The sequence below is a fragment of the Pseudomonas sp. EA_105y_Pfl2_R69 genome, from assembly GCF_963970915.1.
Taxonomy (GTDB): domain Bacteria; phylum Pseudomonadota; class Gammaproteobacteria; order Pseudomonadales; family Pseudomonadaceae; genus Aquipseudomonas.
This window is the reverse complement of the sequence record NZ_CAXAOO010000008.1, coordinates 56,212-112,088: the sequence shown is the minus strand read 5'-3', so window position 1 is coordinate 112,088 and position 55,877 is coordinate 56,212. Positions and strand designations below refer to the sequence as shown.

Sequence of the window (55,877 nt, the reverse complement as noted above, 5' to 3'; positions counted from 1 at the left end):
ACACCCCGGACTGGCTGGCCCATTCGCGCTGCAGCTCCTCCAGTTCGAGCTTGACCACCAGCACGCCGAGCAGCGCGCCGGCTTCGTCGAGCACCGCGTGGGAAAGGAAATAACCGGGTATGCCGGTGGTCACCCCCACCGCGAAGTAACGCCCGGCAGACTGGCGCACGGCGTCCTGAAAATAGGGGCGAAAGGCGTAGTTGTTGCCGACGAAACTGCTCCAGTCGCGCCAGTTGCTCGCCACCAGGGTTTCGCCCTGGCTGTCGAGCAGGTAGAGCACGGTGGAGCCCGCGGCGGCGTTGAGTTGTTCCAGGCGCTGATTGAGCTTTTTGCGCAGCAGGCGATCATCCGGGGCCCGCAGCAGCGAGCGGATATCGCTGTCCAGGGCCAGCACCTCGGGCACCGAGCGGAAGCGCTCGACCAGGGTATGCAACGACTGCGCGTAGAGCTGCAGCTGGCCCTGGGCCTCCTGGCTGCGCAGCTCCCAGGCGCGCTGCTCGGCATAGCGCCCGGCCAGCCAGATGCTGAGCAGCAGACCGACGCCGATCAGCAGCACGATCAGCAGCACGCGGTAGCGGCCCCGACGTTCGGACATAACGAGAATCCCGAGAAAGATGCGCCATGTTAAGCCATGGCCGCCCAGCAGGTCGCGGGCTTCAGCGCCCTGTCAGCCGGCCAGATGGAGGCGCAGGCACTGACACCTATCCATATGCAGCCGATTTATCCACAGCAGTGGCCAGGCCTCAGGCTGTGTTCTCGCCCGGCAAAAGAACCATCAATCGACAACCTGGGCCAGACATCGCTTGTCTTGCTCGACAACCGATCACTAAGGTACTTATCTCTACTCCCTCTACACCTGAGCAGGTCGCGCTTGGGTTACCGCCATCAAGGATGATTGAAATGCTTCGCACCCACAGACGTAGCGCCATGCTGCTCGCCAGCGCCCTGTTGCTCTGCACCCTCACCAGTCAGGCGGCCAGCACGCGTTGCCCAGTGACGCTTGATCAGTCGGATCAGGACAGCCTAGCGGCGCTTCTGCAACAGGCGAATGCGGGGGATGCCTGCGCCCAGTTCAATATCGGTTACCACCGCTATACCCAGCAGAATTACCCCGCGAGTGAACGCTGGTACGCCAAAGCCGCCGAACAGGGTGTTAGCCGTGCCGCCTTTGAAATTGCCATGCTGTATCGCGATAACCTCCTGCCTGGCGACGACGCCGAGCGCAAGCGCTGGTTGACCCAGGCCGCCGAACAGGGCCTGGTCCTGGCTCAGGTTGAACTGGGCATCGACTACCTGGACAACCCGGGTGACCAGGATGACCGCTACCAGGCCATGCACCGGTTTGAACAGGCCGCGCTACAAGGCGACATCCAGAGCCAATATCTGCTGGGCGAGCTGTACTGGAACCGTGACAGCGGTGTGCAATTTGCCGCCAGCGGCGATGAACGCGCGATCCATTTCAGCAGCAGCGACAGCAAAGCGCTGTACTGGATCTGCAAAGCGGCGCAGAACAACCATGCCCCCGCGCAATTCAGCCTGAGCCAGGCCTACGGCACCGGCAGTGGCATGCCGCTCAATCGTGACCAACAGCAACTGTGGCTGGAACTGGCTGCCCGCAACGGCAGTGAAGAAGCCAAGGCGCAGCTGGATGACAGTGACCTGGCCTGGTACACCCGTCTGGAAAAGTGGGGGAAGCGACAAATGCTCGGCGCAACCGCCCAATGCCCGGACTCAGCGCTGGAAACTGACGAATAGCGACAGGCCACCATGAAAGGAATCAGCATGCGCCCCTACCTTATCGCCCCCCTGCTCGTACTCGGCCTGACGGCGTTTCACGCCAGCGCTCGCGACAGCAATGAAGTGGTCAGCGCCGATCGCCAGGACCCCGCCATCTCAGCTGCCGTACGCCAGGCCCAGGCCGGCCTGACGGAGTTCCTGGCACTGGCCGCCAAACCGCCCGCCAATACCAGTGGCTTCAGGGTTCAGGTCATGGCCGAGGACAGCAACGGCATTGAAACCTTCTGGATCACCCACTTCCGGCCACTTGAACAGGGCTTTATCGGTGAAGTGGCCAATGAGCCGCGCATCGTCAAAAGTGTCGCCTGGGGCCAGCAACTGCGCTTTACCCGCGAACAGATCACCGACTGGGGCTACCTGAAAAACGACCGCCAGGTCGGCAGCTTCACCATCTGCGCGCTGTTCAAAGAAATGCCCGCCGAACAGGTGGAGTACTACCGCAGCCAGCACGGCTTCGATTGCTGATAGCAACGAAACCTGGCGTTATCCACAGCCTGCGAGCGACCTGGTCCTGCCGATCGCCCGCGGAATCAGGCGCGAAAGGGCCTCACTCGGGCTGGTGACAGACCACGCAGAGCTTGTTGCCGTCCGGGTCGCGAAAGTAGGCCGCGTAGTAGTCCGGGTGGTACTCGGCGCGCAGCCCCGGCGGCCCCTCACAGTGCCCGCCATGGGCGAGCGCCAGCCGATAGGCCTGCTCGACCTGGGCCCGGCTCTGCGCCAACAGCGCTATCATCTGCCCGTTACCCGGGTGATGCGGGGCACCATCATGGGGTTTGCCGATCAGCAGCAACGGCCGGGGCTCCGGCTTCGATTGCCAGGCCGCCCAGGGTTTGTGCTCGTCGAGAAAACGCAGCTCGATACCCAGTAGCGTCATGATCGGCTGGTAGAAGGCCAGCGCTCGCGGAAAATCGCTCACGCCGATGCAGATATGGGAAAACATGGGCTCGCTCCCGGTGGATGAATCAGGGCCTGCCGAGAATACTCCGCCATCGGCGTCGCCTGCGGCAATACCACCGTCGCCTGCGAAGCACCGCCTCGCGGCCTCTCTGGGTAAGGTCCTTGAGGACAGCGCAAGCCGTCTAACTCAAGGATCAGGAGAGACGCATGAACGCTACCAGCCATGGCCATCAGGTCAGCTCGGCCACCCTGCACAAAGTGATCGCCGCCTCGGCCATCGGCAATTTCGTCGAATGGTTCGATTTTGCCGTCTACGGCTTTCTCGCCGTCACCATCGCCGCCCTGTTCTTCCCCCAGGGCAATCCCACCCTGGCCCTGTTGCAGACCTTCGCGGTATTCGCCGTGTCGTTCGCCCTGCGCCCGCTCGGCGGGATCGTCTTCGGTATCCTCGGTGACCGCATCGGCCGCAAGCGGGTGCTGTCGATCACGGTACTGATGATGGCCGCGGCCACCACGCTGATCGGCCTGCTGCCGACCTACGCCAGCATCGGCCTGTTCGCCCCGCTGCTGCTGGCGCTGGCGCGCTGCCTGCAAGGCTTCTCCGCCGGCGGCGAATATGCCGGTGCCTGCGCCTTCGTCATGGAGCACGCCCCCACCGAGCAGAAGGCGCGCTACGGCAGCTTCGTACCGGTGTCGACCTTCTTCGCCTTCGCTTCGGCGGCCGGGCTGGTGTTCGGTCTCGACCTGTTGCTCGACAGCGAGCAGATGCACGCCTGGGGCTGGCGCCTGCCGTTTATGATCGCCGCGCCGCTGGGCCTGGTCGGTCTGTACATGCGCCTGCGCCTGGACGAATCGCCGGCATTCCAGGCCCTGGCCGCCGAGCCGGTGGCGGATCATTCACCGCTGCGGGAAACCCTGCGCGAACACGCTGCCACCATCGTCTGCCTGGGGGCGTTCATCTCCGCCACGGCGCTGTCGTTCTATATGTTCACCACCTACCTGGCCACCTATATGCAGGTGGTCGGCGGGGCGGCTCGGTCGACAGCCTTGTTGGCGAGCCTGATGGCGCTGCTGTTCGCCGCACTGCTGTGCCCCTTCGTCGGCCGCTACTCGGATCGAGTCGGCCGCCGCCGCACCATTCTCAGCGCCGGCATGGCGCTGATCGTCGCGGTGTACCCGGCCTTCACCCTCGCCGCTTCCGGCAGCCTGCTGGCCTCGGCGCTGGGGGCCATGCTGCTGGCCGTTGGCGCGGTGATCTGCGGCGTGGTCACCGCCGTGCTGCTCTCCGAACAGTTCCCCACCCGGGTGCGCTACACCGCTTCGGCCTTCACCTACAACCTGGCCTATACGATCTTCGGCGGCACCGCGCCGCTGGTCGCCACCTGGCTGATCGAGCAGACCGGCGACCGCATGGCCCCGGCCTACTACCTGATCGCCATCGCCCTGCTGGCGTTGGCCGGCGGCCTGGCCCTGCCGGAGTCGTCGAAGCGCGCGTTGAACTACCAACCGGCGTAAGCGCCCATCCGCGGGGCGCGAACGTCCGTCCCGCGGCGGAAATTCGACTGTGCTGCCTGAGGCTGCTGCTGGTTGAGACGCTCTGGCCCGAGCTGCTCAGCCTGCGCGATAGAGATCGGCGCGGGTCCAGGGCAGCGCATGGCTGCCGTCGTCCATGGGCTTGACCGCGAGAATCTGGTGCAGGTTGATCCAGCCATGGGCAAAGCCATAGGCGCAACCGGCCAGGTACAGCCGCCAGATGCGCAAGGCCTGTTCCGGCACCAGTTGGGTGGCCTTGTCCAGCTGCGCCTCCAGGCGTGCGCTCCATTGCTGCAGGGTGCGCGCGTAGTGCAGGCGCAGGCTTTCCACATCCACCACTTCCAGGCCCGCATCGCTCAGGCAGGCGCTCATGGTCGCCAGGTGCGGCAGCTCGCCCCGGGGGAACACATAGCGCTCGATAAACGCGCCAGCTCCCCGCCCCACGGGGCGGCCATCGCTGTGCCTGGCGGTGATGCCATGGTTCATCACCAGGCCGCCGGGCTTGACCGCGGCAAACAGGCGTTGGCAGTAGAGCGGCAGATTGGCGTGGCCGACATGCTCGAACATGCCCACGCTGACCACCTTGTCGAAACTCGGCTTCTGCGGCAGGTCGCGGTAGTCCAGCAGCTCCAGCCGCACCTGGTCGCCCAGGCCCTCCTCCGCCACCCGCTGCCGACCCAGCTCCAGCTGCGCGCGACTGAGGGTGATGCCGAACACCTCGACGCCGAACTCCCGCGCGGCGAAACGCGCCAGGCCGCCCCAGCCACAGCCGACATCCAGCAGGCGCTCGCCAGGCTGCAGACGCAACTTGCGGCACAGGTGGCGCAGTTTGGCTTGCTGGGCCTGGTCGAGATCTTCATCGCCGTTTTCGTAATAGGCGCAGGAGTAGATCAGCTCGCGATCCAGCCACAACCCATAGAAGTCGTTGGACAGGTCGTAGTGGTAACTGATGGCCTGCGCATCGCCGGCCTTGTCATGCCGAGCGCGCAGCGGTTCGGCGCTGACGGCGTCATCTGGTAGCGCCCGGCTGAGCGCGTCGCCCAGCTCGATCACCGTCTCGATCGGCCCTTCCAGATCCAGTCGCCCTTCGACATAGGCCCCACCCAGCACGTCCAGACTGGGGTGGGCCAGTTGCGTCACCAGACTGGGGTCTTTGACCACCATGGTCAGACGCGGATTGGGGCCGAGGTCCAGCTGTTTGCCATCCCATAGGCGCAGGCGCAGGGGCAGCTGGAGTTCATGCAGGTGAGGCGGCAGATAGGCGAGCATAAGAACCTCCAAGAATCATGGAAGCGCAGTTCAGATGACCCCTGTATCAGGCTATAGGTTCCATAGAGGATGGCTATTGGCCATGCCGTCGTAGCAAGCCGTCGGACAGCCATTGGTGCAGCCAGCTGGCCGCCTGCTGCGGTGCGTTGTCGCCCAGCTCACTCAACTGCGCGCACAGCTCGGCGAAGCTCCAGCCGACCACGGCCATGCCGTGCAAGGCCGTGGCTTCATCGGGTTCCAGGCTGCGGTAGTGGCTGATCAGGCCGTGCCGCCAGATCAGGCAGGCCCGCGGCTGCTCCAGCACCGCGCTGCCGGGAAAGGCGTCCTGCGCCTTGTTCGCGCGCCAGAGCGCCAGGCTGTTGTACCGGCAAAGCTGCCATTGCACGCTGGGCAGCAGGCGCACCTGCAGGTTCGGCCAGTCCTCGGCCGCCAGACCGGCCATCTGCTCCAGGGTCAGGGGCACCCCCTCTGCCGCGTCGAAAGCCAGGCCGAAGGCCCACTCCAGGCGCGCCAGTTCGGCCAGCGGTGCTGCCTGCTGCGGTACCAGGTAGCTGTCGATAAAGCTCGCCAACTCGGCACCCAGCCAGCGCAGGCTGAAGTGCCGTGAGGGGTGCGCAGCGATATAGGCAGCGGCCAGGGCGTCGAACTCGGCATCACCGAGCCAGCCGTGCACCGTTGGATAATCGCCGCGCAAGGCTTCCAGCAGGCGCTCGCGGTAGGCGTTGTGGTAGATCGCCAGCCCCTGTTCGGCACTCAGCGCCGGGCTGCCGAGCAGGCTGGCGCGCAACGCCGGGTTGGCCGTCGGGTCGCTGCCGAGCAGATAGGCCTCGAACTCGCGCTGCCAGTCGGTCAGGCGCATGGCGGGTACTCCTGCAGGGCCACGGCGGCATAGGCACGGGCCTGCGCCAGCTCGCCGAGCAATTCTTCCAGAGGCGGGTAGTGATCGTCGCGTTCGAGCAGGGTAGCCACCGGGCCGAGGTGACGCAGGGTGCGCTGATAGAGCTGCCAGACCGGATCGCTGACCGGCTGATCGTGGGTGTCGATCAGGTAGCTGCCGTAATCGCTGTGCCCGGCCAGGTGCAGTTGACGGATCTGCTGCCTGGGCAGGCCACTGATGAAGTCCCAGGGCTCGAAGCCATGGTTGCGCGCGCTGACGTAGACGTTGTTGACGTCGAGCAGCAGTTCGCAGCCCGTGAGCTCGCAAAGTGCGGTGAGAAACTGCCATTCGCTGAACTGATCGTCGGCGCTGCGCAGGTAGCTGGAGACGTTCTCCAGCACCAGCGGCCGTTCGAGCACGTCCTGCACCTGGCGCACCCGCGCGGCGACGTGCTGCAGGCTTTCCTCGGTGAAGGGCAGTGGCAGCAGGTCGTGCAACTGGTGGGCGCTGCCGCGGCTCCAGCACAGGTGATCGGAAATCCAGCGCGGCTGCACCCGCTGCGCCAGGTGCTTGAGCCGGCGCAGGTAGTCGCGATCCAGTTCGTGCGGGCCGCCGATCGACAGCGACACGCCATGCATCACCAGCGGGTAGTGCTCGCCGATGGCGTCCAGGTAATAGAGCGGCTTGCCGCCCTCGACCAGGTAGTTTTCCGAGATCACCTCGAACCAGTCGACGGCCGGGCGCTGCTCGAGAATCGCCTGGTAATAAGGGGTACGCAGGCCCAGGCCATAGCCCAGGCTGGATGATTCGGCGGACATGTCAGGCTCCTTGAACAACCGCGGGAGCGGAGTGGCCGTAATCCGGCCACTCCCTGTGCCGTTACTCGCCGACAGTACCCTTGGCCGCATTGCACTCGGCCAGGGTCATGCTCTTGAAGCCCTGGCCCTTGCAGGCACCTTGGCCCTTGCAGCTGTTGTTCGCAGTCTTGCAATCGTTCTGGCCCTTGCAGCCGTTGACGCCATAACAGTGCACCTTGGCTTCTTCGGCCACCGCCATGGTGCTGGTCAGGCCGGCGAACAGGGTAGCGGCGGCAAATGCCAGGGCGGCACCGGTAGCCATAGTCTTGTTAGTCATGGGGTAATCCTCGAATAGTCTGGGAATGCCGGTCGATGCAAGGTTTTGCATACCGACATTTAACTAGAGCGAGAAGAGATGCTGGCGTTACAGACCGGCCGAGATTTTTTGCCGATTGGCGTTTCGGCGGCAACGCTAATGACCAGCGCTGGATGCCTACCACTGCCCCTCCAGTTCGCGTCGGGTCGCCTCGCGTACCGAGTCGGGGTAGCCGCTTTCCATGTACCAGATGGCGGGATGCTCGGTGGCCGACAGGCCGCGGCGGGCGGGCGGCAGGTTGGTGCGCATCAGCAGGATCACATCGCTGCTGGCCCAGGCATGGCGATACCAGTAGTGATGGCCGGCGATGTCGAAGCCTCGTCGTTCGCGGTCGAAGGAAAGATCCAGCACGTTCACATTGTCCAGGTGACGGCGCTCGACGAAACTGGTCAGCGCCTGGCTGGCCTCGTTCGAGCCGATACGCACCCCGCCAGGCATCAGCCGATGGGCGTAGCGCAAGGCGTCGTCATTGTCGGAGGTGGTGATCAGCACCTGCTCGGCCATCAGGCTGACGCTGGGCAGGCGTTCCTCGAAGGTTTCCTCGGGCACATCGGCAGCGGCGAACACCGCCGCGCCAATGCGAAAGCGGGTCTGCAACTGCTCATGGTTGAGCTGCGGATAGCTCTGCTGCAACTCGGCAAGCGCCTTGGACAATACCCGGCCACCGGCGCTGTAGGCGATCAGGTTGATTCGCTCGGCGGCGGTATGCAGGCCGAGGAACTGGATCAGGCGGACGAGTGCCTCGCTGGAGTGCTGCGCCCGTTTGACATCGATGCCCAGCAGGTAGCTGGCAATGTTCTGATGGCTGGGCCAGGCGAAGGCGAGCCCGACAAAATCGCGCCCGGCAAAATGATCCACTTCGGCGATCAGCTCGCAGGCATTGGCGAAATCCACCTTGGTGCCGTGGACGTAGACGATGATCTCCCGGTCGCGAGCCCGTTCCAGTTCCAGGTTGATGGCGTCGGCATAGGCCTGCAGATCTGCCGGCAACGGCACGGGCGGCGATGCGTCGAGTGCGAGGTCGCCACGCCGTTCGACGCGCTTGAGCTGCAGCGGAATCTCGCTGTCACGCTGCTCCGAGCGCGACGCCCGGTAGAGATCGTCCCAGGAGTGCTGGTCGGAGCCCAAGCGGACCTCGGCCTGGCCCAGGTACAACCTGTCGGCCAGGCCATTGCCAAAGCCGCCATCGGCTTCCGGTTGGCGATTGGTCGCGAAGAACAGCGATACTGGCAGTTTGCGCTCGGAGTGATGCAGGTGGGCGAAGGGGTCAATGGCACCGTCGAGGTAGATGACCGGGGTAGTCATTAGTGTGAGCGGGGGAGGTGTGCTGCAGCCGACGCTTAGCAGGCAGAGGGCGATCGGCAACCAGGGCGTTCGATGGAGCATGGGGGTCTCCCGACTAGGCGATGCGGACAGGCGGGCACCTGTGCTGGTGCGGGCGCAATGAGTTCAAGTCTAGCCGAACGAGGGTGTCGTTCCGCGCGCCATGTCTGCCGAGCGGCCATTGCCCCAGGGCGAGTTCGACTAACCTGAATTGATCTCGCGTGCCTAGGCGAGGGCAGACGGCGACTGCGTTTGCAGTGAAACTGTTTGGCATCATTAGCAGAGTCAGGGAGAGGCCATTTTATCGGTTCCAGCGAAGGCAACGAATGGCGCGGGACGCTGCCGTCAGTATCGGGTCCGCACCTATCTCATGCGCAGCGCCGCCAGGCGCAATGAAAGCCGCAGCTATACGCTGGCCATCGGTATTGCCGCGGCCAGCGGCGCTGACCTGAGTCAGGCCGATGGCGATATGAGCTTCTCGGCCAGCAAGGAAGCGGATCTGTACCTGATTCGGGCGGGCCAGGAGCGCTATGAAATTCCCGAGGCATTGGTATTCGGCGGCTAGCCATCGAGCGTCGCGACGCCGACCGTAGAAGCACTTTCGTGCATATTTATTAAGGAGAGGAAAAATGTACAAGCAGCTAGTTCTGATCACCCTTTCAGCGGTGCTGGCCAGTACCAGTGCGCACGCGATCAATGACAAGTACCGCAAGCAACTCGAGCGTTCCGGTTGCACCCAGGTGAGCGAGTTGCAGGGTTGCGACATCCACAAGACCCGGGAGGAAAACGCCAAGGCAGGTTTCGCCGAGACCGATGGCGGCGCACCGGCGGCGCAGCACAGCCGTAATCTGGTGGCCAAGAGCGATTCTGGTGCCACGGTGGCAACCATCCGCATCCAGGCAGATGGCAAGGTCTGGGTCAGCGGCAAGCCGGTGGCAGCCAAGAATGTCGGTGGAGCCCTGCATTTCCAGCAAGGCTTGATCACTTACACGGTCAGCGACAACCCCGAGGGTCAGAGCTTCTGGATGGATACGGATGCCGGTACCAAAGGCAGCATCATTAGAGAGTGATGCGAGATCAGGCTCTCTACTATTGCGTGTAGCCGCAAGCAACTGCATAGGGATCGCCGGCGAAGGGCTCACCAAAAGAAATGCCAGGCACTGCCTGGCATTTCATTCTCGATGGCGCGGCCTTATGCAGCCATCCCACAGCACTAGTGCCCCATCAGGCCCTCCTTACTCAACCGTTACGCTCTTGGCCAGGTTGCGCGGCTGGTCGACGTCGGTGCCCTTGAGCACGGCGACGTAGTAGGACAGCAGCTGCAGCGGGATGGTGTAGAGGATAGGTGCCAGGGCATCGTGGATGTGCGGCATGTTGACCACATGGGTACCCTCGCCGTTGCGCATGCCGGCCTTCTCGTCGGCGAACACCAGCAGCTCGCCGCCGCGGGCACGGACTTCCTGCAGGTTGGATTTGAGCTTTTCCAGCAGCTCGTTGTTCGGCGCGACTGTAACCACCGGCATGTCGCTGTCCACCAGCGCCAATGGGCCGTGCTTAAGCTCGCCGGCCGGGTAGGCTTCGGCATGGATTTAGGTCGGATTCGCGCACCAGGGAGCTGATGCCGACGTTGCAGATCGCCAGGCGGGCCAGGTAACCGCCCTGCTCTGGGCGCAGCGCCTTGGCGTTGCGCAGCGCGGCCAGGGTGTCGGCGGTTTCCCCGGACTGGGAGATGCTGATAAACAGGGTATCCGGCTGCACCACCACCTTGCGGTAACGGAACTCGCTGGCCACTTCGATCTGACAGGGAATCCCGGCCAGTTCTTCCAGCCAGTAACGGGCCACCATGCCGGCGTGATAGCTGGTGCCACAGCGATTTATCGGCATGTCGGTGCTGATCGCCCCGGCGACGAAGGCCAGGGCAAACCCAGGTGACGGTTGGCGATGGCAGTGCGCCTGCGCCCGCTCAGGCGGCGGGCATAGCGGATGGGCATAAGGCACCTGCGTGGCGAAGTGGCGCGAGAGACTCAGAGATGAATCTCGGCACCTTTGATGCCGAGTTGCCGCAAGTCCTCGATCAGCGCGTTCAGGTCGGCGAAGGACTCCACCTGCTCCTGGCCATTGACCAGAAAGAAGCTGGTGCCCGCGCCCTTCTTGAACAGCACGATCCATTCCTGGGTATTGGCCGGGTTGACGATGACATGGGTATCGAAGAACACCCCGGCGGCCTGCTTGCTCTTCACTTCTTCACGCTGCACAGCGCTCCTCCTTACTCAACCGTTACACTCTTGGCCAAATTACGCGGCTGGTCGACGTCGGTGCCCTTGAGCACGGCGACGTAGTAGGACAGCAGCTGCAGCGGGATGGTGTAGAGGATAGGTGCCAGGGCGTCGTGGATATGCGGCATGTTGACCACATGGGTACCCTCGCCGTTGCGCATACCGGCCTGCTCGTCGGCAAACACCACCAGCTCGCCGCCACGGGCGCGTACTTCCTGCAGATTGGATTTGAGCTTTTCCAGCAGCTCGTTGTTCGGTGCCACGGTGACCACCGGCATATCGCTGTCGACCAGGGCCAACGGGCCGTGCTTAAGCTCGCCGGCCGGGTAGGCTTCGGCGTGGATATAGGAGATTTCCTTGAGCTTGAGTGCGCCTTCCATCGCCACCGGGTACTGCGCACCACGACCGAGGAACAGGCTGTGATGCTTCTCGGCGAACAGCTCGGAGACTTTCTCGACCACCCCGTCCATGGCCAGGGCTTCACCCAGACGGGTCGGCAGGCGACGCAGTTCTTCAACCAGCTCGGCCTCCAGGGCCTTGTCCAGGCTGCCATGCACCTGACCGAGAGACAGGGTCAGCAGCATCAGGGCGACCAGCTGGGTGGTGAAGGCCTTGGTCGAGGCCACGCCGATTTCCGGGCCGGCCTGGGTCAGCAGACACAGGTCGGATTCGCGCACCAGCGAGCTGATGCCGACGTTGCAGATCGCCAGGCTGGCCAGGTAACCGCCCTGCTCTGGGCGCAGCGCCTTGGCGTTACGCAGCGCCGCCAGGGTATCGGCGGTTTCCCCGGACTGGGAGATGCTGACAAACAGGGTGTCGGGCTGCACCACCACCTTGCGGTAGCGGAACTCGCTGGCCACTTCGATCTGACAGGGAATCCCGGCCAGTTCTTCCAGCCAGTAACGGGCCACCATACCGGCGTGATAACTGGTGCCACAGGCGACGATCTGTACGTTGCGCACCTTGGCGAACAATTCGGCGGCTTGCGGGCCGAAGGCCTGGACCAGCACCTGGTTGCTGCCCAGGCGGCCTTCCAGGGTGCGCTGCACCACCTTGGGCTGCTCGTGGATTTCCTTGAGCATAAAGTGACGGTACTCGCCTTTATCGGCGGCTTCCGCACCCTCGTGGTATTGCACGCTCTCGCGCTGCACCGGCTGACCGGAGGCATCCCAGATCTGCACGCTGTCGCGATGGATCTCGGCGATATCGCCTTCCTCAAGGTATATAAAGCGGTCGGTGACCTGGCGCAACGCCAGCTGGTCGGAGGCGAGGAAGTTCTCGCCAAGGCCCAGACCGATCACCAGCGGGCTACCGCTACGGGCGGCGAGCAGGCGATCCGGCTGCTTGGCGCTGATCACCGCCAGGCCGTAGGCACCGTGCAGTTGCTTAACCGCAAGTTTCAACGCGGCGGTCAAATCAGGCTGAGATTTGAGGGTGTGATCGAGCAGATGGACGATTACTTCAGTGTCGGTGTCGGAGCTGAACACGTAACCGAGGCTCTTGAGCTGAGCGCGCAGTTCTTCGTGGTTTTCGATAATGCCGTTGTGCACCACCGCCAGCTCCTGGCCGGAGAAATGCGGATGAGCATTGCGCTCGCTCGGCGCGCCATGGGTGGCCCAGCGGGTATGGGCAATGCCCAGGCGGCCAGCCAGGGGCTGCTCATTAAGGGCGCTCTGCAGCTCGGCGACCTTGCCCACCCGGCGGCTGCGCTGCAGCTCGCCCTGGTCATTCAGCAACGCCACACCGGCGCTGTCGTAGCCGCGGTACTCCAGGCGCTTGAGGCCTTCAACCAGCACGGCGGTGATATTGCGTTCAGCGACTGCGCCTACGATGCCACACATATTCTTCTCCTTAAGCTTCAACAGCCGCGCAGATCAGCTTGATGCCGCGCTCAGTCAATTGTTCACGAGCCTCAGGACTGAGGCGTTCGTCGGTTATCAGGGTATGGATGCCGCTCCAGGGCAGCTCCAGGTTGGGAATCTTGCGGCCGATCTTGTCGCTCTCGACCATCACCACCACTTCGCGCGCCACATCCGCCATCACCCGGCTGAGCCCGAGCAATTCATTGAAGGTGGTGGTGCCACGGTTCAGGTCGATGCCGTCGGCACCAATAAACAGCTGGTCAAAGTCGTAGGAGCGCAGCACCTGCTCGGCGACTTGGCCCTGAAACGACTCGGAATGCGGGTCCCAGGTACCGCCGGTCATCAGCAGCACCGGCTCATGCTCCAGCTCGCTGATCGCGCGGGCCACGTTCAACGAGTTGGTCATCACCACCAGGCCGGGCTTGTGGCCGAGCTGCGGGATCATCGCCGCGGTGGTGGTACCGCTGTCGATGATGATCCGCGCATGTTCGCGGATGCGCGCCACCCCAGCACGGGCAATGGCCTGCTTGTATGGCGAGATGGGCTGGACGTCGCTGATCAGCTCCTGCGGCATAGGCACGGCGCCACCGTAGCGACGCAGCAGCAGCCCGCTCTTCTCCAACGCAGCGAGGTCTTTGCGAATAGTCACTTCGGACGTAGCAAACGCCTTCGACAACTCATCCACACTCACTTCACCTTGCTCGGCGAGCAGGGCAAGAATGGTGTGACGACGTTGCGGAGTGTTGCGTTTCGACATGCTAAGTTTCGATTCGAAAGTTAATAGCGCGAATCAAAACCTAATGAAGCTTTTTCGTCAAGAGAAAAAACGATAGAAGGCAGAGCGTAGGATGGGTTAGGCGCGTAGCGGTGTAACCCATCAATTGGGCAGCATGGGTATCGCTGCGCTCAACCTGCGCGGCCCGACCCATCCTACGACTTTATTTCTTGATCTTAGTCGGGCGCTTCCAACCTTCGATATTGCGCTGCTTGGCGCGGCCGACGGCCAGGGTGTTATCCGGCACATCGCCGGTAATCACCGAGCCGGCACCGGTGGTTGCGCAATCGCCCAGGGTCACTGGAGCAACCAAAGCACTGTTGGAGCCGATAAACACGTCCTCGCCGAGCACCGTCCTGAACTTGTTGGCACCATCATAATTACAAGTAATGGTGCCAGCCCCGATATTGCTGCGCGCGCCGATCTCCGCATCGCCCAGGTAGCTCAAATGGCCGGCCTTGGCCCCCTCGCCCATTTTGGCGTTCTTCAGCTCGACGAAGTTACCCACATGGGCCCTGGCCCCCAGCACTGAACCAGGGCGCAGTCGGGCAAACGGGCCGCAGTCGGCCCCCTCGCCCACTTCGGCCCCTTCCAGATGACTGTTGGCTTTGACGATCGCGCCTTGGCGCAATGTGCTGTTCTTGATCACGCAGTTCGGGCCGATCTGCACGCCATCTTCGATCACCACCCGGCCTTCGAGGATCACGTTGATATCGATGGTGACATCGCGGCCCACTATCACCTCGCCACGCAAATCGAAACGCGCCGGGTCGATCAGGGTCACACCCTGCACCATCAGTCGGCGCGCAGCGCGGTACTGATAATGCCGTTCGAGCTGCGCCAACTGGATACGGTCATTAGCCCCCAGCACTTCCATCTCGTCGGCCGCCTGCTCGGTGGCCACCAGCAAACCGTCGGCCACCGCCATGGCAATCACGTCAGTCAGGTAGTACTCGCCCTGGGCATTGCTGTTGGACAGTCGACCCAGCCAGTCACTCAGGCGCTTGCCGGGTACGGCGAGGATGCCGGTATTGCCTTCACGGATCAGGCGCTGCTCGGCGCTGGCGTCCTTGTGCTCGACGATGGCCTTCACCGTGCCGCTCTCGTCGCGAACGATGCGGCCGTAGCCGGTGGGATCATTCAGATTGACCGTGAGCAGCCCGAGCTGCTGCTCGCTGACCTGTTGCAACAGGCGCTGCAGGGTTTCCACTTCGATCAGCGGCACGTCGCCGTACAGGATCAGCACGCGCTCGGCAGTCAATGCCGGCAGCGCTTGGGCCACGGCATGGCCGGTGCCAAGCTGCTCACTCTGCAACACGAAATTCAGGTCATCGCCCGCCAGGCGCTCGCGTACCAGCTCCGCACCATGGCCGATCACCACATGAATGCCTTGTGGTTTAAGCAGGCGGGCGGTGTCAATCACATGACCAAGCATGGCTTTGCCGGCAACCGGGTGCAGCACCTTGGGCAGGGCCGAACGCATACGGGTGCCTTGGCCGGCGGCGAGGATAACGATATCGAGCGACATAGAGGCAGATCCTGAGCAGTCGTCGGCTGTTAGCTACGGCTTAACCGCGACACAACCGACAGAAAAGATGAAATGACAGGCAAAGAAAAAGGGTAGCCAAGGCTACCCTTTTACTCGTTTGCGATGAAGCGTCGGAGTTAACCGCCGAACTTCTTGCGCAACTGCTGAACGGTGCGCAGCTGAGCCGCGACCTCGGCCAGGTGAGCGGCTGCGGAACCGTAATCGAACTCCGCTCCCTTCTCATTCAAGGCTTTCTCGGCAGCCCGGAGGGCTTCCTGAGCAGCAGCTTCATCGATATCGGCAGCACGCTGCACGGTATCGGCGAGAACTTTCACCACACTCGGCTGAACTTCCAGGAAGCCGCCGGAGATGTAGAACACCTCGGCTTCGCCACCCTGTTTGATCAGACGAATCGGACCCGGCTTGAGGTCGGTGATCAGCGGCGCGTGGCCTGGAGCGATACCGATATCACCCAGGTTGCCGTGCGCAATCACCATCTCGACCAGACCGGAGAAGATCTCGCCTTCTGCGCTGACGATGTCGCAATGGACTGTCATAGCCATGTCTAACCTCACGTATCGGTCTGCTTACACACTACTACGCGTGCAGGCAGACCGTAAGCGCCCGTTGCCGGGCGCACGGGTGATTACAGTTTCTTCGCTTTCTCAACAGCTTCTTCGATGCTGCCAACCATGTAGAACGCCTGCTCTGGCAGGTGATCGTAGTCACCTTTCAGAATGCCGCTGAAACCGGCAATGGTGTCCTTCAGGGAAACGTACTTGCCTGGCGAACCGGTGAAGACTTCGGCCACGAAGAACGGCTGGGACAGGAAGCGCTGGATCTTACGAGCACGGGATACCAGCTGCTTGTCTGTTTCGGACAGTTCGTCCATACCCAGAATCGCGATGATGTCCTTCAGCTCTTTGTAGCGCTGCAGTACGTACTGCACGCCGCGAGCGGTGTCGTAGTGCTCCTGGCCGATAACCATCGGATCCAGCTGGCGCGACGTCGAGTCGAGTGGATCGACCGCTGGGTAGATACCCAGGGAGGCGATGTCACGGGACAGTACGACGGTGGCGTCCAAGTGGGCGAAGGTGGTCGCCGGGCTTGGGTCGGTCAGGTCGTCCGCAGGTACGTATACGGCCTGTATCGAGGTGATCGAACCGGTCTTGGTCGAAGTAATACGCTCTTGCAGAACGCCCATTTCTTCGGCCAGGGTCGGCTGATAACCCACTGCCGACGGCATACGGCCGAGCAGTGCGGATACTTCAGTACCGGCCAGGGTGTAACGGTAGATGTTGTCCACGAAGAACAGAACATCACGGCCTTCGTCACGGAACTTCTCGGCCATGGTCAGGCCAGTCAGTGCTACGCGCAGACGGTTGCCTGGTGGCTCGTTCATCTGACCGTAGACCAGGGCTACCTTGTCGAGAACGTTGGAATCCTTCATCTCGTGGTAGAAGTCGTTACCCTCACGAGTACGCTCACCCACACCGGCGAACACGGAATAACCGCTGTGCTCGATGGCGATGTTACGGATCAGTTCCATCATGTTTACGGTTTTGCCGACACCGGCACCACCGAACAGACCGACTTTACCGCCCTTGGCGAACGGGCAAACCAGGTCGATAACCTTGATGCCGGTTTCCAGCAGTTCGTTCGAGCCAGCTTGCTCAGCGTAGGAAGGCGCTGGACGGTGAATGCCCCAACGCTCTTCTTCGCCAATCGGGCCAGCTTCGTCGATCGGGTTGCCCAGCACGTCCATGATCCGGCCCAGGGTTTTCACCCCAACCGGTACCTGGATACCTGCGCCAGTGCTGCCGACGTTCAGGCCACGCTTGAGGCCTTCGGTAGAACCCATCGCAATGGTACGGACAATGCCGTCGCCCAGCTGCTGCTGGACTTCCAGGGTGGTTTCGGCGCCGACTACTTTCAGCGCTTCATAAACATTCGGCACTTGATCACGCGGGAATTCCACGTCGATAACGGCGCCGATGATTTGAACGATACGTCCGCTACTCATCTTTGGTTCCTCTGAATATTTGAACCGTGCTTAAACCGCGGCAGCGCCGCCGACGATTTCCGAAATTTCCTGGGTGATCGCTGCCTGACGTGCTTTGTTGTAAACCAACTGCAGGTCTTTGATGATATCGCCAGCGTTGTCGGTGGCGTTCTTCATCGCGATCATCCGGGCCGCTTGTTCAGCCGCGTTGTTCTCAACCACTGCCTGGTAGACCTGCGACTCCACGTAACGCACCATCAAGCCGTCCAGCAGCTCCTTGGCGTCGGGTTCGTACAGGTAGTCCCAGTGGTGCTTGAGTTCTTTATCCGGATCGGCCACCAGTGGAATCAACTGCTCCACTGTCGGCTTTTGCGTCATGGTATTGATGAACTTGTTCGAGACCACAGACAAACGATCGATGCGACCATCTAGGTAGGCATCGAGCATTACCTTGACGCTACCAATCAGATCATTGATCGATGGTTCTTCGCCCAGGTGGCTGATCGCAGCAACGATGTTGCCACCAAAGTTGCGGAAGAACGCCGCACCCTTGCTGCCAACGACGCAGAGATCAATCTCAACGCCTTGCTCGCGATTGCTCGCCATGTCTTTGACCAGAGCCTTGAACAGGTTGGTGTTCAGACCACCACACAGACCACGGTCCGAGCTCACCACGACATAACCGACACGCTTAACATCGCGCTCGATCATGAACGGGTGACGGTATTCCGGGTTGGCGTTGGCCAGATGACCAATCACCTGGCGGATACGCTCCGCGTAGGGACGGCTAGCAGCCATGCGCATTTGTGCTCTGCGCATTTTGCTGACCGCCACCTTTTCCATGGCGCTGGTGATCTTCTGCGTGCTTTTGATGCTCGCAATCTTGCTGCGAATCTCTTTTGCGCCTGCCATTTGACACCTATCGGGTTAGCAAGCGGGGACCTCACGGTCCCCACTGCGGCTTACCAGGTTTGGGTGGCCTTGAACTTCTCGATACCGGCTTTCAGCTGGCCATCGATGTCGTCATTGAAGTCACCCTTCTCGTTGATCTTCGCCAGCAGAGCGGCGTGATCCCGGTTGAAGTAAGCAATCAGGGCCTGTTCGAATGCGCCAACTTTGGCAACTTCGATGTCGACCAGGAAACCACGCTCAGCGGCATACAGCGATACGGACATGTCAGCAATCGACATCGGCGCATATTGCTTCTGCTTCATCAGCTCGGTAACGCGCTGACCATGCTCAAGCTGCTTACGGGTGGCTTCGTCCAGGTCGGACGCAAACTGGGCGAATGCTGCCAGTTCACGGTACTGAGCCAGAGCGGTACGAATACCACCGGAGAGCTTCTTGATGATCTTGGTCTGTGCAGCACCACCCACGCGGGATACCGAAATACCGGCGTTGACCGCAGGACGGATACCCGAGTTGAACATGGCCGATTCCAGGAAGATCTGACCGTCAGTGATCGAGATCACGTTGGTCGGAACGAACGCGGAAACGTCGCCAGCCTGGGTTTCGATGATCGGCAGAGCGGTCAGGGAACCGGTCTTGCCTTTCACTTCACCGTTGGTGAACTTCTCGACGTACTCTTCGGATACGCGGGAAGCGCGCTCCAGCAGACGGCTGTGGAGATAGAACACGTCGCCTGGGTAGGCTTCACGGCCTGGCGGACGGCGCAGCAGCAGGGAAATCTGGCGGTAAGCCACTGCTTGCTTGGACAGATCGTCATAAACGATCAGCGCGTCTTCACCGCGGTCACGGAAGTATTCGCCCATGGTGCAACCGGCGTACGGTGCAATGAACTGCAGCGCAGCGGATTCGGAAGCGGAAGCAGCAACGACGATGGTATTAGCCAGCGCGCCGTTTTCTTCCAGCTTGCGAACCACGTTAGCAATGGTCGATTGCTTCTGACCAATGGCAACGTATACGCACTTAATGCCGCTGTTTTTCTGGTTGATGATGGCGTCGATGGCCAGAGCGGTTTTACCGATCTGACGGTCACCGATGATCAGCTCACGCTGGCCACGGCCAACCGGGATCATGGCATCGACCGACTTGTAACCGGTTTGCACCGGCTGGTCGACCGACTTACGCCAGATCACGCCCGGCGCAACCTTTTCAACAGCGTCGGTAGCGACGTTGTTCAGCGGGCCTTTGCCGTCAATTGGGTTACCCAGTGCGTCGACGACGCGACCCAGCAATTCCGGACCAACCGGAACTTCCAGGATGCGGCCAGTGCACTTGGCGCTCATGCCTTCGGCCAGGGAGGTATAAGCCCCCAGGACAACTGCACCCACGGAGTCTTGCTCCAGGTTCAGTGCCATACCGTAGACACCGCCCGGGAACTCGATCATTTCGCCGTACATCACATCGGCGAGACCGTGAATACGCACGATACCGTCAGATACGCTGACGACAGTGCCTTCGTTACGGGCTTGAGAGGCGACATCGAGATTCTCGATACGCCCCTTGATGATTTCACTTATTTCGGAAGGATTGAGTTGCTGCATAGCTCTGCTGCCCCTTCAAACTCAAGATTTCAATGCTTCGGCCAGCTTCGCGATTTTGCCGCGAACTGAGCCATCGATAACCAGGTCGCCGGCGCGGATCACGACACCACCGATCAGGGTGGCATCCTCCGCGGCGTGCAGACGCACTTCTCGGCCGAGCCGTGCACTGAGAACCTTGGCGAGTTTGTCTTGCTGTTCATCGCTCAATGCGAAGGCACTGGTAACGTCCACGTCGATCGACTTTTCCTGCTCGGCCTTGTACAGCTCGAACAGTTCAACGATCTGTGGCAACAGGGCCAGACGATCGTTTTCGGCGACGATGTGAATGAAATTGCGTACCTGGGCGTCGAACTTGTCACCACACACGTCAACAAACGTGGTGGCCTTGTCTGTACTCGTCAAACGCGGAGCCTTAAGCATGCTCTGCATGGTGTCGTCTTGCGACACCGCTGCAGCCAGGCCGAGCATGGCTGACCAATTGGCCAGCTGCTGGTGGGCCTGGGCATACTCGAAGGCAGCCTTAGCGTAAGGTCGGGCCAGCGTGGTCAGTTCTGCCATGATCGCGCCCTCGCTTAAATTTCGGCTGCCAGTTTGTTAACCAGCTCCGCATGCGCGTTTTGGTCGATAGATGCGCCCAGGATCTTCTCGGCACCGCTAACGGCCAGGCTACCCAATTGGGCGCGCAGCGCGTCTTTGACGCCATTCAGTTCCTGCTCGATCTCGGCCAGAGCCTGAGCCTTCACACGGTCAGCTTCGACACGGGCCTGATCACGGGCTTCGTCGACGATCTGAGTTCCGCGCTTCTTGGCTTGCTCGATGATCTCGGCCGCTTGGCCTTTGGCTTCGCGCAGTTGCTGACCCGCTTTCTCTTGGGCCAACTCCAGGTCACGAGCCGCACGGCTAGCAGCGTCCAGGCCGTCTGCGATCTTCTTCTGACGCTCTTGCAAAGCCGTAATGACCGGAGGCCATACGAACTTCATGCAGAACAGCACGAAGATGAAGAAGGCAACGGACTGGCCAATCAGGGTTGCATTAATGTTCACGCCAACACCTCGCTCGTTCGTTGTCCATCAAACCAATCCACTCGAATAGTCGAGTGATTAGCCTGCGATTTGACCAACGAAGGGGTTCGCGAAGGTGAAGAACAGTGCGATACCAACACCGATCATGGTCACGGCGTCGAGCAGACCGGCGACGATGAACATTTTCACTTGCAGCATCGGAACCATTTCCGGCTGACGTGCAGCGCCTTCCAGGAACTTGCCGCCCAGCAGGCCGAAACCAATGGCGGTACCCAGGGCACCCAGGCCAATCAGCAGTGCTACAGCGATAGCGGTCAGACCAACTACAGTTTCCATCTTTCCTCCCGACTTTTTATGTCGTATTGGTTAAGGTTTTCTAAGGTAAAGCGGTAAAGCAAAATCGGTACTTCTGGTTGCCCTTGCGGGCGTCCACTGCGAGCGCCTAAGCGCTCTTAGTGGTTGTCTTCGTGCGCCATCGACAGGTAGACGATGGTCAGCATCATGAAGATAAACGCCTGCAGAACAATAATCAGGATGTGGAATACCGCCCACGCCCACTGCAGGGCAATACCCAGCGCGCCCAGCAGCAGACCGCCGCCAAACATGATCGCGATGAGGATAAAGATCAGCTCGCCGGCATACAGGTTGCCGAACAGACGCAGTGCCAGGGAAATCGGCTTGGCGATCAGGGTCACGAATTCGAGCAGGAAGTTGACCGGAATCAGCAGCGCCTGAACCACGATGTTCTTGCTACCGAATGGGTGCAGGGTCAACTCGCCGATAAAGCCGCCGAGTCCTTTGACCTTGATGCTGTAGAACAGGATCAGGGCAAATACCGACAGGGCCAGGCCCAGGGTGGCGTTTGGATCGGTGGTCGGCACGACGCGGAAGTACAGGTGCGGGTCGCCGGATATTTTTGCCGCCAGCATTGGCAACCAATCCACCGGGATCAGGTCCATAAAGTTCATCAGGAAGACCCAGACGAAGATGGTCAGACCCAGTGGCGCGATCAGGGCGTTGCGGCCATGGAAGGTGTCCTTGACGCTGCCGTCAACGAACTCGACCAGGACTTCAACGAAGTTCTGCAGCTTGCCCGGTTGTCCGGAAGTGGCGCGTTTGGCGGCGGCACGGAACAGCAGGATAAAGAACAGGCCAAGCACGACGGACACCGCCAGGGTGTCTACGTGAAATGCCCAGAAGCCCATTTCCTGAGCTTCTTTTGCGTTGTGGGCGAAACTCCAGCCGTTGACCGGGTGCTGACCGTAGGTCAGGTTGGTCAAGTGGTGCTGGATATAACCCGAAGCGGTTTCTGCTGCTGCCATATATCCCTCGAGCGCTAAGGTCTTAAAAGTCTTGTTTTCATTAGCAAGGGCGAAAACCAATTGACCAACTGGGTCAGGAAGAACACGCCAAATACCGCCAGCGCCTCCAATGGCTTCACACCTGCAAAGGTCAGTGCAAACAGCACTGCCGTTAAAACCAGTTTGCCCGCCTCGCCGGCATAAAAAGACCGGACGATGGCTTGAGCAGCCCGCGCTCCACTGAAACGGAACGCCTTATGGGCGAAATACACATTCGGCAGCCAGGCAATCAGGCCACCACACAGCCCGGAGTAACCTGCCACTGCGCCTTGCCACTGCCACAACACCAGGGCCAGTAACAGCAGTACCAGCAGTTGCACCAGCAGAACCGGGAAAACAGCCAGACGATGGAAGGGCAGGCGATTCGGCGTGCGAACGTCCATCTTGTTTTCCTGAAAGCTGAACTCGGGCGTCGGCACCTGAAAGTAAATAAATTGGCATAGTTTGTGCCGACGAAATGCGCGCAGAGTATAGGGGTGCTTCCCCCCCCATTCAACTGCCGGGTAGTGATTTCCGACTACCCGCTACATGTGCAATTGTTTCAGCGGATGTGGGCCAACACACCCTGCAACTCGTCCAGCGAACTGTAACGAATCACCAACTGGCCTTTGCCTTTCTGCCCATGCTTGATCTGCACCGGAGAGCCCAGGCGCTCGGCCAGGCGCTGTTCCAGGCGGGTGATATCCGGGTCGGCCTTGACCACCATTGCAGGCTTCTCTTTGCTGTTCAGCCACTGACGTACCAGTGCTTCGGTTTGGCGCACCGTGAGGCCACGTGCGACAACATGTCGCGCGCCCTCGGTCTGCTGTTCCGCCGGTAAACCGAGCAGGGCGCGGGCGTGGCCCATTTCCAGATCGCCATGGGAGAGGAGGATCTTGATCTCTTCCGGCAGGGCGATCAGGCGCAGCAAGTTGGTGATGGTCACCCGCGATTTGCCCACGGCATCGGCGACCTGTTGCTGGGTCAACTGGAATTCCTGCTGCAGGCGCTGCAGGGCCATGGCTTCTTCGATGGGGTTGAGGTCTTCGCGCTGGATGTTCTCGATCAGCGCCATGGCGATGGCGGCTTCGTCCGGCAGTTCGCGGACCATGGCCGGAATCTTGTCCAGTCCGGCCTGCTGACTGGCACGCCAGCGGCGTTCGCCGGCGACGATCTCGAAGCGACCCTCGCCAATCGGCCGTACCACGATCGGTTGCATCACCCCGTGAGCCTTGATCGACTGGGCCAGTTCTTCCAGGGCGATGGCGTCCATGTCGCGACGGGGCTGGTATTTGCCGCGCTGGATCAGGTCCAGGGGCAGGTACTGCAGTTCGCGGCTGTCGACCTGGGCCGCTTCTTCCTGCAAGGCGCTGACACTGGTGCCGCCGAGCAGAGCATCCAGACCGCGTCCCAGTCCTCGTTTCTTCACAGCCATGGGAATTTCCTTATGCGGTTGCCGTGTGGGCGCTGGCGCGCTGACGACGTACCAGTTCGCCGGCCAAGGCCAGGTAGGCGATGGCACCACGGGATTGCTTGTCATACACCAGCGCCGGCATGCCGAAGCTGGGGGCCTCGGCCAGACGCACGTTACGCGGGATCACGGTTTGGTACAGGGTATCGGGGAAGTGCTGCTTGAGTTGCGCCGATACGTCGTTGGTCAGGCTGATGCGCGGGTCGTACATGGTGCGCAGCAGGCCTTCTATCTTCAGCTTGGGATTCAACAACTCGGCGATGCGCTGGATGCTGTTGACCAGGTCGCTCAGGCCTTCGAGGGCGTAGTACTCGCACTGCATGGGGATGATCACCCCATCGGCGGCGACCAGGGCGTTGATGGTCAGCATCGACAGCGCCGGCGGGCAGTCGATCAGGATGTAATCGTAATTCTCGCGGATCGGTGCCAGCGCATAACGCAGGCGACTCTCCTTCATTTTCATTTCCAGCAGCGACACTTCCGCTGCTGTGAGGTCGCGGTTGGCCGGCAGCAGCTGGTAGCCGCCGTGCTCGGAAAACTGCATCGCCTCGACCAGGTTGCATTCGCCGATCAGCACGTCGTAGATCGAATGCTCCAGAGCATGCTTATCCACACCGCTGCCCATGGTGGCGTTGCCCTGGGGATCCAGATCGATCAGCAGCACGCGGCGCTTGGTCGCAACCAGCGAAGCCGCCAGATTGATGCAGGTGGTGGTCTTGCCCACCCCGCCTTTCTGGTTGGCGATTGCGAATACCTTAGCCATGCTGCCTTTCCCCTTAGGGCCTATTAACGTTTCGGCACGAGCCGCGTTGCTGCGCCAAATGGCACCAGGTTAGGCGCAGGACGCCGGTAATGGTCATTCCCTTGCCAAGTCCTGCAACGACAGCTGGTGCCATTTGCCGCGCAACCCGTAGGGACGGGCCAGTTTTTGCGCGATGCGTCGTTACTCGTCGTTCATTTGGAATAACCAAACTTCTCTCCTCGCGCCTAGCTCCGCGCAAAAACTGGCTCCGTCGCGGCCGTGACGAAGCGTCAATAGGCCCTACTCCGAGCGACGCAGTATCAGCAGATGACGCTGACCTTGGCAACCGGGAACCTTGAGCACGTGGGTGGCGCTGAGACGGAAGTCCGCCGGCAGGGCTTGCAGTTCGTCGTCCGGGTGTACACCTTTCATCGCCAGCCACTGGCTGTGTTCGCTGCCGAGATGACGGGTCCAGTTGCTGAAATCCTCCAGCGAACTGAAGGCCCGCGAACAAATGCCGGCAAACGGCACTTCAGGCTTAAATTCTTCGACCCGGCTGTGGATAACTTGCAGGTTGGCCAGTTTCAGCTCCAGCTTCACCTGGGTCAGGAAACGGGTCTTCTTGCCATTGGAGTCGAGCAGGGTGAACTGCCGCTCGGGAAACAGGATGGCCAGGGGAATACCCGGCATGCCGCCGCCGCTGCCGACGTCCAGCCAGTTATCCCCAGCAGCCGCGACAAAGGGCACCACGGACAGGCTGTCGAGCAGATGGCGCGAGACCATTTCGTCCGGGTCGCGCACCGCGGTGAGGTTGTAGGCCTTGTTCCACTTGATCAGCAGGGCCAGGTAGGCGAGCAGTTGGTCGTGCTGCTGCGCGCTGAGTTCGACGCCCAGCTCGCGGGCACCCTGGCTCAGTTCTTCGGCGTGGCGGGGGGTAACAGACATCAGGCGCTGTGCTCCAACTGCTGACCGGCAGTGCGCTTTTTCAGGTGGATCAGCAGCAGGGAAATCGCCGCCGGAGTGACCCCGGGAATCCGCGAGGCCTGGCCCAGAGTCTCGGGGCGGGCGTTGCCGAGCTTGTGCTGGATTTCCTTGGACAGCCCGGAAATCCCGTTGTAATCGATATCGGCCGGCAGCTGGGTATCTTCGCTGGCACGCAGGCGGGCGATCTCGTCCTGCTGACGGTCGATATAACCGGCGTACTTGGTCTTGATCTCGACCTGCTCGGCCACTTGCGAGTCCTGCGCACCGCCGCCGGTGATGGCCACCAGGCCGGCGTAATCGATTTCCGGGCGCGAGAGCAGGTTGAGCAGGTTGTATTCGTGGGTCAGCGGCGTGCCGAAGCGTTCGGCAATCGCATCGCCCTGAGGTGTTGCGGGGCGGACCCAGGTGCTCTTCAGGCGCTGTTCTTCCAGGGCGATGGCTTCGCGCTTGGCCTCGAAGGCCGCCCAGCGCACATCATCGACCAGGCCCAGCTCGCGGCCTTTGGCAGTCAGGCGCAGATCGGCATTGTCTTCACGCAGGATCAGCCGGTATTCGGCCCGCGAAGTGAACATGCGGTACGGCTCCTGGGTACCCAGGGTAATCAGATCATCGACCAGTACGCCGATGTAGGCCTCATCGCGGCGCGGGCACCAGCTGTCCTTGCCCTGGGCACGCAGCGCGGCGTTGCAACCGGCGAGCAGCCCCTGCGCGCCGGCTTCTTCGTAGCCGGTGGTGCCGTTGATCTGACCGGCGAAGAACAGGCCGGCGATGACCTTGGTTTCCAGGCTGTATTTCAGATCGCGCGGATCGAAGTAGTCGTATTCGATGGCGTAGCCCGGCCGCACGATGTGGGCGTTTTCCATGCCGCGGATGCTGCGCACCAGCTGCAGCTGCACATCGAAGGGCAGCGAGGTGGAAATGCCGTTGGGGTACAGCTCATGGGTGGTCAGGCCTTCCGGCTCGATAAATACCTGATGGCTGTCCTTGTCGGCGAAGCGGTGGATCTTGTCTTCGATCGACGGGCAGTAACGCGGCCCCACGCCCTCGATCAGCCCGGAATACATCGGCGAACGATCGAGATTGGCGGCGATGATCTCGTGAGTCCTGGCGTTGGTGTGGGTGATCCAGCAGCTGATCTGCCGCGGCTGCTGTTCGGCGCGACCGAGGAAGGACATCAGCGGCGTCGGCGTATCGCCGGGTTGCTCGGTCATCAGCGAGAAATCCACCGAGCGGCCATCGATACGCGGCGGCGTACCGGTTTTCAGGCGTCCGACCCGCAATGGCAACTCGCGCAGACGTTGGGCCAGGGCAATCGAAGGTGGATCGCCAGCACGGCCACCGGAATAGTTCTGCATGCCGATGTGGATAAGTCCGCCGAGGAAGGTACCGGTGGTCAACACCACGGAGTCAGCGAGGAAACGCAGGCCCATTTGGGTGACAACGCCTTTGACCTCGTCGTTTTCGACGATCAGGTCGTCGGCAGCCTGCTGAAATATCCACAGGTTGGCCTGGTTTTCCAGGGTTTCACGAATCGCGGCCTTGTACAGCACCCGGTCGGCCTGAGCGCGAGTGGCCCGTACGGCGGGGCCCTTGCGGCTGTTCAGCACACGGAACTGGATGCCGCCACGGTCGGTGGCAGCGGCCATGGCCCCCCCGAGGGCGTCGATTTCCTTGACCAGATGGCTCTTGCCGATGCCACCAATGGCCGGGTTGCAACTCATCTGCCCGAGGGTTTCCACGTTGTGGGTCAGCAGCAGGGTTTTTACCCCCATGCGTGCCGCCGCCAGTGCGGCTTCGGTACCGGCATGACCGCCGCCGATGACGATCACCTGAAAACGGGAAGGGAAATCCACCACGCACCTCGTGCCTGTTGAGAATTTTGGGGGGCTTTTGGGTTGAAAAGCTGGAAAGGCGGCAAGTATAGGGATTTAGCCGGTGTGAAAGAAGCCTTTTGCACAAAAAATAGCCAGCTGCTCGGGGAGCTCGAACGGGTCGATCGGTTAATAAAGAATAAAAGAATGAATTTTTATAAAGCCTTGTTTATATGTTTATTACTTAGCAACGACTTTTCTGTGGATAGATGTCTACAGGCCAATGACATCAAGGCCTGCAGCGTTTGAAAAGTCTGTGCTGATCCTGCCATCTGCCTGTTCAATTGCCGTACGCAAGCTGTGGATGGAATGCATTGTTATCCACAGGGGCGGTTATCCTCCGTTTTATCACCGGGTTATAGCCAGGGCTTAGGCCGGGTTTTCCACAGGGCTTAGGTGGATAAATAAGTGCTTGGACACCCATATTTCGCCCAGCCGAAGGCCTGCCTGGATGGCATAAATTAGGTTTTAGAGCGGGACGCTACGTAGGATGGGTTAGGCGCAGAAAGGCAATAGTGAAGACGACAGGAGGTTCGATGTGCCGTAACCCATCAAGAATATGCTGCAGATGATGGGTTACGCAGCGCGTGGGATCGGCAGTGATTACAGGTTCAATGCTCTCGCCGCTAACCTGCGCGCCCCGTCCCATCCTACCTGTCTAAACGATGTTATTTGCCGATACAGAAGCTGGAAAAGATCCTTCCGAGCAGGTCGTCGGAGCTGAATGCCCCGGTGATTTCGCCGAGGGCCTGCTGGGCCATGCGCAAGTCTTCTGCCAGCAGTTCGCCGGCCCCGGCCAGGGTCAGCTGGGCGTGGCCATGCTCAAGGTGAGTGGCGGCCTGGCGCAGCGCCTCCAGGTGGCGTCTGCGGGCGCTGAAGCTGCTCTCGGCGGTCTGCTCGTAGCCCATGCAGGCCTTGAGGTGTTCACGCAGCAGGTCCAGGCCTTCAGTGGATTTTGCCGAAAGGCTGATGGTGATATGACCGTCATTGCAGGCTTCCAGGCCAATGGTTTCGCCCGACAGGTCGGACTTGTTGCGGATCAGGGTGACCTTGGCCGGGTCCGGGCGCAGGTCGAGAAATTCGGGCCACAGGGCAAAGGGGTCGTCCGCTTCGGGAGCCGTTGCATCGACCACCAGCAGGATGCGGTCGGCCTCACCAATGGCCTTGAGAGCACGCTCGACACCGATGCGTTCGACCTGATCCTCGGTCGTGCGTAGGCCGGCGGTATCCACCACATGCAGGGGCATGCCATCGATATGGATATGTTCACGCAGCACGTCGCGGGTGGTGCCGGCGATCTCGGTGACGATGGCCGCTTCGCGCCCGGCCAAGGCATTGAGCAGGCTGGACTTGCCAGCGTTGGGCCGGCCGGCGATCACCACCGTCATGCCGTCGCGCAGCAGGGCACCCTGGCCGGCCTCGCGCAGTACCCCGTCAAGGTCCGTGCGCACGCCCTCGAGCAGGTTCAGCACGTGGCCATCGGCGAGAAAGTCGATCTCCTCCTCGGGAAAGTCGATGGCCGCCTCGACATAGATGCGCAGGCTGATCAGGCGTTCGGTGAGGCCATGCACGCGCCGCGAGAACTCGCCCTGCAGCGAGCGCAGGGCATTGCGGGCGGCCTGCTCGGAGCTGGCCTCGATCAGGTCGGCAATCGCCTCGGCCTGGGCCAGGTCGAGCTTGTCGTTGAGGAAGGCGCGCTCGCTGAACTCCCCCGGGCGCGCCAGGCGTGCGCCGAGCTGGACACAGCGGCGCAGCAGCAGGTCGAGCACCACCGGACCACCATGGCCCTGCAACTCCAGTACGTCCTCGCCGGTAAAGGAGTTGGGACCGGGGAAATACAGGGCCAGTCCTTCATCCAGCACCTGCTTGGCATCGGCGAAGAACGGCCCGTAGTGGGCGTAGCGCGGTTGCAGCTGACGTTGGCAGATGGCCTGGGCCAGTTGCCCCGCCAAGGGACCGGAGACACGGACGATACCGACCCCACCACGGCCTTGAGCGGTGGCGACGGCAGCTATGGTTTCGCGGGCTAGTTGCATGGGGTTCTCCAAACGGGGCATAGCAAAACGCCCCTGAAGAGGGGCGTTTTGTTCAAGCGTAGAAGCAACCTGGCTTTAGGCTTCGGCAGCCTTCGTCGCCGCTTCGATCTTGCGGGTAATGTACCACTGCTGGGCGATCGACAGGATGTTGTTGACCACCCAGTACAGCACCAGACCGGCCGGGAACCAGAGGAAGAAGAAGGTGAAAATGATCGGCATCATCTTCAGTACCTTGGCCTGCATCGGGTCCGGTGGCGTCGGGTTGAGCTGCTGCTGGATAAACATGGTCGCGCCCATGATGATCGGCAGGATAAAGAACGGATCCTTGATCGCCAGGTCGGTTATCCACAGCAGCCACGGGGCCTGGCGCATTTCCACGGATTCCAGCAATACCCAGTAGAGCGCGAGGAAGACCGGCATCTGTACCAGGATCGGCAGGCAGCCGCCGAGCGGGTTGATCTTCTCTTTCTTGTACAGCTCCATCATTGCCTGGGACATCTTCTGCCGGTCGTCGCCATGCTGCTCTTTCAACTGAGCCAGCTTGGGTGCAACGGCCCGCATGCGCGCCATGGATTTGTAGCTGGCGGCCGACAGTGGGAAGAAGATCAGCTTGATGATCAGAGTCAGGAAGATGATCGACCAGCCCCAGTTACCCAGCAGGTTGTGGATAACTTCCAGCAGCCAGAAGATCGGCTGGGCCAGGAACCAGAGGATGCCGTAATCGACGGTCAGCTCGAGGCCGGGCGACAGGGTCTTCAGATGACCTTGTAGCTTCGGGCCGGCATATAGAACGGCACTGGTTTCGCCCTGAGCGCCTGCAGCAACCTGAATGGCCGGGCCGGTAAAGCCGACAATGTAGTTGCCTTGGCTGTCTTTGCGGGTCTGTACCTGGTTGGTGCTGTCTTTACTTGGAATCCAGGCAGTGACGAAGTAATGCTGTAGCCAGGCAACCCAGCCTCCTTGAACGGTTTCTTTGAAGGCTTGTTTGTCGATATCTTTCATCGACACTTTTTTGTACGGCTCTTCGGTTGTCCACAGCGCACCGCCGAGGTAGGTCGCAGTGCCGGTTGCAGTGGTGGAGGACGGATCGTCGCTGCCATCACGCTTGAGCTGGGCGAACATGTTGCCGCTCCAGGCCTGGTCGCTCTGGTTGTCGATCAGGTAGCTGACGGTCAGCTGGTAGGCAGCCGGGTCGACGCAACCCGGTTTTTTCTGCTGCTGCTCTTTTTCCGAGCACTGCGGATTCAAACCGCGGATAAAGCTGAAGCGCTTGATGTAGTTGACGCCGTTTTCGCTGAGCTTGAGGTCGACCTGCAACTGGTCCTGACCTTCGGCCAGCTCATAGCTCTTCTGCTCGCTGCTCCACAAAGCACGGCCGCTGGATTTATCCGGGGCATTGCCGCCAATCAGGCCACTCTGGGCCAGATAGGTACGCTCGCCACCGTTGTCGAACAGCTGAAAAGGCACATCCGGACGGTCCTGACGGCGTGGGTACTGCGGCAAGCGCAGTTGCACCACATCGCCACCGCGCGGATCGATGGCCAGTTCCAGGACATCGGTTTTCACCCGAATCAGTTCATCACTCACGGCCGTCGGGGCAACGCTGATGGATCCTGGCTCGATTGCAGTCGCTGCACTCGGAATATCGTCACTGCTGACAGCAGTGGAAGCAGTGCCGGTGGTATCCGGCAAGCCCGGAACACTGCTGCTGACAGCGGCAGTTTCAGTCGGCAGGGCAGCTTGGCCGTAGTCCTGGTTCCACTGGAGAACCATCATATAGGACACGATTGCCAGGGCGACGATCAGGATCGAACGTTGAATATCCATGATTATTCGGCCATCGAAGAGGAACGGGAGATTTTCGCGGGGGGAACCGGGTCGTAGCCACCGGGATTCCACGGGTGACAGCGGCCAAGCCGACGCAGGGTCAGCCAGCCACCACGCGTGACGCCATGTTGTTCAATGGCCTCAAGCGCGTAGCAGGAACAGCTTGGGTAAAAACGACAGTGGCTGGCCATCAAGGGGCTGATGGCGTAGCGGTAGAACTGGATGGGGAGCAAGGCCAGTTTACGCATGGGTACTGTCGGTTACCCCGGTTTGAGCAGGTGCTTGCGGGCTGGGTTTGCTGCGTTCCAGGCGTTTCCAGAGCTTGCCGAACTGGCGGGCCAGTTCAACATTCTCCAGATCGCCGAGTCCCTTACGCGCCACCACGACAATGTCCCAGCCAACCAGGTTGTCCTGGTTGAGGCGGAACGATTCACGTATCTGGCGTTTCAGGCGATTGCGCTCAACCGCGAGCTTGACGCTCTTCTTCCCGATCACCAGGCCCAGACGGGGATGATCGAGATCGTTGTTGCGCGCCAGCAGCAGGACATTTTTGCCCGGAGCTTTGCCGCTAGGGGAGTCGAAGACTGCCTTGAATTGCCGGGGAGTTAGCAGGCGCTTTTCCCGACTGAAGTCTCGACTCACCACAAGACCGAAATTTAGACGGCGAGACGCTTACGGCCCTTGGCGCGGCGACGCGACAGGACAGCACGGCCGTTCTTGGTGGCCATACGAGCACGGAAACCGTGGGTGCGAGCGCGTTTGATAGTGCTGGGTTGGAAAGTACGTTTCATGATGCGGTACCTGGGTGGTCGACTACGGGCCGGAATGGCCCCCGTTTTAAGAGACCGGCAATTCTAGAGAAAGCGGAGGGTCAGGTCAATTTCCAACCAGGCTTTTCCTGCATAAAGAAATATAAAGAAGAGATTATTTAAAGATCTTTTGTAGTGTTAGTAACTATTAGCACCTTGCTGATCTGTGCATAAGTGCCTGCAGGCCACAGAATAAGCCGCGCTCAGCCCAGGGTAAGTCTGTCGAAAAGCCGTGTGGCGGCTGTGCGGTGCATGGGCACAAGCTGAGGATGGAATGCGCTTTTACCCACAGGCGGGTTTTCCACCGGGTTTAACCCTGGTTTATCCCATGAGTTTGGGTGGGGTTATCCACAGAGCTTGAGTCGCTTGTCGAGCGGTAGGTAAAAGCCAATAAGACCTTGATTTTCCTTGCCTGCCACCCGGTTTACGTGTGGATAACTCAGGCCTCGCCGGCTACAATGACGGCTGTTTTTGCCTCGCCGCCTTTCGATTTAGGGGATATCAGTGTCTGTGGAACTTTGGCAGCAGTGCGTCGAGCTTCTGCGCGATGAGCTGCCTGCTCAGCAATTCAACACCTGGATCCGTCCACTGCAGGTCGAAGCCGAAGGCGACGAGCTTCGCGTCTATGCGCCGAACCGTTTCGTACTCGACTGGGTCAATGAAAAGTACCTGACCCGTCTGCTCGAGCTATTGTCCGAGCGCACCAATGGTCTGATGCCTGCCCTCTCCTTATTAATAGGCAGCAAGCGCAGTTCCGCTCCCCGTGCCGCAGTCAGCGTTGCGCCACCGGCACCGACCCCGGTCGCTGCGCCCGCCCCTGTGCAAACGATGCAGGCGCAGGCCAGTGCCCAGGGCGAGCCCTCGCGTTCGAGTTTCGACCCCATGGCCGGTGCAGCCAGCCAGCAGGCCCCGGCGCGTACCGAGCGCACGGTCCAGGTCGAAGGCGGCTTGAAGCACACCAGTTACCTCAACCGTACCTTTACCTTCGACAACTTCGTCGAGGGCAAGTCCAACCAGCTGGCCCGCGCAGCGGCCTGGCAGGTGGCGGACAATCCCAAACACGGTTACAACCCACTGTTCCTTTATGGCGGCGTCGGCCTGGGTAAAACCCACTTGATGCATGCGGTGGGTAATCACCTGTTGGCGAAGAACCCGAATGCCAAGGTGGTCTACCTGCATTCCGAGCGTTTTGTCGCCGACATGGTCAAGGCCCTGCAGTTGAACGCGATCAACGAGTTCAAGCGTTTCTACCGCTCGGTGGACGCGCTGCTGATCGACGACATTCAATTCTTCGCCAAGAAAGAGCGTTCCCAGGAAGAGTTCTTCCACACCTTCAACGCCCTGCTCGAAGGCGGCCAACAGGTGATTCTCACCAGCGACCGTTACCCGAAAGAGATCGAAGGCCTGGAAGAGCGTCTCAAGTCGCGTTTCGGCTGGGGGCTGACGGTGGCGGTCGAGCCGCCGGAACTGGAAACCCGGGTGGCGATCCTGATGAAGAAGGCCGACCAGGCCAAGGTCGATCTGCCTCACGACGCGGCCTTCTTTATCGCCCAGCGCATCCGCTCCAACGTGCGTGAGCTGGAAGGTGCCCTGAAGCGGGTGATTGCCCACTCGCACTTTATGGGACGTGACATTACCATCGAGCTGATCCGCGAATCGCTCAAGGACCTGTTGGCCCTGCAGGACAAGCTGGTTAGCATCGACAATATCCAGCGTACGGTGGCCGAGTACTACAAGATCAAGATTTCCGATCTGCTCTCCAAGCGCCGTTCCCGTTCGGTGGCGCGCCCGCGGCAGGTGGCCATGGCCCTGTCCAAGGAGCTGACCAACCACAGCCTGCCGGAAATTGGCGATGCCTTCGGCGGCCGCGATCACACCACGGTATTGCATGCTTGCCGTAAGATTGCTGAACTTAAGGAATCCGACGCGGACATCCGCGAGGACTACAAGAATTTGCTGCGTACGCTGACAACCTAATACGCAACTCCACTAGGCAAGGGACTAGACCATGCACTTCACCATTCAACGCGAAGCCTTGTTGAAACCTCTGCAACTGGTCGCTGGCGTCGTGGAACGTCGCCAGACCCTGCCAGTGCTTTCCAATGTGCTGCTGGTGGTCGAAGGCCAGCAGCTGTCGCTGACCGGTACCGACCTGGAAGTCGAGCTGGTCGGGCGCGTCACCCTGGAAGAACCCGCCGAGCCCGGCGAGATCACCGTACCGGCGCGCAAGCTGATGGACATCTGCAAAAGCCTGCCGGCGGACGCCTTGATCGATATCCGCATCGACGAGCAGAAGCTGCTGGTCAAGGCCGGGCGTAGCCGCTTCAGCCTGTCCACCCTGCCCGCCAATGATTTCCCCACCGTCGAGGAAGGCCCGGGTTCGCTGACCTTCAGCCTGGTGCAGAGCAAACTGCGTCGCCTGATCGAACGCACCAGCTTCGCCATGGCCCAGCAGGATGTGCGCTACTACCTCAACGGCATGCTGCTGGAAGTGCAGACCGGTGTCCTCCGCGCCGTGGCCACCGACGGCCACCGCCTGGCCATGTGCTCCATGGACGCCGCCATCGAGCAGGTCGAGCGTCACCAGGTCATCGTGCCGCGCAAGGGTATTCTCGAACTGGCCCGTCTGCTCACCGAGCAGGACGGCAGTGTCAGCATCGTTCTCGGTCAGCACCATATTCGCGCTACCACCGGCGAGTTCACCTTTACCTCGAAACTGGTCGACGGCAAGTTCCCCGACTACGAGCGTGTCCTGCCACGGGGTGGCGACAAGCTGGTGGTAGCCGATCGTCAGGGCCTGCGCGAGGCGTTCAGCCGTACCGCGATCCTGTCCAACGAAAAATACCGCGGCATCCGTCTGCAACTGGAGTCCGGTCTGCTGAAAATTCAGGCCAACAACCCGGAGCAGGAAGAAGCCGAAGAAGAGATCGCCGTGGACTACAACGGCAGCGCGCTGGAAATCGGCTTCAACGTCAGCTACCTGCTCGACGTGCTGAGCGTGATGACCACCGAACAGGTGCGCCTGATTCTCTCCGATGCCAACAGCAGTGCCCTGGTGCAGGAAGCCGACAACGACGATTCGTCCTATGTGGTTATGCCGATGCGTCTGTAACCGACATACCGTTGAATAACTACTACGCTCGGCCATGCCGCGTTGGGGTCAGTTTTTGGAAGCCGTCTGCGGCAACGCGCTTAGCGCGACCCAAGTGCGAGTGAAGCGAGTCATGCTCATGTACTACCCGTACACTCCGCTTCCTCAACTGATCCCGCCTTGCCTGACCTTCGCTCGCTACGTTCTACAACGGTCTGTTAGTTAAATGTCCCTGACCCGCTTTACCGTCACCGCGGTGCGTAATCTGCACCCGGTGACCCTCTCCCCCTCCCCGCGTATCAATATCCTTTCCGGCGACAACGGCAGCGGCAAAACCAGTTTGCTCGAGGCCATTCATCTGCTAGGTCTGGCTCGCTCCTTTCGCAGCACCCGCCTGCTGCCGGTTATCCAGTATGAACAGCCGGCCTGCGCCATCTTCGGTCAGGTGCAGTTGGCCGATGGCCGGCAGAGCAATCTGGGCGTTTCCCGCGATCGTCAGGGAGAGTTCCAGATCCGCATCGACGGACAGAATGCTCGCAGTGCCGCCCAGCTTGCCGAAACCCTGCCGCTGCAGTTGATCAATCCGGACAGCTTCCGCCTGCTCGAAGGCGCGCCGAAGATCCGCAGGCAGTTCCTCGACTGGGGAGTGTTCCACGTGGAACCCCGCTTTCTCTCCGCCTGGCAGCGCCTGCAGAAGGCCCTGCGCCAGCGGAACTCGTGGCTGCGGCATGGTACACTTGACGCCGCTTCGCAGGCGGCCTGGGACCGAGAGTTATGCCTGGCCAGCGACGAAATAGACGGTTATCGACGGGCTTATATCCAGGCCCTGAAGCCGGTTTTCGAGCGCACCCTGGGTGAGCTGGTCGAGCTGCAAGGTTTGACCCTCAGTTACTACCGCGGCTGGGATAAAGAACGCGAGCTGAATACCGTGCTCGCCTCTACCCTGTCCCGCGACCAGCAATTGGGCCATACCCAGGCTGGTCCCCAGCGGGCCGATCTGAGGTTGCGTCTGGGGGCGCATAACGCCGCCGAGATTCTCTCGCGGGGGCAGCAGAAATTAGTTGTGTGTGCCTTGCGCATTGCGCAGGGCCACTTAGTGAATCAGGCCAAGCGCGGCCAGTGCATCTATCTAGTGGATGACTTGCCGTCAGAACTGGATGAGCAGCACCGTCGCGCGCTGTGCCGATTATTGGAAGAATTGCACTGCCAGGTGTTTATCACCTGTGTAGACCATGAATTGTTGAGGGAAGGCTGGCGCACGGATACGCCAGTTGCCATGTTCCACGTGGAACATGGTGGCATCACCCAGACCCACGACCACCGGGAGTGAAGGCATGAGCGAAAACCAAACGTACGACTCCAATAACATTAAGGTCCTCAAGGGCCTGGATGCCGTACGCAAGCGGCCTGGCATGTACATCGGCGATACCGACGATGGCAGCGGTCTGCACCACATGGTGTTCGAGGTGGTCGACAACTCGATTGACGAGGCCCTGGCCGGGCATTGCAGCGATATCACCATCACCATCCACCCGGATGAGTCGATCAGTGTGAGCGACAATGGCCGCGGTATTCCGGTGGATATCCACAAGGAAGAAGGCGTTTCCGCCGCCGAAGTGATCATGACCGTTCTGCACGCTGGCGGTAAGTTCGACGACAACTCCTACAAGGTCTCCGGCGGTCTGCACGGCGTGGGTGTCTCGGTGGTTAACGCCCTGTCCGAGCATCTGCTGCTCACGGTGCGCCGCAGCGGCCATATCTGGGAACAGACCTACGTACATGGTGTGCCGCAAGAGCCCATGCGCATCGTCGGCGATTCCGAAACCACCGGTACCCAGATCCACTTCAAGCCTTCCGCGGAAACCTTCGCCAATATCCATTTCAGCTGGGACATTCTGGCCAAGCGTCTGCGCGAACTGTCGTTCCTCAACTCCGGCGTGGGCATCATGCTCAAAGACGAGCGCAGCGGTAAGGAAGAACTGTTCAAGTACGAAGGCGGTCTGCGCGCATTCGTCGAATACCTGAACGTCAACAAGACCGCGGTCAATCAGGTGTTCCACTTCACCATGCAGCGCGAAGACGGCATTGGTGTGGAAGTGGCGCTGCAGTGGAACGACAGCTTCAACGAGAACCTGCTGTGTTTCACCAACAACATTCCCCAGCGTGATGGCGGTACTCACCTGGCCGGCTTCCGCTCGGCGCTGACGCGCAACCTGAATGCCTATATCGAGCAGGAAGGCCTGGCCAAGAAACACAAGATCGCCACCACCGGCGATGACGCCCGCGAAGGTCTGACCGCGATCATCTCGGTCAAGGTACCGGACCCCAAGTTCAGCTCGCAGACCAAGGACAAGCTGGTTTCCAGCGAAGTGAAGACCGCGGTCGAACAGGAAATGGGCAAGCACTTCTCCGACTTCCTGCTGGAAAACCCGGGCGAAGCCAAGGCCGTGGTCGGCAAGATGATCGACGCCGCCCGTGCCCGTGAGGCCGCACGCAAGGCGCGCGAGATGACCCGCCGTAAAGGTGCGCTGGATATCGCCGGGCTGCCGGGCAAACTGGCCGACTGCCAGGAAAAGGACCCTGCCCTCTCCGAACTCTATATCGTGGAAGGGGACTCCGCGGGCGGCTCTGCCAAACAGGGCCGTAACCGCAAGACCCAGGCCATCCTGCCGCTCAAGGGCAAGATCCTCAACGTCGAGAAAGCCCGTTTCGACAAGATGATTTCCTCCCAGGAAGTCGGCACCCTGATCACCGCCCTGGGCTGTGGCATCGGCCGCGATGAATACAACATCGACAAGCTGCGTTATCACAACATCATCATCATGACCGACGCCGACGTCGACGGTTCGCACATTCGTACCCTGCTGCTGACCTTCTTCTTCCGTCAGCTGCCGGAGCTAGTCGAGCGCGGCTACATCTATATCGCCCAGCCGCCGCTGTACAAGGTCAAGAAGGGCAAGCAGGAGCAGTACATCAAGGACGACGAGGCCATGGATGAATACATGACCCAGTCGGCTCTGGAAGACGCCAGCCTGCACGTCAACGAGAGCGCCCCCGGCCTGTCCGGTGGAGCGCTGGAGCGCCTGGTCAACGATTACCGTCTGGTAATGAAAACCCTCAACCGCTTGTCCCGTGTCTACCCGCTGGAACTCACCGAGCACTTCGTCTACATTCCGCGCGTCGAAGTCGAGCAGCTGGCCGATAAAGAAGCCATGCAGCAATGGCTGGGCCTGCTCGATGGTCGCCTCAAGGGCATGGAGAAGTCCGGCCTGATCTACAAAACCAGTCTGCACGAAGACCAGGAGCGTCACCTCTGGTTGCCGCAGGTCGAGCTGGTTTCCCATGGGGTTTCCAGCTACATCATCTTCAACCGCGACTTCTTCGCCAGTAACGACTACAAGACGGTCACCAGTCTGGGCGATCAGCTCAACAGCCTGCTGGAAGAAGGGGCTTACGTGCAGCGCGGCGAGCGCAAGAAAGCGGTAACGACCTTCAAGGATGCACTGGCCTGGTTGATGGCGGAAAGCACCAAGCGTCACAGCATCCAGCGCTATAAGGGCCTCGGTGAGATGAACCCGGATCAACTCTGGGAAACCACCATGGATCCGGAAGTACGGCGCATGCTCAAGGTGCGTATCGAAGACGCGATCGCCGCCGATCAGATCTTCAACACCCTGATGGGCGATGCCGTAGAACCGCGTAGGGACTTTATCGAGACCAACGCCCTGGCGGTGTCCAACCTGGACTTCTAAGGTTGTTGGCGCTGGCGTTTAAGCGCCCATTGCCCTGCTGACAAAACCCCGGTTGATCGAAAGATCTACCGGGGTTTTTTCTTTTGGCCATGCCATGTCTCTCTTGTGGACTCCTGCGTTTAGCGCCGGCGGACAACTCGCACAAGCCTCAAGTCGTGGCCAAGGCCCTGCCAAAAATAACCGATGTTCCACATGGAACATCGGCAAGCGTCGAGGCGTTTCAATTGAAAAGCACGGTGGGTGCGGCGTACGGAAAGCAGAAAGCCGGTCCTCGAAAAGGACCGGCTTTTCTCTGCGGCTGGAAACTTATGCACTGAATGGCGTCAGCTGCTGCTTAAGAAAAATACCTTATTAATCATAAAATTGGCTGAACAGCTAGGCCGATCCAGGTATTTGACACACAGCTTATCCACAATTTGCCTAGACGGTTCCATTGCGCTCGCCAGGCACTTCACGGCTATCTATGCCCAGGTCGATAGAGCCATCCCGCACCGCCCTACCAGCGGACGGTTTTCAGGCTTAAGCCACCGGCACCCACCAGTACCTGACGAAGTGGAAGAAGATCGGTGCGGCGAAACACACCGAGTCCAGACGGTCGAGCATGCCGCCGTGGCCTTCGATCATATGGCCCCAGTCCTTCACGCCGCGGTCGCGTTTGATCGCCGACATCACCAGGCCGCCGGCGAAGCCCAGCAGGTTGACGGTCAGGGCCATCAGGACGGCCTGCCAGAAATTGAACGGAGTGATCCAGCACAGCAGCGCGCCTATCAGGCAGGACAGGCTGACACCGCCGATAAAGCCTTCGACGGTTTTCGACGGCGACAGGCTTGGCGCGATCTTGTGTTTGCCGAACAGCTTGCCGCAGACGTACTGCAGCACATCGGACAGCTGCACCACGATGATCAGCCAGGCGATCAACAGCAGGTTGCGCCCTTCATAGCCGGGGATATCCAGGGTCAGCAGCGCGGGTACCGAGGAGATGCAGTACACCGCGATCATCAGGCCCCACTGCACCTTCGACGCGCGTTCGAGAAAGCGCGTGGTGTCGCCGCCAAGGGACGCCAGGATCGGCAGCAGCAGAAACAGGTAGACCGGGATAAAGATGGCGAACAGGCCGTACCAGTCGAGGGCGATCAGCAGGTACTGCATGGGCAGGGCGAAGTAGAAGGCCGCGACCAGTGCCGGGTAGTCGCTGCGCCTGGTGGGCGTCAGGGTCATAAACTCGCGCAGGGCGTAGAACGAGACGAAGTAGAACAGCAGGATCACGCCCAGGTTGCCGAACAGGAAGGCGATGCCGATCACCAGCACCATGACCCACCAGGCGTTGATCCGCGCATTGAGGTTGTCGATCACCGGGTTGGGTCTGTCGCCACTGCGCCACTTGAGGAAATAGCCGATGGCCGAGGCGAGCAGTAACAGCGCGCCGATGCCGGCGAACAGCTGCAGGGTGTTGTTTTCCATCTCAGGCCTCCTCGGGCGCTAGGGCCAGCAGGGCGTTACGGGCGCGTTCGAGGAAGGCCTGCTTGCCTTCATCTTGCAGATGCTCCAGCGGGGTACCGAAACTCAGGGTGCACAGCAGCGGCAACGGCAGCGCCCTGCCCTTGGGCATGACCCGGTTGAGGTTGGCGATCCACACCGGCACCAGTTCGATCTCGGGGCGCAGGCGGGTCAGGTGGTACAGGCCGCTCTTGAACGGCAGCAAGCCGTCCTCCAGATTGCGCGTGCCCTCGGGGAAGAGGATCAGTGAGTCGTCCTGGTCCAGGGCATCGAGCATCGGCTGCAGTGGGTTGTGCTCAGGTGTGGCGCGCTCGCGGTCGATCAGTACACCGTTGAATACCTTGTTGATCAGGTAGCGACGCAGGCCGTCGCGCTGCCAGTAATCGGCTCCGGCCACCGGCCGGGTGCGGCGTCGCAGCTCATCGGGTAGCGACGCCCAGAGTAGGACGAAATCGCCGTGGCTGCTGTGGTTGGCGTAGTACAGCCGTTGCACCGGCTGGGGCGTGCAGCCGAGCCACAGCGCGCGGGCACCGGTGAGCAGGCGCGCAGCCGAAGTGATGACGAAGGCGGTCAGGGACGCGAGCATGGAAACTCCTTATCCAGTGATTGAAAGCCAGGGCAGGCCAAGCATGATCAATATGGCCAACAGCAGTTGCGCCAGTAGCCAGAGCACTTGTTGACGTAGCAGGCGCAGAGCGCCCAGGCCGCGTTCGTTCCAGCCGCGCGCGGATTGATTCACCGGCTGCAGCTTGAGCTGGGCGAGGGTCTGGTCGAGATCGGCGGTGTGCGTGGCGAGCTGGTCAACCCGGCCGGCGAGCTGTTGGAACAGCTCGGCATCCAGGGCCACCCGCAGTGCCCAGTATTTCTGCCCCAGCCCCAGTGCCAGCAGCAGCGTACAGAACAGCGCGCTCAGCGGCTGTGCCGTGGCACCGAGCAGTGGTGCCAGGCCGATCAGCAGGGCGACCAGGCTGAGGGCGCTGGACAGCCGATCCAGCGCCCTGCCCCGGCGCAGCAGGCTGGCCAGGGTGAACAGCTGCATTTCAGTAGCCATGGGCGGCGGCTCCGTCTGGCATGCCGGAGCCGAGTTCCAGCATGTCCTGCAGCGCCTGTTGGTGGGCGTCGCTCAAGACCACCTGAGGCCGTGCCCGGCGCAGATGTGCCAGGGCTTCGGGCACCGTCTTGCAGCGCCCGCTGTGCAGCAACCAGGCCGCTACCGCCGTGGCGCTACGCGAATAGCCAAGGGCGCAATAGACCAGCAGGCTGCCGTGGCTGCGCAGCGCCTCGATGGCCTGCGCGGCTTCCAGGCAGGAGGCCGGGCTGGGTACGCAAAGGTCGAGCAGCGGCAGCGCGTGATAGGCTTTGGCTTGGGCGCTGGCCGGCAGCTCGGCGCACAGATCGAGCTGGGCCTGGAACTGCTCGGCCTGCCCAGGCGCGGGAATACGCCCCAGCCAAATACCCGGTTCGACTTCATCGGCGTGCGGCTGGGCGCGGGTCCATAGGCGCGAGTTGAGCCAGGCGGCGGCCAGGTAGGGCGCGAGCAACCAGCTCACGGCGCTGCTCAGTCGACCATCGGCCGCCTTCTGAAAGCCCGCCGCGCCGAACAGCAGGTAGTTGAGCGCGACCAGCAGCAGGGAGAAAGCCGGCCAGAGCAGCCATAACCAGGCACCACTAAGGTTTACTGCCAGGGCACTAAGCAGCGCCGCACCCAGGCTGTAACGCAAAGCCAGGCGCAGGCGCTGCGGGTCGCGGGTCAGCTGCCAGGCCAGTAGCGGGCTACGGCCCTGCAGCGGCCATAGCCAGACGCACAACCAGCCGGCCAGTACCCCGGTGGGCACATCGATAAAGTGGTGTTGCCAGGTGCTCAGCACCGATACGCCGATCAGGGCCATCCAGCCATGCAGCAGGCCGCGCAGCCACAGGCCATGGGTATGCCGGGCGAACATCATCCAGATCACCACCAGCAGGGCGATATGCAGGGAGGGTGCCTGGTTGAAGGGCTTGTCGAAGCCCATCAGCACATCGAACATGCCGCCGAACAGGCCATTCAGTTCCGGCCGCTCGAAGGTGAAGCGCAGCGGCCAGAGCAGGAAGGCGGCGATGCACAGCACTTGCACGCTCAGCAGGCGCAGGCCGTGGCGATCCATTTCCCGGCGCGTGGCCGGCAGCAGAAAAGACAATCCATAAAGCAGGTCAATTGACCAGTACGGCACAATAGTCCATGGCCATAGCGGGATCAGGTTTTCCCAGGCAAACACCAGGGTGCCGACGTCGTCGCGTTGCCCGCTCAGCCAGTTGGCGAAACCGTAGCTGGCGAAGAACAGCGGTGCCAACAGCAGCAGCCAGAGCACGCCGCGCTTCCAGAGTCCGGCCTCGCGGTTAAGGTTAACCTCAGCCATCAGGACACCCGCTGGGCCAGGGAGACGCTGAAGATGCCCCACTCGTCGATGCGCTGGGTCAGCTTGCGAAAGCCCGCGGCCTCGACCAGTTGATCCATCTCCGCCTGGCTGCGCCGACGCATGACCCAGGCTTCACCGCCGCGATGGCTGGTCAGGGCGCGGGCAATGAGTTCCAGTTGCGGGTGCCAGGGTTGCCCGGTGTACACCAGATAGCCGCCCTCTTCCACCGCCGCCGCCAGCCCGGCCAGGGAGTCGCCAACCATCTGGTTGCTGCCGAACAGCTCATATAAACCTGAGACCACCGCCAGAGTCGGCTTGGGCTCGAGCGCGGCAAGATCAGCACGGTCGAAGGCATCGCCTTTGACGAAGCGGGCGATCTCCGTCAGGCCCTTGTGTTCGATCAATGCGCCGCCGTCGCGCACGTTGATATCGCTGTAGTCGCGCAACAGGATCGAGTCCGGTTTTTGCTCCATGCCTTCCAGGGCCTCGAGAATATAGCGGCCGTGGCCGGCGGCGATATCGACGATACGCACGCCGCGGCCCTGCTCGCGCAGCTTGGCCATGGCCAGGCGCAGCAACTCTTCGGCATGCAGTTTGCGCTGGCGAATGCCGCGCCAGCCGATGGAGTTGAGGTAGTTCTGATCGATCAGCTTGCCGATAGGCGACTTGCCGCTGGGCTGGTTGCGGTAGACGTAATCCAGAGTGCTGCCGGAATCGAAGCCGGTGTCGAAGCCCAGCTTGACCCCATCGGACAGGTTGCTGCCGAACTTCATGCCGGCACGGGTGGCGCGCCAGTAGAGGTCGCCGAGGGAATTAGGCGGCAGCGGCGCGGCCAGGCTTTCCGCCTCGGCGCAGGTCGCGCCGAGGCGATCGGCATCGAGCAAGCAAGGACGTGCCACCGGCTCCTCGAAACAGCGCAGGAGAAAACGCCGGGCGCGGCTCATGGCATGGCTGCGGTCGCGCTCGCCGAGGGTGTCGTGGAAGAAGCCCGGGAAGATATGCATTTCCTTGCGCAGGCTGCCGAGGCGTTCGAAGAACTGCTGCTGGGGTTTGCGATGGACCACGAAGTCGGCACCGGAGATCAGCAACTGGGTGGGGACCTGGATCGCCTGGGCATCGGCCACCACCCGCTCGGCGGCGTCATACAGGCCCAGCAGCATATTCACCGAGATCGGCCGGGCGATCAGCGGGTCGCTATCGAAAGAGGCAATCCGCGTCGGGTCATGGCTAAGGTACTTGGCCTTCACATAACTGTTGACGAAGAAGTTGCCGCGCAGCGCCCGCATCAGTCGCAAACCGGGTCGGGCAAAGGGTACGTAGAGCTTGACCTTGAACGCCGGCGAGGCGAGCACCAGGGCACGGATCTTCGGCGCGTAGTCATGGGCCCAGGTGGCAACCACCACCGCGCCGACGCTCTGCGCCAGCACCGCGATATCCGCCACCGCCAGGTCGTGGTGGCTGGCGATATGGTCGATAAAGGTCTGCACATCGCGCACGCTGGTGGCGAAGCTCGGGCTGTCGCCGCGCTCGCCTGGCGACAGGCCATGACCGCGGGCGTCCCAGGCGAAGAAGTCGAAATCGGCCATCTCCAGCTCATCGACCAGATGGGCCATGCGCCCGCCGTGTTCGTGGCCGCGGTGGAACATCACCACCGCGCGCTTCGGCGCGGCACCTTCGGCGTTGCTGGCCGGCCAATGGCGGTAGAACAGCTCTACGCCGTCATGGGTGGTAAAGCTGAGTTCACGGGCTTCGCGCATCGAGACATCCTTATTTCGAACCAGAGGGGGTTGCCGCTTCGGCCAGACCCTGGCGCACGCGGTTATAGAGGGTGTAGAGCAGCAGGGCGAGAACCACCGCGAGCAGGCCGTTTATCCAGCTGGCCAGCAACAGGCCACTGGCCACGCCGGCCCCCAGTACGCCGAAGCAGAAGGCGCGGTCGCTCTTGCCCATGGGCCCGTCGTAGCGGCGCGAGGCACCGACCATGGGCCCGAGTACGCCGGCGTATTCGCTGATCAGGGCCAGCAGCACCACCAGCACCACCAGCAGCGGCGAGACCCCGGGCAGCAGGGCAAAGGGTAGAAACAGGGCGCTGTCGGCGATCAGGTCGCAGAGTTCATTGAGGTAGGCACCGAGCCTGGACTGCTGGTCGAACTCGCGGGCCAGCATGCCGTCCACGGCATTCAGCGCCATGCGCAACAGCATCCACAGAGGGATCAGGGCAAACAGCCAGGCATGCTGATAAAAAGCCGCCAGGAGGATGCCGAGTAACAGGGACACCGCGCCCGCGCCCAGGGTGACCTGGTTGGCGGTAACGCCCCGTTCGTACAGGCGCTTGACCCCCGGGCGCAGCAGGTTCTGAAAAGCCGGCTTGAGCTGATAAATGGAGAGCATGCCGAAGAATTCCTTTTCACTGCCATGAAGTTTCGCTCCAGCTTAGCCGTTTGCCCGCCGGGCAGCTGACTAAGACTGTGCGCGAATGCAGGGTTATCGCGTTGAAGCGAACACTTATCCCCGTTTCAGGCTTCCCTTGCCTGGTGTTAAACGCGTGCGACTCGGTCGCTTGCGTCGAATAGCGGGCGCTTTATTTCATCCCCGCACGACCTGTGGGCAATCTGTTTAAACGGCTTCGCTGGTTTTGCAGGGTTGGGCTTCGGGGCTCAGGGCACCGATCTCCCGTTGCGCCTGGCTGACCCATTCGAAGGCACGCTCATTGAGTTCGGCGATGGCGCGTGGGCCCGTGCCTTCGGCATACATTGGCGGGCCGATAATCACCTGGACGGTGCCCGGGGTCTTGCGCCAGCCCAGCTTGGGCCAGAACTCGCCGGCATTGTGGGCGATTGGCAGCACCGGCAGATTGGCGTTGACCGCCAGGGACGCGCCGCCACGGCTGAACTTGCCGATCTGGCCGGTTGGAATACGTGTGCCTTCGGGGAACACCAGCACCCAGGCACCCTGCCCCAGGCGCTTGTGGCCCAGTTTGGCCAGCTGCTTGAGCGCCGCCTTGGGGTTGCTGCGATCGATGGCGATGGGCTTGAGCATGGCCATGGCCCAGCCGAAGAACGGCACATACAGCAGTTCGCGCTTGACCACCTGGCTCAGCGGCTCGAAGAAGCCGCAGAGGAAGAAGGTTTCCCAGGTGCTCTGGTGCTTGGCCAGGATCACGCAGGGCTGCTCGGGGATGTTTTCCAGGCCCTTGATCTCGTAGCGGATGCCGACCACCACCTTGGCCAGCCAGGTGGCGCAGCGGCACCAGTTCTGAACGACAAAACGGTAGCGCGCGCGAAACGGCAGGAAGGGTGCGACGAAGACGCTGAGGGTGCACCAGAGGAAGGCGCTGGAAGACAACAACAGATAGAAGAGAAAGGTTCTAAGGGTCTGCACTGTCGACATAGGAGACTTTTACCGTCGCAGGCCAGGCCTGCTTATAAGTGGAGAAGACGCGCGGCAACCGCCGTCAGATCATCGAATACCAGGGTACCCGCTGGCAATGTTTTGCCCAGGGTCCGCTCGCCTTTGCCGGTCTTTACCAGAACAGGCTGACAGTCGACGGCCTGGGCGGCGGCCAGGTCACTGCTGCTGTCGCCGACAAACCAGACACCGTGCAGGTTCACGCCATAGTACCCAGCAATCTGCTCAAGCATCCCGGGTTTCGGTTTGCGGCAGGCGCAGCCATCGTCCGGGCCGTGGGGGCAATGCACGATCAGACCCAGTTCGCCGCCCTGCTCGGCCACCAGCTCGCGCAGACGCGCGTGCATGGCATCCAGGGTGCCCAGGTCGTAATAACCGCGGGCAATCCCCGACTGGTTGGTGGCCACGGCCACCGTCCAGCCGGCCCGCGACAGGCGGGCGATGGCCTCGATGGCCCCGGGCAAGGGGAGCCATTCGTCGACGGTCTTGATATAGGCGTCGGAGTCGTGATTGATCACGCCGTCGCGGTCGAGAATCAGTAGTTTCATAACAGTACAGCTTCGTAGGATGGGTTAGCCGCAAGGCGGCGTAACCCATCGGGTATACAGGCTGATGGGTATCGCTGTGCTCCACCCATCCTACGATCGATTTAGGACGTAGGGTGGACATGCCGAAGGCTTGTCCACCGGTTACCCCAGTACCGAGATATCGGCCACCCCCAGGAACAGACCGCGCAGCTTGGCCAGCAGCGCATAGCGGTTGGCCCGCACGCTGGGGTCTTCGGCGTTGACCAGTACGGTCTCGAAGAAGGCGTCCACCGGCTCGCGCAGATTGGCCAGCTGGCTCAGCGCCAGGTTGTACTGACGCGCCTGGGCCAGCGGCTGTACCGCCAGCTCGGCCTGCTGGATGGCGGCGTTGAGGGCGAACTCGCTGGGGCTGTCGAAGTAATGCGCTGCGACGCTGGTCGCGACTTGCCCTGCGGCCTTGCTCAGCAGATTCGACACGCGCTTGTTCGCTGCCGCCAGGGCCGCGGCCTGAGGCAGCGCCCGGAACACCTGCACGGCCTGCACACGCTGATCGAAGTCCAGCGGCGAGGTCGGGCTGACCGCACGCACGGCCTGGTACACGGCCACCTCGACGCCTTCGTCCTCATAACGGGCGCGCAGGCGGTCGAAGATAAAGTCCTGCACCTGGGGGGCCAGGCCCTCGGCTTTGATCTTGTCGCCGAACTGGCTGATGGCAAAGCCGACGGCTTCAACCAGGTCCAGGTCCAGCTGCTTCTCGATCAGGATGCGCAGCACGCCGAGCGCCGCACGACGCAGGGCGTAAGGGTCCTTGCTGCCGGTGGGCAGCATGCCGATGCCGAAGATCCCGACCAGGGTATCCAGCTTGTCGGCCAGGGCCACGGCGGCACCGGTCAGGGTGCTTGGCAGTTCGGCACCGGCACCGCGCGGCATATATTGCTCGTTCAGCGCCAGGGCGACGTCTTCGGCTTCGCCGTCGTGCTTGGCGTAGTAGTAACCGGCGATGCCCTGCATTTCCGGGAATTCGCCGACCATCTCACTGGCCAGGTCGCACTTGCACAGCAGGCCGGCGCGCGCCGCACGGGTGGCGTCGCCACCGATGCGCTGGGCGATAAAGCCGGCCAGGGCCGAGACCCGCTGGGCCTTGTCGTAGACCGAGCCCAGCTGGGCCTGGAACACCACATTGGCCAGGCGCTGGTTAAAGGTCTCGAGCTTGTGCTTCTGGTCCTGCTTGAAGAAGAACTCGGCGTCGGTCAGGCGCGGGCGCACCACCTTCTCGTTGCCGGAAATGATCTGCACCGGGTCCTTGCTCTCGACGTTGGCCACGGTGATAAAGCGCGGCAGCAGCTTGCCGCCCGCATCCAGCAGGCAGAAGTATTTCTGGTTGTCCTGCATGGTGATGATCAGCGCTTCCTGCGGCACCTCGAGGAAGCGTTCCTCGAAGGAGCAGACCAGCGGCACCGGCCACTCGACCAGGGCGCTGACTTCATCGAGCAGCGCCGGCGGGACGATGGCCGTGCCTTGCTGCTCGGCGGCGAGCTGGTCGACGCGGGCGGCGATCTGTGCGCGGCGCTCGGCGAAATCGGCGATCACGTAGGCGCTGCGCAGGTCTTCGGCGTAGTTGGCCGGCGCGCTGATGCGCACTTCATGGTTGGCGTGGAAGCGGTGGCCACGGGACACCCGACCGGCCTGCTGAGCGAGGATCTCGCAGTCGATCACCTCATCGCCGAACAGCATCACCAGCCACTGGCTTGGGCGGACGAATTCAGTCTTGCGTGCGCCCCAGCGCATGCGCTTGGGAATCGGCAGCTCGTTCAGCGAAGTTTCCACAATGCCTGGCAACAGGCCGGCAGCGGCCTGGCCCGGAATGCTCTGGCTGAATTTCAGCTTGGGGCCGCTACGGTCGATATCGGCCAGGTCGACGCCGCACTTCTTGGCGAAGCCGAGCGCTGCCTGAGTCGGGTTGCCATCCTTGTCGAACGCCGCCTGCACGGGCGGGCCGTCGAGGTTCTGGGTGCGATCGGCTTGTTGTTCTTCAAGCTGCTCGACCAGCACGGCCAGACGCCGTGGCGCAGCGTAATAGCGCACCTGGCCATAGTTCAGCCCGGCGCTTTTCAGGCCTTTTTCGATACCGGCGAGAAAGGCCTGACCCAGGATGTTCAGGGATTTCGGCGGCAGCTCTTCGGTGCCCAGTTCTACCAGAAAATCGTGCGCACTCATTCTGCTGCCTCCAGCTTGGCCAATACTTCATCACGCAGGTCGGGGGCGGCGAGGGGGAAACCGAGTTTGCGCCGCGCTTGCAGATAGCTCTGCGCCACGGCGCGAGCCAGGGCACGCACGCGCAGGATGTACTGCTGACGCGCGGTCACCGAAATGGCCCGGCGCGCATCCAGCAGGTTGAAGGTATGCGAGGCCTTGAGCACCATCTCGTAGGTCGGCAGCGGCAGCTCCAGCTCGATCAGGCGGTTGGCTTCGCTTTCATAGAAATCGAACAGCTCGAACAGCTTGTCGACGTTGGCGTGCTCGAAGTTGTAGGTCGACTGCTCCACCTCGTTCTGGTGGAACACATCGCCATAGGTGACCTTGCCGAACTGGCCGTCGGTCCACACCAGGTCGTAGACCGAGTCGACACCCTGGATGTACATGGCCAGGCGCTCGAGGCCGTAGGTGATCTCGCCGGTGACCGGGTAGCACTCGATGCCACCGACCTGCTGGAAGTAGGTGAACTGGGTGACTTCCATGCCGTTCAGCCAGATTTCCCAGCCCAGACCCCAGGCACCGAGGGTCGGCGATTCCCAGTTGTCTTCGACGAAGCGGATGTCGTGCACCAGCGGATCGATGCCGATGGCCTGCAGCGAGCCGAGGTACAGCTCCTGGAAGTTCTCCGGGTTCGGTTTGAGCACCACCTGAAACTGGTAGTAATGCTGCAGGCGGTTGGGGTTCTCGCCGTAGCGGCCGTCGGTGGGGCGACGCGAGGGCTGCACGTAGGCGGCGTTCCAGGTCTCCGGGCCGATGGCGCGGAGAAAGGTGGCGGTGTGGAAGGTGCCTGCGCCAACTTCCATATCGTAGGGCTGCAACACCACACAGCCCTGCTCGGCCCAATACTGTTGCAGGGCGAGGATCAAGTCTTGGAAGGTGCGCACGGCAGGCGTAGTCTGGCTCACAAATTTCACCCGTACTTTGGCGGCTTCAGAAAGTCGGCAAGTATACCGAAGCTCAGGAAAGCCCGCATGCCACGCTGCTTTTGGTGCAATGACGATCCTTTGTATATCGCTTACCACGACCACGAATGGGGCGTGCCGCAACGCGACCCGCAGGCGCTGTTCGAGCTGCTGTTGCTCGAAGGCTTCCAGGCCGGGCTGTCGTGGATCACCGTATTGAAGAAGCGCGAGCGTTACCGCGAGGTGCTGTTCGGCTTCGATGTGCAGCGTCTGGCGGCGCTTACGGATGAGTACATCGAAGAAACCCTGATGCAGGACCCCGGTATCATCCGCAACCGCCTCAAGCTCAAGGCCGTGCGACAGAACGCCCAGGCCTGGTTGAGGCTGGAAGATCCGGTGGCGTTGCTCTGGTCCTTTGTCGGCGGCGCGCCCAGAATCAATCACTTCAGTGAACGCGGCCAGGTGCCGGCGGTTACCCCTGAGGCCGAGGCGATGAGCAAGGCGCTGAAGAAGGCCGGCTTCACCTTTGTCGGCCCGACCATCTGCTACGCCTATATGCAAGCCGCCGGCATGGTCATGGATCACACCAGCGATTGCGACCGCTACGTCGAGCTGACGTAGGTTGGATCGGGGCGCGTAGCCTGAACCGCGTAGCGGCGAAGCCCAACACTGCATTCTTATGAAACTGTCGAGTGGAGCCGTAAACGGCTCCCTGGTGGGCTGCGCTCAGCAGCAACCTGCGCCTCTGGTTACAATAGCCGCCCTTTTGACCTAGGAGTTGCCTGTGGAAAAGCTCAAAGGTGCCCTGGTGGTGGGCTTTCTGCATCTGTTCGCCTTGTTGCCGTGGCGCGCCGTGCAGGCCGTTGGCGCGGCCATCGGCTGGCTGATGTGGAAGCTGCCGAACAGTTCCCGCGAGGTGGTGCGCATCAACCTGGGCAAATGCTTTCCCGAGTTGGACGCGGTCGAGCGCGAGCGTTTGGTCGGGCGCAGCCTCCAGGATATCGGCAGAACCCTGACCGAAAGTGCCTGCGCCTGGATCTGGCCGGCGCAAAAATCCATTGCTCTGGTGCGTGAAGTCGAAGGTCTGGATGTGCTCAAGGACGCCCTGGCCAGTGGCAAGGGCGTGGTCGGCATCACCAGCCACCTGGGTAACTGGGAAGTACTCAATCACTTCTATTGCGCGCAGTGCAAACCGATCGTCTTTTATCGCCCGCCCAAGCTCAAGGCGGTGGACGAGCTGCTGCGCAAGCAGCGTGCGCAGCTGGGCAATCGTGTCGCACCGTCGACCAAGGAAGGCATCCTCAGCGTGATCAAGGAAGTGCGCAAGGGCGGTACGGTGGGTATTCCCGCCGACCCCGAACCGAGCCTGTCGGCGGGAGTATTCGTCCCCTTTCTGGGCACCGAGGCGCTGACCAGCAAGTTCGTTTCCGGCATGTTGAGTGGCGGCAAGGCCTGCGGCGTATTTCTGCATGCCCTGCGCCTGCCGGACGGCTCCGGGTTCAAGGTCATCTTCGAGGCTGCGCCGGAGGATATGTACAGCACCGATACGGCAACCGCCGTTGCCGCGATGAGCAAGGTGGTCGAGCGTTATGTGCGCACCTACCCGAGCCAGTACATGTGGAGCATGAAGCGCTTCAAGAAGCGTCCGCCGGGCGAGGCCAAGTGGTACTGAGCGCGCCGGCCCTTGGGACGGACTTGCCGTCTCCCGGTTGCGGGTCTCGGCCGCTCTCGGCTAGTCTGCATCGACCCATACTGACGGATGCAGCATGAGCAATCATCGAAAGAATGTCCGCACCCCGCTCAAGGTTCGCCTGCGCATCGAGCATCCGCTGCATGGCGAACTTATCCTCACCACCCGGGATATCTCCGACTGCGGCGTGTATGTGCTGATGGATCAGGCGCAGGACAAGCTCAGCATCGGCGAGCGAGTCAGCGGACAGGTGCAGGGGCTGCCGATGGAGGCACCGATCCTGCAGCTGGAAGTGGTGCGGGTCGAGGCCATGGGGGTTGGCCTGCGTTTTGTCCGCGACTGACCGCCGGCTAGGAAGGACGGCTTGCGCCAGCCTTATCCAGGCGCTTTAGAAATACCCCAATTTCCTTTTCCGCCTGTTTATCGCCTTTCGCCTGGGCGGCTCGCAGCCCTTCTGTCCAGGCGTTGCGGGCGGCGTCTGGCAACGCTTGTTTATTCAGGGCCTGGCCAAGCAGCTTCCAGGCCGCCGAATAGTGCGGGTCGAAGGCCACGCAGCGTTGCAGGTGCTCGGCGGCGCGGGGAAAGTCGTCGGCATCCAGATAACCCTTGCCCAGACCGAAGCGCAGCAGGGCATTATCGATCCCCTTGGCCAGCATTTTTTCCAGGGCTTCGGTGCTCATCGGACATCCTTTTTACTGTTTAGAACCTGTTTTGGATCTCGCGAGCTAGAGCGAGACAAGGCAAAAACAGGCGAGGAAGCGGAGTTTACTGCTGTAAATGAGCATTCCGAGCCTGTTTTTAACGCAGTATCGCCGACGCGCAGCAGATCCGAGACAGGTTCTTAGAAGAAGGTCAGGCCGACCTGAAACAGCCGCTCGGCATCGCGGATATATTTTTTGTCGACCAGGAACAGGATCACATGGTCACCGGTTTCGATCACGGTGTTGTCGTGGGCGATCAGCACCTCGTCGTTGCGGATGATTGCGCCGATGGTGGTGCCCGGCGGCAGGGCGATGTCCTCGATGGCCCGGCCGACCACCTTGCTCGACTTGGCATCGCCATGGGCGATGGCCTCGATGGCCTCGGCGGCCCCACGACGCAGGCTGTGCACGCTTTCGATATCGCCGCGGCGCACATGGGTCAGCAGGGTGCCGATGGTGGCCAGCTGCGGGCTGATGGCGATATCGATCTCGCCGCCCTGCACCAGGTCGACATAGGCCGGGTTGTTGATCAGGGTCATCACCTTGCGCGCGCCGAGGCGCTTGGCCAGCAAGGACGACATGATATTGGCCTCGTCGTCGTTGGTCAGGGCCAGGAAGATATCGGCGTCGCTGATATTTTCTTCCACCAGCAGGTCGCGGTCCGAGGCGCTGCCCTGCAGCACGATGGTGCTGTCCAGAGTCTCCGAGAGGTAGCGGCAGCGCGCCGGGTTCATCTCGATGATCTTCACCTGGTAGCGGCTCTCGATGGCCTCGGCCAGGCGTTCGCCGATATGCCCGCCACCGGCGATCACCACCTTCTTGTAGCTGTCTTCCATGCGGCGCATTTCGCTCATCACCGCACGGATATGCGCCTTGGCGGCGATAAAGAACACCTCGTCGTCCGCCTCGATCACCGTGTCGCCCTGGGGCATGATCGCCCGGTTACGGCGGAAGATGGCGGCGACGCGGGTGTCGACATTGGGCATATGTTCGCGCAACTGGCGCAGCTGCTGACCGACCAGGGGGCCGCCGTAATAGGCGCGCACCGCCACCAGCTGGGCCTTGCCTTCGGCGAAGTCGATCACCTGCAGGGCACCGGGGTATTCGATCAGGCGCTTGATGTAGTTGGTCACCACCTGCTCGGGGCTGATCAGCACGTCGACCGGGATCGACTCGTTGCAGAACAGGCCGCTGCGGGTCAGGTAGGCGGCCTCGCGCACCCGGGCGATCTTGGTCGGGGTGTGGAACAGGCTGTAGGCCACCTGGCAGGCGATCATGTTGACTTCATCGCTGTTGGTCACCGCCACCAGCATGTCGGCATCGTCCGCGCCGGCCTGGCGCAGCACCGTGGGGAACGAGCCGCGGCCCTGTACGGTGCGGATATCCAGGCGGTCGCCGAGGTCGCGCAGGCGGTCGCCGTCGGTGTCGACCACGGTGATGTCGTTGGCTTCGCTGGCCAGGTGTTCGGCCAGGGTGCCGCCGACCTGACCGGCACCGAGAATGATGATCTTCATGCAGTCTGTTCCTCAGCCGCGCTGAGCGGCAGCGATTTTCATCAGCTTGGCATAGTAGAAGCCGTCGTGGCCGTCGATTTGTGGCAACAGCTGGCGACCGTGGGCCGGCTTGAGGCCGAACGCTCCGGCGATATCCAGCTCGCGGGCACCGGGGGTGCGGGCGAGAAAGGCGGCGATGCTGTCGCTATTTTCTGCAGGTAGCACCGAGCAGGTGGCGTAAAGCAGGATGCCGCCAACCTCCAGGGTCTGCCACAGGGCATCCAGCAGCTCGCCCTGCAGCTGAGCCAGTGCGGGGATGTCATCGGGCTGGCGGGTCAGCTTGATGTCCGGGTGACGGCGAATCACCCCGGTGGCCGAGCAGGGCGCGTCGAGCAGGATGCGCTGGAACGGCGTGCCATCCCACCAGGCCGCCAGGTCGCGACCATCGGCGGCGAACAGCTCGGCTTCCAGGCCCAGTCGCTTGAGGTTCTCGCGCACCCGTACCAGGCGCTTCTCTTCCAGGTCCACCGCCACCACGCCGGCCAGCGCCGGTTCGGCTTCCAGCAGATGGCAGGTCTTGCCGCCGGGCGCGGCGCAGGCGTCCAGCACCCGTTGGCCGGGGGCCAGGTCGAGCAGTTCGGCCGCCAGTTGCGCGGCTTCGTCCTGCACGCTGACCCGGCCTTCGGCAAACCCCGGCAGGGTGGTGACATCGCAGGCCTGGAGCAAACGGATACCATCGCGACTAAAGGTGCAGGGTTCGGCTTCAAAGCCGACCCGGCGCAGCTCGGCCAGATAGTCATCACGGCTGCCGAGACGGCGATTGACCCGCAGCATCAGCGGCGGGTGGGCGTTGTTGGCGGCGCAGATGGCCTGCCACTGCTCCGGCCACTCGGCCTTCAGGCGTTTCTGCAGCCAGCGCGGGTGGGCGCTATGCAGCACCGGGTCGCGATCCAGCTCGGCCAGCAGCGCCTCGTGTTCGCGCTGGGCATTGCGCAGCACGGCATTGAGCAGGCCCTTGAGCGAGGGCTTTTTCAGTTTGTCGACACAGGCGACGGTTTCGCCGATGGCCGCGTGAGCCGGGATGCGGGTATAGAACAGCTGATACAGACCGATCAGCAGCAACGCCTCGACATCGCGGTCGGCGGCCTTGAAGGGCTTCTGCAGGAGCTTTTCCGCGATCAGGGCCAGGCGCGGCTGCCAGCGTGCGGTGCCGAACGCCAGGTCCTGGGTCAGGCCGCGGTCGCGGGCCTCGACCTTGTCCAGCAGTGGCGGCAGGCTACTGCCCAGCGAGGCTTTGCCATTGAGCACGGCAGCCAGGGCGCGGGCGGCGGCGAGACGTGGGTTCATTGACCGAGCACCAGGCCAATGGCGAACTGTTCGCGGCGGCTGTTGTACAGGTCGCTGAAGTTCAGCGCCTTGCCGCCGGGCAACTGCAGGCGGGTCAGGCGCAGCGCGCCTTCGCCGCAGGCCACCGTCAGCCCTGATTTATCGGCGGCGAGAAGAGTGCCCGGGGCACCACTGCCCTCGCCCTGCTCTTCAGATAATTGCGCGGCATGTACCTTGATGGCTTCACCATTGAGCGTGCTATGGCAGATCGGCCAGGGGTGGAAGGCCCGGACCAGGCGCTCCAGCTCGACGGCCGGGCGGCTCCAGTCCAGGCGCGCTTCATCCTTGCTCAGCTTGTGTGCGTAAGTGGCCAGGCTGTCGTCCTGCACTTCGCCGACCAGGTTGCCGGCGGCCAGGCCGCCGATAGCCTGAATCACCGCCTGTGGGCCGAGGCTGGCGAGGCGATCGTGCAGGCTGCCGCCGGTGTCGGCGGCTGAGATCGGTGTGCTGACCTTGAGCAGCATCGGCCCGGTATCCAGTCCGGCTTCCATCTGCATCACGGTCACGCCGGACTCGGCATCGCCGGCCTCCACCGCGCGCTGGATCGGTGCCGCGCCGCGCCAGCGTGGCAGCAGCGAGGCGTGGCTGTTGATGCAGCCCAGGCGCGGGATATCCAGCACCGCCTGGGGCAGGATCAGCCCATAGGCCACCACCACCAGCAGATCCGGCTTGAGCGCTGCCACCTCGGTTTGCGCCTCTGCATTGCGCAGGCTGGCCGGCTGGTACACCGGGATGCCGTGTTCCACGGCCAGCTGTTTGACCGGGCTGGGCGTGAGCTTCTGCCCGCGGCCGGCGGGGCGATCCGGCTGGCTGTACACGGCAATGATCTGGTGGGGCGTGTCGAGCAAGGCCTTGAG

At 61.9% G+C, this 55,877-nt stretch carries 55 protein-coding genes and 1 pseudogene (2 of these 56 only partly in view); 12 read left to right on the top strand and 44 right to left on the bottom strand.

Translation table 11 applies throughout. The features are described from left to right. A protein-coding gene (locus AACY13_RS19780) for a sensor histidine kinase (RefSeq protein ID WP_339463290.1) crosses the window boundary here: on the bottom strand, window positions 1-595 show its 5' portion. The gene continues 1,160 nt to the left of window position 1, outside the view; 595 of the gene's 1,755 nt are visible here — the first part of the coding sequence; the start codon lies at window positions 593-595; the stop codon falls past the left edge of the window. Between the two features lie 305 nt (window positions 596-900). Here AACY13_RS19780 and AACY13_RS19775 point away from each other — a divergent pair, with 305 nt between their 5' ends. Both AACY13_RS19775 and AACY13_RS19770 read left to right on the top strand, forming a co-directional pair. Next, a complete protein-coding gene (locus AACY13_RS19775; RefSeq protein ID WP_339463289.1) occupies window positions 901-1,755 on the top strand; it encodes a tetratricopeptide repeat protein in 855 nt (284 codons plus the stop codon). A 27-nt stretch (window positions 1,756-1,782) separates the two neighbouring features. Further along, window positions 1,783-2,262 carry a YegJ family protein gene (locus AACY13_RS19770; RefSeq protein ID WP_339463288.1) on the top strand — a complete coding sequence of 160 codons (480 nt, stop codon included), beginning with the start codon at window positions 1,783-1,785 and terminating at the stop codon, window positions 2,260-2,262. 82 nt (window positions 2,263-2,344) lie between these two features. On the opposite strand, the gene AACY13_RS19765 is transcribed toward AACY13_RS19770, so the two are convergent. Next, entirely contained in the window at window positions 2,345-2,737 is a 393-nt protein-coding gene (locus AACY13_RS19765) for a VOC family protein (protein WP_339463287.1), read from the bottom strand. A gap of 164 nt (window positions 2,738-2,901) precedes the next feature. Here AACY13_RS19765 and AACY13_RS19760 point away from each other — a divergent pair, with 164 nt between their 5' ends. Further along, window positions 2,902-4,209, top strand: a complete 1,308-nt coding sequence (locus tag AACY13_RS19760; RefSeq protein WP_339463286.1) for an MFS transporter — start codon at window positions 2,902-2,904, stop codon at window positions 4,207-4,209. Between the two features lie 96 nt (window positions 4,210-4,305). On the opposite strand, the gene cfaB is transcribed toward AACY13_RS19760, so the two are convergent. From cfaB to AACY13_RS19735, 5 genes are all read right to left on the bottom strand, one after another. Continuing rightward, window positions 4,306-5,496: a C17 cyclopropane fatty acid synthase CfaB gene (gene cfaB / locus AACY13_RS19755; protein WP_339463285.1), complete on the bottom strand. Its 1,191-nt coding sequence runs from the start codon at window positions 5,494-5,496 to the stop codon at window positions 4,306-4,308. A gap of 73 nt (window positions 5,497-5,569) precedes the next feature. Further along, window positions 5,570-6,355, bottom strand: a complete 786-nt coding sequence (locus tag AACY13_RS19750; protein ID WP_339463284.1) for a DNA-binding domain-containing protein — start codon at window positions 6,353-6,355, stop codon at window positions 5,570-5,572. After that, window positions 6,346-7,191 (bottom strand): MNIO family bufferin maturase, encoded by an 846-nt coding sequence (gene bufB / locus AACY13_RS19745; RefSeq protein WP_339463283.1) that lies wholly within the window; start codon window positions 7,189-7,191, stop codon window positions 6,346-6,348. The genes AACY13_RS19750 and bufB overlap by 10 nt, the downstream gene beginning before the upstream one ends. A 61-nt stretch (window positions 7,192-7,252) precedes the next feature. Further along, window positions 7,253-7,507: a BufA2 family periplasmic bufferin-type metallophore gene (gene bufA2 / locus AACY13_RS19740; RefSeq protein ID WP_339463282.1), complete on the bottom strand. Its 255-nt coding sequence runs from the start codon at window positions 7,505-7,507 to the stop codon at window positions 7,253-7,255. A 156-nt stretch (window positions 7,508-7,663) separates the two neighbouring features. Further along, complete coding sequence (locus tag AACY13_RS19735; RefSeq protein WP_339463281.1) at window positions 7,664-8,932, bottom strand: alpha/beta hydrolase; 1,269 nt, start codon at window positions 8,930-8,932, stop codon at window positions 7,664-7,666. A 307-nt stretch (window positions 8,933-9,239) separates the two neighbouring features. On the opposite strand from AACY13_RS19735, the gene AACY13_RS19730 reads away from it, so the two are divergent. Together AACY13_RS19730 and AACY13_RS19725 are read left to right on the top strand one after the other, a co-directional pair. Further along, window positions 9,240-9,434, top strand: a complete 195-nt coding sequence (locus AACY13_RS19730) for a hypothetical protein (RefSeq protein ID WP_339463280.1) — start codon at window positions 9,240-9,242, stop codon at window positions 9,432-9,434. Window positions 9,435-9,498: 64 nt separating this feature from the next. After that, window positions 9,499-9,939: a hypothetical protein gene (locus AACY13_RS19725; protein WP_339463279.1), complete on the top strand. Its 441-nt coding sequence runs from the start codon at window positions 9,499-9,501 to the stop codon at window positions 9,937-9,939. Between the two features lie 165 nt (window positions 9,940-10,104). On the opposite strand, the pseudogene AACY13_RS19720 reads toward AACY13_RS19725, so the two are convergent. The 23 genes and pseudogenes from AACY13_RS19720 to rpmH form a co-directional block, all read right to left on the bottom strand. Beyond that, window positions 10,105-10,756: pseudogene (locus tag AACY13_RS19720) on the bottom strand (SIS domain-containing protein); the annotation flags it as partial. 137 nt (window positions 10,757-10,893) lie between these two features. Next, window positions 10,894-11,124, bottom strand: a complete 231-nt coding sequence (locus tag AACY13_RS19715) for a hypothetical protein (protein WP_339463278.1) — start codon at window positions 11,122-11,124, stop codon at window positions 10,894-10,896. Window positions 11,125-11,135: 11 nt separating this feature from the next. Beyond that, a complete protein-coding gene (glmS, locus tag AACY13_RS19710) occupies window positions 11,136-12,986 on the bottom strand; it encodes a glutamine--fructose-6-phosphate transaminase (isomerizing) (RefSeq protein ID WP_339463277.1) in 1,851 nt (616 codons plus the stop codon). Window positions 12,987-12,996: 10 nt separating this feature from the next. Further along, window positions 12,997-13,764, bottom strand: coding sequence for a DeoR/GlpR family DNA-binding transcription regulator (locus AACY13_RS19705; protein ID WP_339463276.1), 768 nt, complete (start codon window positions 13,762-13,764; stop codon window positions 12,997-12,999). A gap of 181 nt (window positions 13,765-13,945) precedes the next feature. Further along, the gene (gene glmU / locus AACY13_RS19700) at window positions 13,946-15,310 is read right to left on the bottom strand and encodes a bifunctional UDP-N-acetylglucosamine diphosphorylase/glucosamine-1-phosphate N-acetyltransferase GlmU (RefSeq protein WP_339463275.1); all 1,365 of its coding nucleotides are present in this window, start codon (window positions 15,308-15,310) and stop codon (window positions 13,946-13,948) included. Window positions 15,311-15,447: 137 nt separating this feature from the next. Further along, a complete protein-coding gene (locus AACY13_RS19695) occupies window positions 15,448-15,873 on the bottom strand; it encodes a F0F1 ATP synthase subunit epsilon (protein WP_339463274.1) in 426 nt (141 codons plus the stop codon). An 83-nt stretch (window positions 15,874-15,956) separates the two neighbouring features. Beyond that, window positions 15,957-17,333, bottom strand: a complete 1,377-nt coding sequence (gene atpD / locus AACY13_RS19690; protein ID WP_339463273.1) for a F0F1 ATP synthase subunit beta — start codon at window positions 17,331-17,333, stop codon at window positions 15,957-15,959. A 30-nt stretch (window positions 17,334-17,363) separates the two neighbouring features. Further along, entirely contained in the window at window positions 17,364-18,224 is an 861-nt protein-coding gene (gene atpG / locus AACY13_RS19685) for a F0F1 ATP synthase subunit gamma (protein WP_339463272.1), read from the bottom strand. A 50-nt stretch (window positions 18,225-18,274) separates the two neighbouring features. Next, the gene (gene atpA, locus AACY13_RS19680) at window positions 18,275-19,819 is read right to left on the bottom strand and encodes a F0F1 ATP synthase subunit alpha (RefSeq protein WP_339463271.1); all 1,545 of its coding nucleotides are present in this window, start codon (window positions 19,817-19,819) and stop codon (window positions 18,275-18,277) included. Between the two features lie 21 nt (window positions 19,820-19,840). Then, window positions 19,841-20,377: a F0F1 ATP synthase subunit delta gene (locus tag AACY13_RS19675; RefSeq protein WP_339463270.1), complete on the bottom strand. Its 537-nt coding sequence runs from the start codon at window positions 20,375-20,377 to the stop codon at window positions 19,841-19,843. Between the two features lie 14 nt (window positions 20,378-20,391). Then, the gene (locus AACY13_RS19670; protein WP_339463269.1) at window positions 20,392-20,862 is read right to left on the bottom strand and encodes a F0F1 ATP synthase subunit B; all 471 of its coding nucleotides are present in this window, start codon (window positions 20,860-20,862) and stop codon (window positions 20,392-20,394) included. Window positions 20,863-20,919: 57 nt separating this feature from the next. Then, a complete protein-coding gene (gene atpE / locus AACY13_RS19665) occupies window positions 20,920-21,177 on the bottom strand; it encodes a F0F1 ATP synthase subunit C (protein WP_003097235.1) in 258 nt (85 codons plus the stop codon). 116 nt (window positions 21,178-21,293) lie between these two features. Continuing rightward, window positions 21,294-22,163: a F0F1 ATP synthase subunit A gene (gene atpB / locus AACY13_RS19660; RefSeq protein ID WP_339463268.1), complete on the bottom strand. Its 870-nt coding sequence runs from the start codon at window positions 22,161-22,163 to the stop codon at window positions 21,294-21,296. Between the two features lie 14 nt (window positions 22,164-22,177). Then, window positions 22,178-22,585: a F0F1 ATP synthase subunit I gene (locus AACY13_RS19655; protein ID WP_339463267.1), complete on the bottom strand. Its 408-nt coding sequence runs from the start codon at window positions 22,583-22,585 to the stop codon at window positions 22,178-22,180. Between the two features lie 158 nt (window positions 22,586-22,743). Continuing rightward, window positions 22,744-23,616, bottom strand: coding sequence for a ParB/RepB/Spo0J family partition protein (locus AACY13_RS19650; RefSeq protein ID WP_339463266.1), 873 nt, complete (start codon window positions 23,614-23,616; stop codon window positions 22,744-22,746). Between the two features lie 10 nt (window positions 23,617-23,626). Then, on the bottom strand, window positions 23,627-24,415 hold the full coding sequence (locus AACY13_RS19645) for a ParA family protein (RefSeq protein WP_339463265.1): 789 nt from the start codon (window positions 24,413-24,415) through the stop codon (window positions 23,627-23,629). A gap of 279 nt (window positions 24,416-24,694) precedes the next feature. After that, window positions 24,695-25,339, bottom strand: a complete 645-nt coding sequence (gene rsmG / locus AACY13_RS19640; protein WP_445262596.1) for a 16S rRNA (guanine(527)-N(7))-methyltransferase RsmG — start codon at window positions 25,337-25,339, stop codon at window positions 24,695-24,697. Then, a complete protein-coding gene (mnmG, locus tag AACY13_RS19635) occupies window positions 25,339-27,231 on the bottom strand; it encodes a tRNA uridine-5-carboxymethylaminomethyl(34) synthesis enzyme MnmG (RefSeq protein ID WP_339463264.1) in 1,893 nt (630 codons plus the stop codon). The genes rsmG and mnmG overlap by 1 nt, the downstream gene beginning before the upstream one ends. A gap of 686 nt (window positions 27,232-27,917) precedes the next feature. Beyond that, window positions 27,918-29,285 (bottom strand): tRNA uridine-5-carboxymethylaminomethyl(34) synthesis GTPase MnmE, encoded by a 1,368-nt coding sequence (gene mnmE / locus AACY13_RS19630; protein WP_339463263.1) that lies wholly within the window; start codon window positions 29,283-29,285, stop codon window positions 27,918-27,920. Window positions 29,286-29,360: 75 nt separating this feature from the next. Then, window positions 29,361-31,112, bottom strand: a complete 1,752-nt coding sequence (gene yidC / locus AACY13_RS19625) for a membrane protein insertase YidC (RefSeq protein WP_339463262.1) — start codon at window positions 31,110-31,112, stop codon at window positions 29,361-29,363. Window positions 31,113-31,114: 2 nt separating this feature from the next. After that, on the bottom strand, window positions 31,115-31,360 hold the full coding sequence (gene yidD, locus AACY13_RS19620) for a membrane protein insertion efficiency factor YidD (RefSeq protein ID WP_339463261.1): 246 nt from the start codon (window positions 31,358-31,360) through the stop codon (window positions 31,115-31,117). Next, window positions 31,353-31,757 carry a ribonuclease P protein component gene (rnpA, locus tag AACY13_RS19615; protein ID WP_445262595.1) on the bottom strand — a complete coding sequence of 135 codons (405 nt, stop codon included), beginning with the start codon at window positions 31,755-31,757 and terminating at the stop codon, window positions 31,353-31,355. Before rnpA ends, yidD begins: the two co-directional genes overlap by 8 nt. A gap of 11 nt (window positions 31,758-31,768) precedes the next feature. Further along, window positions 31,769-31,903, bottom strand: a complete 135-nt coding sequence (rpmH, locus tag AACY13_RS19610) for a 50S ribosomal protein L34 (RefSeq protein WP_002551315.1) — start codon at window positions 31,901-31,903, stop codon at window positions 31,769-31,771. Between the two features lie 522 nt (window positions 31,904-32,425). Between rpmH and dnaA the strand changes: the two genes are divergently transcribed. The 4 genes from dnaA to gyrB all read left to right on the top strand — a co-directional run bounded on the left by dnaA (window position 32,426) and on the right by gyrB (window position 38,764). Continuing rightward, a complete protein-coding gene (gene dnaA / locus AACY13_RS19605) occupies window positions 32,426-33,898 on the top strand; it encodes a chromosomal replication initiator protein DnaA (protein WP_339463259.1) in 1,473 nt (490 codons plus the stop codon). A gap of 31 nt (window positions 33,899-33,929) precedes the next feature. Continuing rightward, entirely contained in the window at window positions 33,930-35,033 is a 1,104-nt protein-coding gene (gene dnaN, locus AACY13_RS19600) for a DNA polymerase III subunit beta (RefSeq protein WP_339463258.1), read from the top strand. Window positions 35,034-35,238: 205 nt separating this feature from the next. Beyond that, window positions 35,239-36,342, top strand: a complete 1,104-nt coding sequence (gene recF, locus AACY13_RS19595; RefSeq protein WP_339463257.1) for a DNA replication/repair protein RecF — start codon at window positions 35,239-35,241, stop codon at window positions 36,340-36,342. Between the two features lie 4 nt (window positions 36,343-36,346). Beyond that, entirely contained in the window at window positions 36,347-38,764 is a 2,418-nt protein-coding gene (gene gyrB, locus AACY13_RS19590) for a DNA topoisomerase (ATP-hydrolyzing) subunit B (RefSeq protein ID WP_339463256.1), read from the top strand. Between the two features lie 519 nt (window positions 38,765-39,283). On the opposite strand, the gene AACY13_RS19585 is transcribed toward gyrB, so the two are convergent. The 10 genes from AACY13_RS19585 to glyQ form a co-directional block, all read right to left on the bottom strand. Further along, entirely contained in the window at window positions 39,284-40,225 is a 942-nt protein-coding gene (locus tag AACY13_RS19585) for a phosphatidate cytidylyltransferase (protein WP_339463255.1), read from the bottom strand. Between the two features lies 1 nt (window position 40,226). After that, complete coding sequence (locus AACY13_RS19580; protein ID WP_339463254.1) at window positions 40,227-40,847, bottom strand: lysophospholipid acyltransferase family protein; 621 nt, start codon at window positions 40,845-40,847, stop codon at window positions 40,227-40,229. A 9-nt stretch (window positions 40,848-40,856) separates the two neighbouring features. Continuing rightward, a complete protein-coding gene (locus AACY13_RS19575) occupies window positions 40,857-41,312 on the bottom strand; it encodes a hypothetical protein (RefSeq protein ID WP_339463253.1) in 456 nt (151 codons plus the stop codon). Beyond that, a complete protein-coding gene (locus tag AACY13_RS19570; protein WP_339463252.1) occupies window positions 41,302-42,657 on the bottom strand; it encodes a phosphatase PAP2/dual specificity phosphatase family protein in 1,356 nt (451 codons plus the stop codon). The genes AACY13_RS19575 and AACY13_RS19570 overlap by 11 nt, the downstream gene beginning before the upstream one ends. Next, window positions 42,657-44,414 (bottom strand): bifunctional alpha/beta hydrolase/class I SAM-dependent methyltransferase, encoded by a 1,758-nt coding sequence (locus tag AACY13_RS19565; protein WP_339463251.1) that lies wholly within the window; start codon window positions 44,412-44,414, stop codon window positions 42,657-42,659. Before AACY13_RS19565 ends, AACY13_RS19570 begins: the two co-directional genes overlap by 1 nt. Before the next feature lie 10 nt (window positions 44,415-44,424). Continuing rightward, a complete protein-coding gene (locus tag AACY13_RS19560; protein ID WP_339463250.1) occupies window positions 44,425-45,048 on the bottom strand; it encodes a CDP-alcohol phosphatidyltransferase family protein in 624 nt (207 codons plus the stop codon). Window positions 45,049-45,273: 225 nt separating this feature from the next. Continuing rightward, window positions 45,274-46,047: a lysophospholipid acyltransferase family protein gene (locus AACY13_RS19555; protein ID WP_339463249.1), complete on the bottom strand. Its 774-nt coding sequence runs from the start codon at window positions 46,045-46,047 to the stop codon at window positions 45,274-45,276. Between the two features lie 32 nt (window positions 46,048-46,079). Next, window positions 46,080-46,613: a D-glycero-beta-D-manno-heptose 1,7-bisphosphate 7-phosphatase gene (gmhB, locus tag AACY13_RS19550; protein WP_339463248.1), complete on the bottom strand. Its 534-nt coding sequence runs from the start codon at window positions 46,611-46,613 to the stop codon at window positions 46,080-46,082. A 141-nt stretch (window positions 46,614-46,754) separates the two neighbouring features. Further along, window positions 46,755-48,809, bottom strand: coding sequence for a glycine--tRNA ligase subunit beta (gene glyS, locus AACY13_RS19545; RefSeq protein ID WP_339463247.1), 2,055 nt, complete (start codon window positions 48,807-48,809; stop codon window positions 46,755-46,757). Beyond that, complete coding sequence (glyQ, locus tag AACY13_RS19540; RefSeq protein WP_339463246.1) at window positions 48,806-49,753, bottom strand: glycine--tRNA ligase subunit alpha; 948 nt, start codon at window positions 49,751-49,753, stop codon at window positions 48,806-48,808. Before glyQ ends, glyS begins: the two co-directional genes overlap by 4 nt. Window positions 49,754-49,819: 66 nt before the next feature. Here glyQ and AACY13_RS19535 point away from each other — a divergent pair, with 66 nt between their 5' ends. The 3 genes from AACY13_RS19535 (at window position 49,820) to AACY13_RS19525 (ending at window position 51,783) form a co-directional block, all read left to right on the top strand. Then, window positions 49,820-50,371: a DNA-3-methyladenine glycosylase I gene (locus tag AACY13_RS19535; protein WP_339463245.1), complete on the top strand. Its 552-nt coding sequence runs from the start codon at window positions 49,820-49,822 to the stop codon at window positions 50,369-50,371. Between the two features lie 163 nt (window positions 50,372-50,534). Then, complete coding sequence (locus tag AACY13_RS19530) at window positions 50,535-51,422, top strand: lysophospholipid acyltransferase (RefSeq protein WP_339463244.1); 888 nt, start codon at window positions 50,535-50,537, stop codon at window positions 51,420-51,422. 94 nt (window positions 51,423-51,516) lie between these two features. Continuing rightward, entirely contained in the window at window positions 51,517-51,783 is a 267-nt protein-coding gene (locus AACY13_RS19525; protein WP_339463243.1) for a PilZ domain-containing protein, read from the top strand. A gap of 7 nt (window positions 51,784-51,790) precedes the next feature. Here the strand turns inward: AACY13_RS19525 and AACY13_RS19520 are convergent, their stop codons facing one another. The 4 genes from AACY13_RS19520 to fmt all read right to left on the bottom strand — a co-directional run. Next, on the bottom strand, window positions 51,791-52,120 hold the full coding sequence (locus tag AACY13_RS19520; RefSeq protein WP_339463242.1) for a hypothetical protein: 330 nt from the start codon (window positions 52,118-52,120) through the stop codon (window positions 51,791-51,793). A gap of 161 nt (window positions 52,121-52,281) precedes the next feature. Beyond that, entirely contained in the window at window positions 52,282-53,655 is a 1,374-nt protein-coding gene (gene trkA, locus AACY13_RS19515; protein WP_339463241.1) for a Trk system potassium transporter TrkA, read from the bottom strand. A gap of 12 nt (window positions 53,656-53,667) precedes the next feature. Then, window positions 53,668-54,981: a 16S rRNA (cytosine(967)-C(5))-methyltransferase RsmB gene (gene rsmB / locus AACY13_RS19510; RefSeq protein ID WP_339463240.1), complete on the bottom strand. Its 1,314-nt coding sequence runs from the start codon at window positions 54,979-54,981 to the stop codon at window positions 53,668-53,670. Continuing rightward, window positions 54,978-55,877 carry the 3' portion of a methionyl-tRNA formyltransferase gene (fmt, locus tag AACY13_RS19505; protein WP_339463239.1) on the bottom strand. The gene runs 57 nt beyond the window's last position, so the window shows 900 of its 957 coding nt (coding positions 58-957); its start codon lies off the right edge, out of view; the stop codon is at window positions 54,978-54,980. The genes rsmB and fmt overlap by 4 nt, the downstream gene beginning before the upstream one ends.

Bases quoted from the DNA above. Each gene is read 5' to 3' on its own strand.
- bufB (WP_339463283.1), bottom strand. From the start codon at position 7,191: ATGTCCGCCGAATCATCCAGCCTGGGCTATGGCCTGGGCCTGCGTACC.
- glmU (WP_339463275.1), bottom strand. From the start codon at position 15,310: ATGTCGCTCGATATCGTTATCCTCGCCGCCGGCCAAGGCACCCGTATG.
- AACY13_RS19705 (WP_339463276.1), bottom strand. From the start codon at position 13,764: ATGTCGAAACGCAACACTCCGCAACGTCGTCACACCATTCTTGCCCTG.
- gmhB (WP_339463248.1), bottom strand. From the start codon at position 46,613: ATGAAACTACTGATTCTCGACCGCGACGGCGTGATCAATCACGACTCC.
- glmS (WP_339463277.1), bottom strand. From the start codon at position 12,986: ATGTGTGGCATCGTAGGCGCAGTCGCTGAACGCAATATCACCGCCGTG.
- yidD (WP_339463261.1), bottom strand. From the start codon at position 31,360: ATGCGTAAACTGGCCTTGCTCCCCATCCAGTTCTACCGCTACGCCATC.
- AACY13_RS19775 (WP_339463289.1), top strand. From the start codon at position 901: ATGCTTCGCACCCACAGACGTAGCGCCATGCTGCTCGCCAGCGCCCTG.
- AACY13_RS19765 (WP_339463287.1), bottom strand. From the start codon at position 2,737: ATGTTTTCCCATATCTGCATCGGCGTGAGCGATTTTCCGCGAGCGCTG.
- AACY13_RS19520 (WP_339463242.1), bottom strand. From the start codon at position 52,120: ATGAGCACCGAAGCCCTGGAAAAAATGCTGGCCAAGGGGATCGATAAT.
- rsmB (WP_339463240.1), bottom strand. From the start codon at position 54,981: ATGAACCCACGTCTCGCCGCCGCCCGCGCCCTGGCTGCCGTGCTCAAT.
- recF (WP_339463257.1), top strand. From the start codon at position 35,239: ATGTCCCTGACCCGCTTTACCGTCACCGCGGTGCGTAATCTGCACCCG.
- gyrB (WP_339463256.1), top strand. From the start codon at position 36,347: ATGAGCGAAAACCAAACGTACGACTCCAATAACATTAAGGTCCTCAAG.
- AACY13_RS19560 (WP_339463250.1), bottom strand. From the start codon at position 45,048: ATGCTCTCCATTTATCAGCTCAAGCCGGCTTTTCAGAACCTGCTGCGC.
- yidC (WP_339463262.1), bottom strand. From the start codon at position 31,112: ATGGATATTCAACGTTCGATCCTGATCGTCGCCCTGGCAATCGTGTCC.
- AACY13_RS19555 (WP_339463249.1), bottom strand. From the start codon at position 46,047: ATGTCGACAGTGCAGACCCTTAGAACCTTTCTCTTCTATCTGTTGTTG.
- dnaN (WP_339463258.1), top strand. From the start codon at position 33,930: ATGCACTTCACCATTCAACGCGAAGCCTTGTTGAAACCTCTGCAACTG.
- atpD (WP_339463273.1), bottom strand. From the start codon at position 17,333: ATGAGTAGCGGACGTATCGTTCAAATCATCGGCGCCGTTATCGACGTG.
- bufA2 (WP_339463282.1), bottom strand. From the start codon at position 7,507: ATGACTAACAAGACTATGGCTACCGGTGCCGCCCTGGCATTTGCCGCC.
- mnmE (WP_339463263.1), bottom strand. From the start codon at position 29,285: ATGCAACTAGCCCGCGAAACCATAGCTGCCGTCGCCACCGCTCAAGGC.
- cfaB (WP_339463285.1), bottom strand. From the start codon at position 5,496: ATGCTCGCCTATCTGCCGCCTCACCTGCATGAACTCCAGCTGCCCCTG.
- AACY13_RS19650 (WP_339463266.1), bottom strand. From the start codon at position 23,616: ATGGCTGTGAAGAAACGAGGACTGGGACGCGGTCTGGATGCTCTGCTC.
- AACY13_RS19760 (WP_339463286.1), top strand. From the start codon at position 2,902: ATGAACGCTACCAGCCATGGCCATCAGGTCAGCTCGGCCACCCTGCAC.
- rsmG (WP_445262596.1), bottom strand. From the start codon at position 25,339: ATGTCTGTTACCCCCCGCCACGCCGAAGAACTGAGCCAGGGTGCCCGC.
- AACY13_RS19645 (WP_339463265.1), bottom strand. From the start codon at position 24,415: ATGGCTAAGGTATTCGCAATCGCCAACCAGAAAGGCGGGGTGGGCAAG.
- glyS (WP_339463247.1), bottom strand. From the start codon at position 48,809: ATGAGTGCGCACGATTTTCTGGTAGAACTGGGCACCGAAGAGCTGCCG.
- AACY13_RS19770 (WP_339463288.1), top strand. From the start codon at position 1,783: ATGCGCCCCTACCTTATCGCCCCCCTGCTCGTACTCGGCCTGACGGCG.
- AACY13_RS19675 (WP_339463270.1), bottom strand. From the start codon at position 20,377: ATGGCAGAACTGACCACGCTGGCCCGACCTTACGCTAAGGCTGCCTTC.
- AACY13_RS19580 (WP_339463254.1), bottom strand. From the start codon at position 40,847: ATGCTCGCGTCCCTGACCGCCTTCGTCATCACTTCGGCTGCGCGCCTG.
- AACY13_RS19585 (WP_339463255.1), bottom strand. From the start codon at position 40,225: ATGGAAAACAACACCCTGCAGCTGTTCGCCGGCATCGGCGCGCTGTTA.
- AACY13_RS19575 (WP_339463253.1), bottom strand. From the start codon at position 41,312: ATGGCTACTGAAATGCAGCTGTTCACCCTGGCCAGCCTGCTGCGCCGG.
- AACY13_RS19725 (WP_339463279.1), top strand. From the start codon at position 9,499: ATGTACAAGCAGCTAGTTCTGATCACCCTTTCAGCGGTGCTGGCCAGT.
- AACY13_RS19735 (WP_339463281.1), bottom strand. From the start codon at position 8,932: ATGCTCCATCGAACGCCCTGGTTGCCGATCGCCCTCTGCCTGCTAAGC.
- AACY13_RS19565 (WP_339463251.1), bottom strand. From the start codon at position 44,414: ATGCGCGAAGCCCGTGAACTCAGCTTTACCACCCATGACGGCGTAGAG.
- AACY13_RS19730 (WP_339463280.1), top strand. From the start codon at position 9,240: ATGCGCAGCGCCGCCAGGCGCAATGAAAGCCGCAGCTATACGCTGGCC.
- AACY13_RS19535 (WP_339463245.1), top strand. From the start codon at position 49,820: ATGCCACGCTGCTTTTGGTGCAATGACGATCCTTTGTATATCGCTTAC.
- AACY13_RS19655 (WP_339463267.1), bottom strand. From the start codon at position 22,585: ATGGACGTTCGCACGCCGAATCGCCTGCCCTTCCATCGTCTGGCTGTT.
- atpB (WP_339463268.1), bottom strand. From the start codon at position 22,163: ATGGCAGCAGCAGAAACCGCTTCGGGTTATATCCAGCACCACTTGACC.
- AACY13_RS19750 (WP_339463284.1), bottom strand. From the start codon at position 6,355: ATGCGCCTGACCGACTGGCAGCGCGAGTTCGAGGCCTATCTGCTCGGC.
- atpG (WP_339463272.1), bottom strand. From the start codon at position 18,224: ATGGCAGGCGCAAAAGAGATTCGCAGCAAGATTGCGAGCATCAAAAGC.
- AACY13_RS19570 (WP_339463252.1), bottom strand. From the start codon at position 42,657: ATGGCTGAGGTTAACCTTAACCGCGAGGCCGGACTCTGGAAGCGCGGC.
- AACY13_RS19525 (WP_339463243.1), top strand. From the start codon at position 51,517: ATGAGCAATCATCGAAAGAATGTCCGCACCCCGCTCAAGGTTCGCCTG.
- trkA (WP_339463241.1), bottom strand. From the start codon at position 53,655: ATGAAGATCATCATTCTCGGTGCCGGTCAGGTCGGCGGCACCCTGGCC.
- atpA (WP_339463271.1), bottom strand. From the start codon at position 19,819: ATGCAGCAACTCAATCCTTCCGAAATAAGTGAAATCATCAAGGGGCGT.
- atpE (WP_003097235.1), bottom strand. From the start codon at position 21,177: ATGGAAACTGTAGTTGGTCTGACCGCTATCGCTGTAGCACTGCTGATT.
- AACY13_RS19695 (WP_339463274.1), bottom strand. From the start codon at position 15,873: ATGGCTATGACAGTCCATTGCGACATCGTCAGCGCAGAAGGCGAGATC.
- rpmH (WP_002551315.1), bottom strand. From the start codon at position 31,903: ATGAAACGTACTTTCCAACCCAGCACTATCAAACGCGCTCGCACCCAC.